This is a genomic window from Pseudomonas sp. WS 5051 (assembly GCF_012985715.1).
GTDB classification, from domain to species: domain Bacteria; phylum Pseudomonadota; class Gammaproteobacteria; order Pseudomonadales; family Pseudomonadaceae; genus Aquipseudomonas; species Aquipseudomonas bubulae.
The window spans coordinates 1-57,671 of the sequence record NZ_JAAQWV010000006.1; the positions used below are offsets into that span (position 1 = coordinate 1).

A 57,671-nucleotide genomic window follows, 5' to 3' on the forward strand; every position below is an offset into this window, starting at 1 on the left:
GGGCAATCATGCGCAAATATCTGACAGGTATTTGGGCATGCATCCGCAGCGGTGAGCCTTTTGATACGGCCAAGCTTTTCGATGAAAAACACCTATCGAAAGCTTGACCTGCAACAGAGTATCTACAGGAACACTGCAACTGTGGGAGCGAGCCTGCTCGCGAAGGACGTTCGCGAGCAGGCTCGCTCCCACAATAGGGCTTGACCTGCAACAGAGTATCTACAGAGATTGCGCAGTACACGCGAACCAAACAGGCCGGTCGGCCGCCTCGGTGCGCAGTGCTTTTGATCTGCCCGCCCCTTCGGGAGGCCGAGAGGAGGTTCTGTGGAGTGGGTCGACCGGCATGGATGCCGGGAGAGCCGCGATGGGCCATGGATGGCCCGTGGCGGCGGGCCCACGGAGCAGAGCCGGAGCGAGGGAACCTGAGCGCAGCGAAGGCCGTACGCCGGGGCAAGCCTTTTTGGTTACTTTTTCGGCGTCTGGAAAAAGTGACTCGCTGTAAGAGCGAAACCAATATCCCAGTTAGACACGAATGCCGGATATGTACTCAACACACCAGTCAAACAAGATCAAACAACCGTAAACCCTGAGAACCTGGTGTAACTGACACAACCCATTGCCTGATTTTGCGACGACTTCGCCCCTCGTCAGCGGCTACGGACATCCCTTCCGGTAACAACCCGCCGCAAATACCTGCAACTGCGGATAAAACGCCCGAAAATCCTCGCTCAGAGGTTCATACAACGCCTTCAAGTCCTGCATCGCCCCGGCCAGTTCCTCGGGGCGCGACAAGCGCCGGGCTATACCATTGAACACCTGCTCCAGCACGGCAAAATCCCGATACGAACCCAACCAGTCATGGGCCGCCATGTGCGGCGCAATCGTGGCAAGCCGCCGTGGCAGCTGTTGTTCGGCCACCAGCACCCGGTAAAAATCCGAGGTAAAACGCTCCAGCGGCCCTTCAGCATACTGCCCCCAGTCCCGCGCCAGGCAATGGTCAAAAAACACGTCCAGCACAATGCCCGCATACCGCCGGCGAGTATGGGCAAATCGCGACAACGACTGATCAACCAGGGGGTGGTTGTCAGTAAAGACATCAATGCTGCGGTGCAGCGCTATACCGTGTTCAATGTCCGCGCTGTATTGGCCATGCAGCCGCCCTTTGACAAAATCGCCATAAAGACTGCCCAGCATTTCTTCCGGGCGCTGACCGCCAAGGTGCAGATGTGCGAGATAATTCATGGGCGCAGTTTAGCACTGCCACACCAATATCGTTATAACCCGATATATCGATTTGAGCTGATCTAAGATCGAAATCATATTTGTATATCGCGATATGACGATTTAAAGTTCGCCTCATCGCGATATAACGTTGTACCCAATGAGCACTGCAACCATGACGATCGACCTCGACGAAATAATAAAAGCCCTGGCACACCCAGTACGCCGAGAAATTCTCAACGCTCTGAAAAACCCTGATGCCTCGTTCCCTGACCAGGTTCACTCCACCGAACATGGTGTGTGTGCCGGGCAGTTTGATCAGCTCTGCGGCCTGTCGCAGTCCACGGTTTCTGCCCATCTCGCAACGCTGCAGCGAGCGGGCCTGATTACCAGCCAAAAACACGGTCAGTGGCACTTTTTCAAACGTAATGAGGAAACCATCAAGGTCTTCCTCGAAAAAATCAGCCAAGAGCTTTAAAAGGACTTCCATGCCCCTCTCGCTACTCATTCTGGCGCTCAGCGCTTTCGCCATCGGGACCACCGAGTTTGTGATCATGGGCTTGCTGCCTGATGTCGCAACCGACCTTGGTGTATCCATTCCCGGTGCCGGCTGGCTGGTAACCGGCTACGCGCTGGGTGTGGCCATCGGTGCGCCGTTTATGGCGCTGGCCACGGCCAGGTTGCCGCGCAAGGCCGCCCTGGTAGCGTTGATGGTGATATTCATCATCGGCAACCTGCTCTGTGCCCTGGCCAGTGATTACAACGTGCTGATGTTTGCCCGTGTTGTCACTGCCCTGTGCCACGGCGCGTTCTTCGGTATTGGTTCGGTCGTGGCCGCAGGCCTGGTACCTGCCAACAAGCGCGCGTCTGCCGTGGCCCTGATGTTTACCGGCCTGACCCTGGCCAACGTGCTCGGCGTTCCCCTGGGCACTGCTCTGGGCCAGGCAGCAGGATGGCGCTCGACGTTTTTTGCCGTCACCGTGATCGGTGTCGTGGCATTGATCGGCCTGATCCGCTTTCTGCCAGCCAAGCGTGACGAGAAAAAACTCGACATGCGTGCCGAACTGGCCGCGCTCAAAGGCGCAGGCATCTGGCTGTCGCTGAGCATGACTGCGCTGTTTTCCGCGTCGATGTTCACCCTGTTCACTTATGTCGCGCCCCTGCTCGGTGATGTCACCGGCGTTTCGCCAAGCGGCGTGACCTGGACTCTGCTGCTGATCGGCCTTGGCCTGACGGTGGGCAATATCATCGGTGGCAAGCTGGCGGACAAACGCCTGGCCGCAACGCTGATCGGTGTGTTTATCGCGATGGCGGTGATGTCCACCGTACTGACCTGGACCAGCGTCGCGGTGATCCCGACTGAAATCACCCTGTTTTTGTGGGCTGCGGCTTCATTCGCTGCCGTACCGGCGCTGCAAATCAATGTCGTGACCTTCGGCAAGGCTGCCCCGAACCTGGTTTCAACCCTGAATATCGGCGCATTCAACGTCGGCAATGCACTCGGCGCCTGGGTTGGCGGCAGTGTCATCGCCCACGGCTTCGGCCTCACCAGCGTTCCACTGGCCGCTGCCGCACTGGCAATACTGGCACTGCTGGTGACGCTGATCACTTTCCGCCAGGGCGGCAATTCCGAACTGGCTACTGCTACTAACTGATCCTTGAGAGGGCTGCATAAATGACGACGATTTTCGATCCGATCAAGTTGGGCGACCTCGAACTGCCCAACCGCATCATCATGGCTCCGCTGACCCGCTGCCGCGCCAGCGAAGGTCGGGTACCTAATGCCCTGATGGCTGAATACTACGCTCAACGCGCCTCTGCCGGCCTGATCCTGAGCGAGGCCACATCGGTCACGCCTATGGGCGTCGGCTACCCTGACACTCCGGGCATCTGGGCCGACGACCAGGTACGCGGCTGGACCAACATCACCCGGGCCGTACACGCCGCCGGTGGCCGGATTGCGCTGCAGTTGTGGCATGTAGGCCGCATCTCGCATCCGATGTACCTGAACGGTGAAACGCCGGTTGCACCCAGCGCCATTGCGGCCAAGGGCCATGTTAGCCTGGTGCGCCCGAAGGTTGATTTCCCGACGCCTCGCGCGCTGGAAACTGCCGAGATCGCCGATATTGTCGAGGCCTACCGCACAGGCGCAGAAAACGCCAAGGCTGCCGGTTTTGATGGCGTCGAGATCCATGGTGCAAATGGCTACCTGCTCGACCAGTTCCTGCAAAGCAGCACCAACAAACGTACCGACCAGTACGGCGGCAGCATAGAGAACCGTGCGCGCCTGTTGCTGGAAGTTACCGACGCCGCCATTGAAGTCTGGGGTGCCGGCCGGGTTGGCGTGCATTTGTCGCCACGGGCCGACCTGCACGACATGGGCGATGAAAACCTGGCCGAAACCTTTGGTTATGTCGCCCGCGAACTGGGCAAGCGCGGTATTGCCTACATCTGTGCGCGCGAGCATGAAGCTGCCGACAGCCTGGGCCCGCAACTCAAACAAGCCTTCGGTGGCCCGTACATCGTCAATGAGAGCTTCACCAAAGACAGTGCCAATGCCTGGCTGGCAGCAGGCAAGGCCGATGCCGTCGCATTCGGCGTGCCGTTTATCGCCAACCCTGATCTGCCCGCACGCTTGAAGGCCGATGCGCCGCTGAATGAGGCGCACCCGGAAACCTTCTACGTCAATGGCGCAGTGGGCTATATCGACTATCCAGCACTCTAAGTACTGAGCCTGGCACGGCCAGGTAACTGCACCACGCAAAACGCCCGAGACCAATGGCCTTGGGCGTTTTGCTATAACCGTTTAAACATCACCGCCCGGACCTTTTTTGCGGGCAAAAAAAAGGGGCGGTTTGACCCGCCCACATTTTTTCCCTAGTCCCTTTTGTTCCTTCTCATCATCCTGATGAATCGCTTCCCGCGATGTCCGTCTGCGTTCTTCCTTGAGCGCCGTATCGATCCGTCGATACAGTTCAAATACTAGAGTTATATAGGATTGCTGCAAGCGCGGATGTTATGAGTATTTATTACACAAACTGCCCAACTAAAAATATAAATACGTTATATTTCAATGACTTATGAGTTAAGCACTGTTACACAAAGGCGTTTGCCCTTTATTGCCAAGCCCTTGGCTTACGTAAAAAGTAAGTAAAGGCTTACAGCAAGCCACAGGCAATAACCTATCTCGTCCGTGACATTCCATTTCAAAGCCGATTAAATAAACAATTAGTTCAAGTTTGTATAACAACAAGGTCCATATTGTTGTCACATTCGCACTACCGGGCATCACTCAAAACAAACACCCACAAAAAACCCCGATTAGTTCGGGGTTTTTTGTCAGCCGTTCGCGGATTACTGGAACAGCGACTCGCTCGACAGGCCGTTGCGTTCAAGAATTTCTCGCAAGCGCTTGAGCCCTTCAACCTGGATCTGGCGCACACGCTCACGGGTCAGGCCAATTTCCAGCCCTACATCCTCAAGAGTGCTGCTCTCATGGCCACGCAGCCCGAAACGGCGAATCACCACTTCACGCTGCTTGTCTGTGAGCTCGGACAACCACTGATCGATACTTTGCGACAAGTCATCGTCCTGAAGCAGCTCACAAGGGTCTGTGGGCCTGTCATCCGTCAGGGTATCAAGCAGGGTTTTGTCAGAGTCCGGCCCCAAAGACACGTCTACCGAAGACACGCGTTCATTAAGCCCAAGCATGCGCTTGACCTCGGCGACCGGTTTTTCGAGCAGATTGGCGATTTCTTCAGGAGAGGGTTCGTGATCGAGCTTTTGCGTGAGTTCGCGCGCGGCTCGCAGGTAGACGTTCAGCTCTTTTACAACGTGGATCGGCAAACGGATGGTGCGGGTCTGGTTCATGATCGCCCGTTCAATCGTTTGGCGGATCCACCAGGTGGCGTAGGTCGAGAAGCGAAACCCTCGTTCGGGATCGAATTTCTCGACAGCCCGGATCAGGCCCAGGTTGCCTTCTTCGATCAGGTCAAGCAATGACAAACCACGGTTGACGTAACGTCGGGCAATTTTCACCACCAGCCGCAGGTTGCTTTCTATCATTCGCTTGCGCCCGGCCGGGTCGCCGCTTTGCGACAAACGCGCAAAATGGACTTCTTCTGCCGGAGAGAGTAACGGGGAAAAGCCGATTTCATTGAGGTACAACTGGGTCGCATCAAGGGCCCGCGTGTAGTCAATGTACTTGTGCTGTTTTGTAGCAGCTGCTTTTTTGGACTTGGTTCTAGCTGTAGGGGGCGAATCGTCTTCTTCTGACATCAAGTCGCTATCGATGCTGGAGTCCATAAGGAGCACCTCATCGTCGATGTCAAACCCCGGCGCTTCTTTGTTGAGAGCCATTGCAATAGTCCTTTGTTGAGTTCGACCTCAAGCTCAAGCCTCGCCTTAATCCCTGGCAACGCTGGAGCCTGTTCCTTATCCACATCAGGAACAGGCTGGTAACCGATCAACGGCGAGGAAGGAATTGCAATGGATCTACAGGTTTACCTTGGCGGCGAATCTCAAAGTGAAGTTTCACCCGGTCTGTACCAGTTGACCCCATTTCGGCAATTGTCTGTCCGACCTTGACCTGCTGCCCCTCCCGAACCAAAAGCCTGCGGTTGTGACCGTAGGCACTGACGTAGGTATCACTGTGTTTGATGATGATCAGTTCGCCGTAGCCCCTCAATCCACTGCCAGCGTATACAACCGAACCATCAGACGCAGCTAAAACAGGCTGTCCCAAATCGCCGGCGATATCAATACCTTTATTCAAACTACCGTTTGAAGAGAATTTTCCGATCAAAATGCCATTTGAGGGCCATCCCCACCCCTTGGGAGCAGGGCCTGCCGGCATCGGGGCAACCGCTGCGGGGGCACTTGCAGCCGTGGCGGAACGCTTGATAACCGTGGTTTTGCTGCCCGAAGAGGATGACACAACGGTGGTGCTCGAGCCGCCTGCAGGCTGGGTGCCTGAGCGCCCGTCAAAGCGGATGACCTGGCCCGGGACGATGGTGAACGGGGCGGCAATATTGTTGCGTGCAGCCAGTGCCTTCCAGTCCCACCCATAACGAAAGGCAATCGAGAACAAAGTGTCGCCGCGACGCACCGCGTATTGCCCGGTGGTCACGGCCGGGCGCTGGGCCACGCCGTTACGGTCAACGACATTCACGCCATTTTTGGGGGTGCTGGAGCACGCTGCCAACAAAGCCAGTGTGGTACTCAGAAATAGACCAACCACCAGTCTCTGAAAGCTTTTGCTGCTCTTACGCTGCGCAATGACTGTGAGACTCACCCGCCGCTCCCTTTGAAGATGGCTAAATAGTAAAACGCCAGTACTGGCCATGGTTTGCAGCAAGTATAACTGGCTATAGGGCTTTTACAGACTGTAAAGCCGATTGATAAACACAGCGTATAAAACATACACACATACCGGGCAGAGCCCGGGTGATGGGCTTTATGACCCGTACCCTGCCCCAAAATTCACCCGATACGTACAAAGACTCAGGCCAGCGGCCCGTTGAGCAGCGGCACAAAGCGTACATTACCGATCACCCGCCGGGCGAAACCGTGCTCTTCGCGCACGATCAACATCAATTGCTGCATCTCGCCGGCACCCACCGGGATCACCAGGCGCCCGCCAGGGGCCAGTTGGTCGAGCAGTGCCTGCGGCACATCAGTGGCTACAGCGGTGACGATAATGCCGTTGTAAGGCGCCAGCGCAGGCCAGCCCTCCCACCCATCGCCCCAGCGGAACACCACATTGCGCAGGTTGAGCTCAAGCAATCGCTCCTTGGCCCGGTCCTGCAGCACCTTGATGCGCTCGACCGAAAAAATCCGCTCGACCAGCTGCGACAGCACGGCGGTCTGGTACCCCGAACCGGTGCCGATCTCCATGACCTTGTCCAGCGGCCCGTCCTCAAGCAACAGCTCGCTCATGCGCGCCACCATGTAAGGCTGGGAGATGGTCTGGTTATTGCCGATCGGCAGCGCCGTATCTTCGTACGCCCTGTGCGCCAGGGCTTCATCCACAAACAGATGACGTGGCGTGCGGCGAATGACCTCGAGCACGTTCTGGTTAACGATGCCCTCTTCACGCAGGCGCTGAATCAGCCGCTCACGGGTGCGCTCAGAGGTCATGCCAATGCCGCGGTGCATCATGCCATCCTGCTCGCGCGCCATCAGCCCATGCCCTCCAGCCAGTCATTGAGGCTGTTGAAACCATCACCAAAGGTGCGATCCAGTTGCAGCGGCGTGATCGATACATAACCCTGCATCACGGCATGGAAGTCCGTGCCCGGGCCACCGTCTTCGACATCGCCTGCCGCAGCAATCCAGTAACCTGCCTTGCCGCGCGGATCAACCACCCGTACCGGTGCAGCAGCACGGGCACGATGGCCGAGACGGGTGAGTTGAATGCCACGAATCTTCGCCAACGGCAGGTTGGGAATGTTCACATTGAGGACCGTACGCGGCGGCAAATTCAGCGATGCGTGGGCTTCAAGCAGCTTGCGGGCAAAAAACGCCGCCGTCGGCAGGTTGTCCACCTGGCGGGAGACCAACGAAAAGGCAAAAGAAGGACGATCCAGAAAGCGGCCCTCGAGTGCCGCCGCCACAGTGCCCGAGTACAACACGTCATCACCCAGGTTGGCACCCAGGTTGATGCCCGACACCACCATGTCCGGCTGCTGCTCGAGCAAGCCGTGAATAGCCAGGTGCACGCAATCGGTAGGTGTACCGTTGATGCTGATAAAGCCATTGGCCAGGGTATGAGGATGCAGGGGACGGTCCAGCGTCAGCGAACTGCTGGCGCCACTTTTGTCCTGCTCGGGGGCAACTACCACGCACTCGGCGTAGTCGGCCAGCGCACCATAAAGCGCGGCCAGGCCCGGAGCTGTTACCCCGTCATCGTTTGAAATCAGAATACGCATAAGGTGTCCGCTTGATCCAACGTCACCAGATCAACAAGCTCGCGCACCAGAACAGTGGCGAAGCATCCTGGCGGCAGAACAAATTCCAGTTGCAGAATGTCAGGCTGAGGATAATGCCACGTCAACCGGCCAATGGGCAGTCGCAGGATACGTCGCTCATGGCTCATGCCGGCGCGTAGCAGCCAGTCACGCAAATCGGCTTCACGCTCTGCAATTGACTGCTCCAGCACGTGGGTGGCGCCAGTGGTCGGTGATTCGCCCTCGCCCCACTGCGGGCCGGTGGGGTGCAGATCGAGAATGGCCAGGCGCGGGTCGCTGCATTCAGCCTCGCCCGCCGGGAAAAAGCTGCGGCTGTCGGTAAAAGCCAGTAAATCGCCAACTTGCGCCCGTTGCCAGCTGCCATCGGCCACCCGTGCGGCCAGCACCTGATTGAACAGATAGCTGCGCGCGGTGGACAGCAGCCGCGAACGAACGTTGCGCTGCTCAGGCAAGGCCTTGCGCGCCGCATAATCACGGGCTTCGCCCAGATTGCCGCCCTGCCAGCCAAAGCGCTGGCTACCGAAATAGTTCGGTACACCCTGCTTGGCGATCAGTTGCAGGCGTTGCTCCAGCGCGTCCTTGTCGGCGTTCAGTTGCGTCAGGCGCAAGGTGAAACCATTGGCCGCATGGGCTCCACGCTGCAATTTGCGCTTGTGTCGCGAGGTCTTGAGAATCTTCAGCGTGTCGTTTTCGGCGCCCGACAGATCAGGGTCTGCCTTGCCCGGCAGTTGCACGCTGAACCACTGGCGGGTCAATGCCTGGCGGTCCTTGAGGCCTGCATAGCTGACGGTGCGCAGCGGCACGCCTGCAGCCTTGGCAAGGCGCCGGGCCGCCTCCTCGGTATTCAGGCCGCGCTTCTCGACCCACAACCACAGGTGCTCACCATCTCCGGACAGCGGTATATCAAGCACTTCGTCGACTTGAAAATCTTCAGCCGTGGCCTTGAGCACAGCCGTGCCCAATGCCTCGCCATAAGCGAGCGGGCCCAGCAGATCGAACTCGTTCATGAGCGAACCAACAAGGCAATGGAATGCACTGCGATGCCTTCTTCACGCCCAACGAAGCCGAGCTTCTCGGTGGTCGTGGCCTTTACGTTTACCTGGTCCAAATCAACCTCTAGATCCGCGGCAATCAGCGCACGCATCGTTTCAATATGCGGCGCCATTTTTGGTGCCTGGGCAATGATGGTGTTGTCGACATTGCCGACTTTCCAGCCCTTGGCATGGATCAGACCGACGACATGACGCAACAGAACGCGACTGTCAGCGCCCTTGAAGGTCGGATCGGTGTCCGGGAAATGCTTGCCGATATCGCCAAGCGCTGCAGCGCCCAGCAAGGCGTCGCTCAGGGCGTGCAACAGCACATCGCCATCAGAGTGGGCCAACAGCCCGAATTTATGGGAGATCCGCACGCCGCCCAACGTAATGAAATCGCCTTCAGCGAAACAGTGCACATCATAGCCGTGGCCAATACGCATAAAAAAACGCCCCGATTAAGTCAGGGCGTGATTCTACCTACTATTAAGCACTTAGTGCGCTTGCGTGGTGACGCAAGTGGTCGTCAATAAAGCTGGCGATGAAGAAATAGCTATGGTCGTAGCCCGGTTGCAAACGCAAGGTCAGCGGGTAATCGGCTAGCCTGGCGGCCTGTTGCAGCACTTCAGGCTTGAGCTGAACAGCCAGGAAGTCATCGCGATCTCCCTGATCGACCAGCAACGGCAGCCTTTCACTGGCCTCGCCAATCAGCACACTGGCATCCCACTCACGCCAGCGCGCCCGCTCTTCTCCCAGGTAATGGGAGAATGCCTTTTGCCCCCACGGGCAATCCGTCGGATTGCTGATGGGCGCAAACGCCGACACCGACAGGTAACGCCCCGGATTACGCAACGCGCAAACCAATGCCCCGTGCCCACCCATCGAGTGTCCGCTGATGCCACGCTTTTGCGAAGCCGGGAAATGCGCTTCGACCAGAGCCGGCAATTCCTGCACCACATAATCGTGCATCTGATAGTGCTGGGCCCACGGCTGCTGAGTGGCATTCAGATAGAACCCTGCACCCAGGCCGAAATCCCACGCCCCCTGCGGGTCATCGGGCACGCCTTCGCCACGGGGGCTGGTGTCCGGTGCGACGATGATAAGGCCCAATTCGGCAGCCATCTTCATAGCCCCGGCCTTGTGCATGAAGTTTTCGTCGGTACAGGTCAAACCCGACAACCAATACACTACAGGCAGCTTTGCGCCCTGCTCCGCCTGCGGCGGCAAGTACACGGCAAACACCATGTCGCAGCCCAGCACTTCGGACCGGTGCTTGTAACGCTTGTGCCAACCGCCAAAGCTCTTCTGGCAGGAAATGTTCTTAAGAGACATGGGCAACTCCAGACCACAAGACAAACACCCCCCTGTGGGAGCAAGCCCGCTCCCACAGGTATTTTATGGCATTCGACTTGCCGCAGTTATTTAGAAATGGATGACAGTGCGGATGCTTTTGCCTTCATGCATCAGGTCAAAAGCCTTATTGATATCTTCCAGGCCCATGGTGTGGGTGATGAAAGTATCCAGCGGGATCTCGCCGCTTTGTGCCATATCCACATAGCTCGGCAATTCGCTGCGGCCGCGCACGCCACCAAATGCCGAACCGCGCCAGACGCGACCGGTCACCAGCTGGAACGGACGGGTGGAAATTTCCTGCCCCGCACCTGCCACGCCAATAATCACCGACTCGCCCCATCCCTTGTGGCAGCACTCCAGTGCCGCACGCATCAACTGCACATTGCCGATGCACTCAAAGGAAAAATCGACACCGCCATCGGTCATGTCGACTATCACTTCCTGAATCGGGCGATCGAAGTCTTTCGGGTTCACGCAATCAGTAGCACCCAGCTGTCGGGCGATTTCAAACTTGGCCGGGTTGATATCAATGGCTATGATCCGCGCCGCCTTCGCTTTCACCGCACCGATTACCGCAGACAGGCCAATACCGCCCAGACCGAAGATGGCCACGGTGTCGCCCGGCTTGACCTTGGCCGTGTTCAGCACCGCGCCGATCCCGGTCGTCACGCCGCAACCCAGCAGACACACCTTCTCCAGAGGAGCGTCCTTCTGAATTTTTGCGACCGAAATCTCAGGGAGCACGGTGTATTCGGAAAAGGTCGAAGTGCCCATGTAGTGGAAAATCGGCTGACCTTTGTAGGAGAAGCGCGTGGTGCCATCAGGCATCAAGCCCTTGCCCTGGGTGGCACGAATGGCCTGACACAGGTTGGTCTTGCCCGACAGGCAGAATTTGCACTTGCCACATTCAGGGGTGTACAGAGGGATGACATGATCGCCGACCGCAACCGAGGTCACGCCTTCGCCGATGGCTTCAACGATGGCACCGCCTTCATGGCCCAGGATCGACGGGAAGATGCCTTCCGGGTCTGCGCCCGACAAGGTGTAGGCATCGGTATGGCAAACACCCGAGGCCACAACCCGCAGCAGCACTTCGCCAGCCTTGGGCATGGCAACGTCTACTTCCACGATTTCCAGCGGCTTTTTGGCTTCGAACGCAACGGCGGCACGTGACTTGATCATCGATCGTCTCCAGCAAAGTAAAAACAAGACGCAGAGTGTAAATCAGCGCCAGGTGATTAATAATCCAGGCAAAAGCAAAACATTATTGCCATGCAGGGATAATCAACCATGAATGAGAACCGCTGGGAAGGTATAGACGAATTTGTCGCTGTGGCCGAATGTGGCCAATTCACAGCGGCGGCCGAACGTCTTGGCGTCTCTTCATCCCATATCAGCCGCCAGGTAGCGCGACTTGAAGAGCGATTGCAGACCCGCCTGTTTTATCGCAGTACCCGCAAGGTGACGCTGACCGAAGCCGGTCAAACTTTTTTGCAGCATTGCCAGCGCCTGCAAGACGGACGTGAAGAAGCACTGCGTGCCATCGGTGATCTGGCCAGCGAACCCAAGGGCATGTTGCGCATGACCTGTGCCGTGGCCTATGGCGAACGTTTTATCGTGCCGCTGGTTACGCGCTTTATGGGGCTGTACCCGCAATTGCGGGTGGACATCGAACTGAGCAACCGGCCATTGGACCTGGTGCATGAAAGCCTGGATCTGGCGATCCGCCTGGGGCGCTTGCAGGACTCAAGACTGGTAGCCACGCGCCTGGCTCCCAGGCGCATGCATATGTGCGCCTCGCCCTCCTACCTGGAACGTTACGGGCGCCCCCATAGCCTGTCGGAATTGAGCCGGCACAATTGTCTGATTGGCAGTTCAGATCTATGGCAATTGCAGCAGGACGGCCGCGAATTTTCGCAACGGGTGCAAGGGAACTGGCGATGCAACAGTGGGCAGGCTGTACTGGATGCTGCGTTACAGGGTGTAGGGATTTGTCAGTTGCCGGACTATTACGTGCTGGAGCACTTGAAGACCGGGACGCTGGTGTCGTTGCTCGACACCCACCAGCCCCCCAACACCGCAGTATGGGCGCTGTACCCGCAACAGCGGCACTTGTCGCCCAAAGTCAGAAAGCTGGTTGATTACTTGAAGGAGGGGTTGGCCAGGCGGGAGGAATACCAGGAGAGGGAGCAGTAGTTTTTAACAGTGGGAGCGGGCTTGCTCGCGATGCAGACGACTCGGTCTGTCAGGCAAATTCAGGTGATACCATCGCGAGCAAGCCCGCTCCCACAAGAACCTCAGCAGGTTCTGATCAGCGCTTGGCCCAACGCAAACGCAACCACTCGAGGTCTTCGGGGCGGGTGACCTTGATATTGTCCGAACGCCCTTCGATCAAACGCGGTGCCAGACCTGCCCACTCCATCGCTGAAGATTCATCGGTGATGGTTGCATCGGCCACCAGACTGTCAGCCAAAGCACGATGCAACGCCCCCAAGCGGAACATCTGCGGCGTATAGGCCTGCCAGATCAAGCTGCGATCCACGGTTTCAACCGCACGCCCCTGCTTGTCCACCCGCTTGAGCGTGTCTCGCGCTGGAACGGCTAGCAAACCACCTACAGGGTCGTCAGCCAATTCACTCAGCAGCTTGTTAAGGTCTTCCCGAGACAGGTTGGGCCTCGCGGCATCATGCACCAACACCCAATCGTCATCTGCCGCGCCCTGCGCATGCAGGTGCAACAACGCGTTGAGTACCGAGTCGGCGCGCTCACGCCCGCCGTCTACCCGCACAACCCGAGGGTCGGCAGCACAAGGCAAGGACGGCCAGAAAGGATCATCAAAAGCGACACTGACCACCAGCCCCTTCAGGCCCGGGTGGTCGAGGAAACAGCTGATGCTGTGTTCCAGAATACTGCGGCCACCCAACTGCAAATATTGTTTGGGACGGTCCGCGGCCATACGGGCACCTACACCCGCGGCAGGAATCACGGCCCAGAAGGCCGGTGACAAATGACTCATTGGGCCAACTGATAGAGGGTTTCACCCTCTTTGATCATGCCCAACTCATGGCGAGCACGTTCTTCAACGGTCTCCATGCCTTTTTTCAGCTCCAGCACTTCCGCATCCAGCACGCGGTTGCGCTCAAGCAGGATTTCGTTTTCAGCACGCTGATCGGCTATTTGCTGGGTCAGGTCAGTAACCTGCGCCAAACTGCCATTACCCACCCACAGGCGATACTGCAGGCCTGCCAGCAGCAAGAGCAAGATTAGAAACAACCAATTGGGACTGCGCATCGAATATCAGGTATCCAGTGAAAAGACAGCCATGCCGACAAACGTAAACAACGAATAATACAAAGCCTGGACGAACCAGGCTTGTATACAGAAGCATCAGATTAGTGTCAAAAGACCCGACTTGGCGAGCTTTCCGACACTACCTGCTGACTTTTTACCATTAAGTACTCAGCCGCGAAACTCGCCACGGCCGTTGTACTTAGCTTTTGCACCCAGTTGCTCTTCGATACGCAGCAATTGGTTGTACTTGGAAACGCGATCGGAACGGCACAGCGAGCCGGTCTTGATCTGGCCAGCCGCAGTCCCCACGGCCAGGTCGGCAATGGTGGAATCTTCGGTTTCGCCGGAGCGGTGCGAGATCACAGCCGTGTAACCTGCAGCCTTGGCCATCTGGATGGCTTCCAGGGTTTCGGTCAGGGTGCCGATCTGGTTGAACTTGATCAGGATCGAGTTAGCGATGCTCTTGTCGATGCCTTCTTTCAGGATCTTGGTGTTGGTGACGAACAGGTCGTCGCCTACCAGCTGCACCTTCTCACCGATTTTGTCGGTCAGGATTTTCCAGCCATCCCAGTCAGACTCGTCCAGACCGTCTTCGATGGAGATGATCGGGTAACGCTGGGTCAGACCTTTGAGGTATTCAGCAAAACCTTCGGAGCTGAACACTTGGCCTTCGCCCGACAGGTTGTACTTGCCGTCTTCGTAGAATTCGCTGGCCGCGCAGTCCAGCGCCAGGGTCACGTCGGTGCCCAGGGTGTAACCGGCATTGGCGATGGCTTCGGAAATGACTTTCAGAGCATCTTCGTTGGACGCCAGGTTCGGTGCGAAACCGCCTTCGTCGCCCACTGCGGTGTTCAGGCCACGGGCCTTGAGCACTGCTTTGAGGTGATGGAAGATTTCGGTGCCCATGCGCAGCGCGTCGGAAAAGGTCTTGGCGCCAACCGGCTGAACCATGAACTCTTGAATGTCGACGTTGTTATCGGCGTGCTCGCCACCGTTGATGATGTTCATCATCGGAACCGGCATCGAGTAAACACCCGGAGTGCCGTTCAGGTTGGCGATGTGTGCATACAGCGGCAGGTCCTGGTCCTGTGCAGCAGCCTTGGCCGCAGCCAGGGATACAGCCAGGATGGCGTTGGCGCCCAGGGAGCCTTTGTTCTCAGTACCGTCCAGCGCGATCATCGCGTGGTCCAGCGCCTTTTGGTCAACCGGGTCTTTACCCAGCAGCAAATCACGAATCGGGCCGTTGATATTGGCAACGGCTTTCAGCACGCCTTTGCCCAGGTAACGGCTTTTGTCGCCATCACGCAGTTCCAGCGCTTCACGGGAACCGGTGGAAGCACCGGACGGCGCGCAAGCGCTGCCGATGATGCCGTTGTCGAGAAGCACGTCCGCTTCCACAGTGGGATTGCCACGGGAGTCGAGAACTTCACGACCTTTGATGTCGACGATCTTTGCCATTGTTGTAAATACTCCAAAGTTGACGAAAACGACGCAGCTGAGGGAAATATTGTTATCGGCGGCAAGGGTCAAATAGCGGGCAGCCTTGCGGGCGATAAGGCTCGGGCCCTGAGGCCCGAGAAATCGTGCGGTACTTTACCGGAGAAACGAGGGTTACGCGGTTTCTATTGTCGGAAAACTTTTAACCAACTCATCCAGCGACTTCAGCTGAGCCAGGAATGGCTCCAGCTTGTCCAGGCGCAAGGCACAAGGGCCGTCGCACTTGGCGTTGTCAGGATCCGGGTGTGCTTCCAGGAACAGACCGGCCAGGCTCTGGCTGATACCAGCCTTGGCCAGGTCGGTTACCTGGGCACGACGACCACCGGCAGAGTCCGAGCGACCGCCAGGCATTTGCAGCGCATGGGTCACGTCGAAAAACACCGGATATTCGAACTGCTTCATGATGCCGAAGCCCAGCATGTCGACAACAAGGTTGTTGTAGCCAAAGCTGGAGCCACGTTCGCAGAGGATCAACTGATCATTGCCCGCTTCTTCGCATTTGCTCAGGATGTGTTTCATTTCCTGAGGCGCAAGGAACTGGGCTTTTTTGATGTTGATCACGGCGCCGGTCTTGGCCATGGCCACGACCAGGTCAGTTTGACGCGACAGGAAAGCCGGCAACTGGATGATGTCGCAGACCTCGGCGACCACGGCCGCTTGCGCAGGCTCGTGGACGTCGGTAATCAGCGGCACACCGAAGGCGGCCTTGATGTCCTGAAAAATCCGCATGCCTTCTTCGAGGCCTGGGCCACGGTAAGAGCTGACAGATGAACGATTGGCCTTGTCGAAACTGGCCTTGAACACGTAAGGAATACCAAGCTTTTCGGTGACCCGTACGTACTCTTCGCACACCTGCATGGCCATATCACGGCTTTCCAGCACGTTCATGCCACCGAACAAGACCATTGGCTTGTCGTTGGCAATTTCGATATTGCCTACACGGATAATCTTTTGCGCCATTCTGATTACGCCTTCTTCTCGTGTTGCGCCAGTGCAGCCTTGACGAAACCGGTGAACAATGGATGGCCATCACGTGGCGTGGAGGTGAACTCCGGGTGGAACTGGCAAGCGACAAACCAAGGATGGTCCGGAGCTTCAACCACTTCTACCAACGCGCCGTCACCGGAACGACCGGTCACTTTCAGGCCTGCTTCGGTCAGTTGCGGCAGCAGGTTATTGTTCACTTCATAGCGATGACGATGACGTTCAACAATCACGTCCTTGGCATAGCAATCGTGAACCAGGGAACCGGCTTGCAGCTGGCAATCCTGCGCGCCCAGACGCATGGTGCCGCCCAGGTCGGAAGTTTCGGTACGGGTTTCGACTGCACCGGTGGCGTCTTCCCACTCGGTGATCAGACCGACAACCGGATGGCCGCTGCTGCGATCGAATTCGGTGGAGTTGGCGTCTTTCCAGCCCAGCACATTACGTGCGAACTCGATAACCGCTACTTGCATGCCCAGGCAGATACCCAGGTATGGCACCTTGTTCTCGCGTGCATATTGAACGGCAGTGATCTTGCCTTCGACGCCGCGCAGACCGAAGCCGCCCGGAACCAGAATGGCATCACAGCCTTCAAGCAGCTCGGTGCCTTTGTTTTCGATGTCTTCGGAGTCGATATAGCGCAGGTTGACCTTGGTACGGTTGGAAATACCGGCGTGGCTCATCGCTTCGATCAGCGATTTGTACGCGTCCAGCAGTTCCATGTACTTGCCGACCATCGCGATGGTGACTTCGTGCTCCGGGTTCAGCTTGGCGTCGACGACCTTGTCCCACTCGGACAGGTCGGCGCTGTTGCATTCCAGGCCAAAGCGCTCAACGACGAAATCATCCAGGCCCTGAGCGTGCAGCATGCCCGGGATCTTGTAGATGGTGTCGGCGTCTTCCAGCGAAATGACAGCACGTTCCTCAACGTTGGTGAACAGCGCGATCTTGCGACGCGAAGACACATCAACGTGGTGATCGGAGCGGCAGATCAGTACGTCTGGCTGCAGGCCGATGGAACGCAGCTCTTTAACCGAGTGCTGTGTAGGTTTGGTTTTCGTTTCGCCAGCGGTGGCAATGTACGGAACCAGAGTCAGGTGCATCAGCATGGCGCGCTTGGCGCCCACTTCGATGCGCAGCTGACGGATAGCTTCGAGGAACGGTTGCGACTCAATGTCACCCACAGTGCCGCCAATCTCAACCATCGCTACGTCGGCATCGCCGGCGCCCTTGATGATCCGACGTTTGATTTCGTCGGTGATGTGCGGAATTACCTGAATGGTTGCACCCAGGTAATCACCACGGCGCTCCTTGCGCAGGACGTGTTCGTAAACGCGGCCCGTGGTGAAGTTGTTGTTCTGGGTCATGGTCGTGCGGATAAACCGCTCGTAATGGCCCAAGTCCAGGTCGGTTTCGGCGCCGTCGTGCGTGACGAACACTTCACCGTGCTGGAACGGGCTCATGGTGCCCGGATCAACGTTGATGTAGGGGTCCAGCTTCAGCATGGTGACCTTAAGTCCCCGCGCCTCCAGGATGGCTGCCAATGAAGCCGAGGCAATGCCTTTCCCCAATGAAGAAACAACACCGCCCGTGACGAAGATGTAGCGCGTCATGAAAAACCCTAGAAGTCTGCGTTAAAGCGGTCAGAGCCGCCGGGGAAAGCGAAGGAAGGCCGAAGCCCCCAATCACCAGCATTAGTCACAGTGCACCTTTCGAAAAACTGCTGCGTTGAAACAGACCGATGGAAACCACCGGTTCGATGCAAGCCACACATTTTTTTAAAATCGCCCAGCAAAGACTGCTTGGTAATCGGCAACATCTGCAATTCTGGTGAATCCACAGAAGTTGTATCAAGAAGGGAGCGTAGTCTACCGGAAACCCCCTTTCAGCTCAAACCTTGATCGCTCGAAGTTGGCAGCCACTGCAATTTCCAGTGCCCACAGGGGCTGGAGTCCAGTCCAGGGAGGTTTGCCACGGCCAATAACTGCTCATTGCGGTACAGAAGCGGCAATCTGCCACGGGCAAACAACGGAACACCTCGCTCGTTGAGCAGCCGCTTGAGATCACGATGACCGCGCTGTGCCTGCGCCATCACTTCGCCCCCTAGACGATAGCTCACTTGCAAAGGGCCATCCGGGATATCCCCGACAAAATGCACACGACCATTACCCGGCAGCGCCAGGGCCTGATCAGGACAGGGCCACAACACGGGGGCGATCGGTTGGTGCAACCATTCGCCGGCCAGCCACCAAATACGCCCACCGGCACGATGCAACTCGCCGTCTGCGAGCTTCCACACCGGCTGCGCATCGATGCGGGCATCCCGCAGGGCATCCCACCCCGCCCAATGGTCGGTGTCCGGCAATGACGTGAAGGCTGACAGCCAGTGACGCAAGGCATTGCGCTGACGGGCAGGTGACAGGCTGGCGATGGCGGTCAGTTCCAGGGAGGGCAAGCCAAGCCAGGCAAACTCGCTGGTAGAGCCCGCAGCGTGCAAATCCTGCTGGGCCAGTTCATCCAGCAAACCCTGCGCCTCGGCACAGTGCACTGCGCTGCGGGCCATGCTGGCAGCCGCCTGGGGCCAGCGCCGAGCGAGGATCGGGAAGACTTCATGGCGCAGAAAATTGCGGGAAAAATCTGTCTGGGTGTTAGACGGGTCCTCAATCCAGCTCAGACCCTGTGTTCGGGCATATGACTCAAGCTGGGCGCGGGACACGTCCAGCAAAGGTCGGCACAGGTGTCCTGCGCCCAGGCGACGCTGGCGCGGCATGCCCGCCAGGCCGCTGACCCCCGCCCCGCGCAACAGGCGAAACAACAGGGTTTCAGCCTGGTCATCGCGATGCTGCCCGAGCAGCAGCACCTCCCCGGCACCGCTGATCGCCGCAAACGCCTGATAGCGCGCATCCCGCGCCGCACGCTCGACACTTGCTCCCGCCTGCACCTGCACGGCAATCACCTGCAAGGGCACTCCAAGCCCCTTACACAGTGCCTGACAATGGGCTGGCCACGCATCGGCCGCCGCCTGTAGGCCATGATGCACATGGACAGCGGTGATAGGCGGTAATGAGTGGGTTTTACGTAATTGAACGAGAAGGTGCAGCAGAACGGTGGAATCGAGTCCGCCGGAGAGCGCGACGTGCCAGGCCTTGGCGTTGCGCCAGGGGCCGAGGGCTTGCAGAAGTAGAGTTGACATGTCAGCCATTAAAAGCCCCTCACCCTAGCCCTCTCCCGGAGGGAGAGGGGACTGACCGCACGCGGTAGCGAGAACACCACCAATCAGCTCCCTCTCCCTCCGGGAGAGGGTTGGGGTGAGGGCCGGTTTTAATCAGGTATCAGAGACCGTAGCTCATCAAACGATCATAACGACGCTTGAGCAGGGCTTCGTGATCCAGCTTCTTGAGCATGTCGAGCTGGGAAATCAGATCGGCACGAATGCTCGCAGAAGCCGCAGCCGGGTCACGGTGCGCGCCGCCCAATGGCTCGCCAATCACCTTGTCGACGATGCCCAGGCCTTTCAGGCGCTCGGCAGTGATACCCATGGCTTCAGCTGCGTCCGGCGCTTTTTCGGCGGTTTTCCACAGAATGGAGGCGCAACCTTCCGGCGAGATCACCGCGTAGGTCGAGTACTGCAGCATGTTCAACTGGTCGCACACGCCAATGGCCAATGCACCGCCCGAACCGCCTTCGCCGATAACGGTGGCGATGATAGGGGTTTTCAGGCGCGACATGACGCGCAGGTTCCAGGCAATGGCTTCGCTCTGGTTGCGCTCTTCGGCGTCGATACCCGGGTAAGCACCCGGCGTGTCGATAAAGGTCAGGATCGGCATCTTGAAGCGCTCGGCCATTTCCATCAGACGGCAGGCCTTGCGGTAGCCTTCAGGGCGCGGCATACCGAAGTTGCGTCGTACCTTTTCACGCACTTCACGGCCTTTCTGATGACCAATCACCATCACTGGCTGATCGTCCAGACGGGCAATACCGCCAACAATGGCAGCGTCATCGGCAAAGTGGCGGTCGCCATGCAGCTCATCGAACTCGGTGAAGATGTGATCGATGTAGTCCAGCGTGTAGGGACGACGCGGGTGACGGGCCAAACGGGCAATCTGCCAGCTGGTCAGCTTGCCGAAAATATCTTCAGTCAGCGTTTTGCTTTTGTCTTGCAGACGAGAGATTTCATCACTGATATTCAGCGAATTGTCATTACCAACCAAGCGCAACTCTTCGATTTTGGCTTGCAGGTCAGCAATCGGCTGTTCGAAATCAAGAAAATTCGGGTTCATAAGCATCCGTCTTGGGTCGGCGGCAAAGCATGCCAGAGGGTCTGAAACCCAGCAATTGCTGGCGTTTCTAACCGAGCTGGGGCAGCCGGTTGATCTGTATCGCGCCTACCTTAAGGGACAGGCGCTCTCAGGTCGAGATTAAAAATTCAGGTCGAGGTCAGGGCGCAGCTATGGCCCCTGACCGTCAACGGTATTGGAGGAAGACGTTGTCTCGCCCGAACTGGTCACGCAGGGCTTGAATCAAGCTGTCTGCCGGATCGATCCGCCAGGTCTCGCCAAACTGCAGCATGGCCTTGGCCTCTTCGCCCGTGTACTCCATGGTGACAGGACAGGCTCCGCGATGTTTTTTCAGCAACTCGCCCAGATTACGCAACTGATCACCCTTGAGCGCGTCCCGGTTCACTTTCAGGCGCAAGCTCTCGGCCAGACTGGTGCGTGCATCTTCCATGCTCATCACCCGTTTGACCCGCAGGCGCAGGCCACCGGAGAAGTCGTCATTGCTGACTTCACCTTCGACCACCACCATCGCATCAGTCTGCAACAGCGACTGCGCCGAATGAAACGCCTCGGCAAACAACGACGCTTCAATGCGCGCCGAACGGTCATCGAGAGTGATAAAGCCCATCTTGTCGCCTTTTTTGTTCTTCATCACCCGCAACGCGATAATCATCCCGGCAACGGTCTGGGTATCACGGGCTGGCTTGAGATCAATAATGCGCTGGCGGGCAAAGCGGCGGATCTCGCCCTCGTACTCGTCAATCGGATGGCCGGTCAGGTACAGGCCCAGAGTGTCCTTCTCGCCTTTGAGTCGCTCCTTGAGCGTCAGTTCCCTGGCCTTGCGGTGGTGGGCATAGACGTCCGCATCAGCCTCGACAAACAACCCGCCAAACAGGTCGGCGTGCCCGCTGTCATGGGTGCGCGCAGTTTGTTCGGCTGCCTTGATCGCTTCTTCCAGCGCCGACAGCAACACCGCACGGTTCTGGTCGATGTTGGCTTGCCAGGCCTTGGGCTCGTCATGGAAAAACGGCCCCAGGCGGTCAAGGGCACCGCTGCGGATCAGGCCATCAAGAGTACGCTTGTTGATACGTTTGAGGTCAACCCGGGCGCAGAAATCGAACAAATCCTTGAACGGGCCGTCCTGACGCGCCTCGGTAATGGCCTCGACAGGCCCCTCGCCCACCCCCTTGATCGCCCCCAGGCCATAAATGATCCGGCCTTCATCGTTCACCGTGAACTTGAACTCCGAGGCATTCACATCCGGCGCATCGAGACGCAGCTTCATGCTGCGAATCTCTTCGATCAGGATCACCACCTTGTCGGTGTTGTGCATATCCGCCGACAGTACCGCGGCCATAAATGGCGCCGGGTAGTGGGTTTTCAGCCAGGCGGTCTGGTACGACACCAGGCCGTAGGCAGCGGAGTGGGATTTGTTGAAACCGTAACCGGCGAATTTTTCCACCAGGTCGAAAATGTTACCGGCCAGGTCAGCGTCAATATTGTTATTGGCGCAACCTTCAATAAAGCCACCTCGCTGCTTGGCCATTTCTTCAGGTTTTTTCTTACCCATGGCCCGACGCAGCATGTCAGCGCCGCCGAGGGTATACCCGGCCATGACCTGGGCAATCTGCATCACCTGTTCCTGATACAGGATGATGCCGTAAGTGGGTGCCAATACCGGCTTGAGGCCTTCGTACTGATAATCGGAGTGCGGGTACGCCAGTTCGGCACGGCCGTGCTTACGGTTGATAAAGTCATCAACCATGCCTGACTGCAGCGGCCCTGGACGGAACAGGGCCACCAGTGCGATCAAGTCTTCCAGGCAGTCGGGTTTGAGCTTTTTGATCAGCTCTTTCATACCGCGCGACTCGAGCTGGAACACCGCGGTGGTTTCGGCCTTTTGCAGCAACTGGTAGGTCGGCTTGTCGTCCAGCGGGATAAAGGCGATATCCAGCGGTGGCTCGTCGACCTTGGCGCGATCGCGGTTGATGGTTTTCAACGCCCAGTCGATCACTGTCAGGGTCCGCAGACCGAGGAAGTCGAACTTCACCAGGCCAGCAGACTCAACGTCATCCTTGTCGAACTGGGTAACCAGACCACCACCCTCTTCGTCGCAGTAAATCGGCGAGAAGTCAGTCAGTTTGGTCGGTGCGATCACCACACCACCGGCGTGCTTGCCGACGTTACGTACAACGCCTTCAAGCTTGCGGGCCATTTCCCAGATTTCGGCCGCTTCTTCATCGACCTTGATAAAGTCGCGCAGGATTTCCTCCTGCTCGAAGGCTTTTTCCAAGGTCATACCGACTTCAAACGGAATCATCTTCGACAGACGATCCGCCAGGCCGTAGGACTTGCCCTGCACCCGCGCCACGTCACGGATTACCGCCTTGGCGGCCATCGAACCGAAAGTGATGATCTGGCTTACCGCGTTGCGTCCGTATTTTTCGGCCACATACTCGATTACCCGGTCGCGACCATCCATGCAGAAGTCGACGTCGAAGTCGGGCATCGATACCCGTTCCGGGTTAAGGAATCGTTCGAACAGGAGGTCGTATTCCAGCGGATCAAGGTCGGTGATCTTCTGTACATAGGCCACCAGCGAGCCGGCACCCGACCCCCGGCCCGGCCCTACCGGTACGCCATTGCTCTTGGCCCACTGAATAAAGTCCATCACGATCAGGAAGTAACCCGGGAACCCCATCTGGATGATGATATCCAGTTCGAAATTCAGCCGGTCGACATACACCTGACGCTTGGTGTCGTAATCCTCGGTGGTGTCTTTGGGCAGCAGAACGCTCAGGCGCTCTTCCAGGCCGTCAAATGACACCTTGCGGAAATATTCATCGATGGTCATGCCATCAGGGATCGGGAAGTTGGGCAAAAAGTGAGTGCCCAGCTTTACTTCGATATTGCAGCGTTTGGCAATTTCAACCGTGTTTGCCAAAGCATCAGGCAAGTCACTGAACAGCTCGGCCATTTCCTCGGCGCTTTTCAGATACTGCTGATCGCTGTAATTCTTGGAGCGACGCGGGTCGTCCAGTGCCCGGCCCTCACCAATGCAGACGCGGGTTTCGTGAGCCTCAAAGTCCTGTTGCCTGATAAAGCGCACATCGTTGGTTGCCACCAGCGGCGCGCCGATCTTGTCTGCCAGGGCCACAGCCGCATGCAGATGCTCTTCGTCATTGGGACGCTTGGTACGCTGCACTTCGATATAGAAGCGGTCAGGGAACACCGTCATCCATTCTCGGGCCAGGGTCTCGGCTTCTTCAGTGTTGCCACTGATCAGCGCGACACCGATCTCGCCCTCTTTCGCAGCCGACAGCATGATCAGGCCGTCGGCGGCCTCGGCTACCCACTCGCGCTCGATGATGACCTGGCCATTGCGCTGGCCATCGATGTAACCACGGGAGATCAGCTCGGTCAGGTTGCGATAGCCCAACGGGTTCATCGCCAACAGGCTGATACGGCTGAGGGGGTTTTCAGGGTCCTTGTTCGACAGCCACAGGTCTGCACCACTGATCGGCTTGATGCCGCCGCCCATGGCCGCCTTGTAGAACTTGACCAGGGAGCACATGTTGTTCTGATCGGTCACCGCGACAGCGGGCATATTCATGCCGGCCAGAGTTTTGATCAGCGGTTTGATCCGCACCAGGCCATCGACCAGGGAGTATTCAGTGTGCAGGCGCAGGTGAACGAATGAAGCCGGCATGGTGATCCTGTCTATAAGCTTTGAGAAACAACAAGGCCCGGATTGTACCGGGCCTTGGCAAAAACATCAGCCTTATGGCTAAAGGCCTTCAAGGGCCTCGTAAGCACGACGCACCGGACCAAACGAACGGCGATGTATCGGTGTAGGCCCCAGGCGCTCAAGGGCTGCAAGATGAACGGCCGTTGGGTAACCCTTGTGCCCGCCAATGCCATAGCCAGGGTACTGCAGCTCGAATGCAGCCATTTCGCGGTCACGGCTGACCTTGGCCAGAATCGATGCCGCGGCAATTGCCGGTACCTTGCTATCGCCCTTGACCACGGCCTCGGCTGGCATAGCCAGCTTGGGGCAACGATTACCGTCGATCATGGCCAGTTTCGGGGTAATGCTCAGCCCTTCAACAGCGCGCTGCATGGCCAGCATGGTGGCGTGCAGAATGTTCAGCTCGTCGATTTCTTCGACTTCGGCCCGAGCAATGCACCAGCTCAGTGCTTTTTCACGAATTTCGTCGAAGAGCTTTTCGCGACGGGCTTCAGTGAGCTTTTTCGAATCATTGAGCCCGGCGATAGGCCGATTGGGGTCGAGAATCACGGCGGCCGTTACCACGGCACCGCACAAGGGGCCACGACCCACTTCATCGACACCCGCCACGAGGTCTTCGACCAGATTGAAGTCCAAGCCGATTTGCATGGTTACTTTACTCATTTGGATTGTGCAATCAGGCCCAGTACCGCTTTGGCGGCCTGATTGGAAGCGTCGAGACGCAAGGTGCGATGAATTTCGTCAAAGCCGCGGGTCTGCTCTTCACCACCCTCAAGCAAAGGCAGCAAGGTGCGGGCCAGTGCCTCAGGCGTGGCTGCATCCTGCAACAGCTCGGGCACCAGCATGCGCTGGGCCAGCAAGTTGGGCAGCGACACATACGGGCTTTTGACCAGACGCTTGAGAATCCAGAACGTGAGACGCGCAAGACGATAAGCCACCACCATCGGCCGCTTGTACAGCAAGGCTTCAAGAGTGGCCGTGCCCGATGCGATCAAGACCGCATCACAGGCCGCTAGCGCGAGGTGCGACTGGCCGTCGAGCAAGGTCAGCGGCAAGTCGCGCCCCACCAGCAACTGTTCGATCTGCTCGCGACGCGCTGCGCTCGCGCAAGGCAATACAAAGCGCACATCAGGGCGAGCTTGGCGGATTATTTGCGCGGCATCGAGAAACAACCCGCCAAGCTTGCCAACTTCACCACCACGACTACCCGGCATCAAGGCGACCAACGGCCCGTCAGGCAGGCCCAACTCGGCGCGCGCACCGGCCTTGTCGGCCTCAAGAGGAATGGTGTCTGCCAGCGAATGCCCGACAAAACGCACGGGCACACCGTGCTCTTCGTAAAAGCGCGCCTCGAATGGCAGCAACGTCAGCATCAAATCGCAACCTTCGCGGATTTTCAGCACGCGCTTCTGCCGCCACGCCCACACGGACGGGCTCACATAATGCACGGTCTTGATCCCGGCACGACGCAATTGAAGTTCGATATTGAGGGTGAAATCGGGGGCGTCGATGCCGATAAACACGTCGGGCTTTTCGGCGATCAGGGTCTGAACCAACAGCTTGCGGCGCTTGAGCAATTCACGCAGGCGACCCAGCACTTCAACCAGACCCATCACCGACAGACGTTCCATCGGGAAGTAGGAGCTCATGCCCTCTGCTTCCATCAATGGACCACCCACGCCGATAAATTCGATATCAGAATGCTGGGCCTTGAGTGCCCGCATCAACCCCGAACCCAATATGTCGCCCGAGGCCTCACCCGCTACCAGCGCGATACGCAATCTGGCCATGACTAGCGCGTGATGCCGCGAGTGGAAGAGCGTATGGACTCTACAAACATGGCAACTTCCGGGAACTGCGCAGCAGGCTCGGCCAATTCTGCAAGCGCCTGATCAACAGTCAACCCCTGGCGGTAAACCACCTTGTAGGCACGACGCAAGGCATGGATGGCATCGTCACTGAAGCCGCGACGACGCATGCCTTCGAAGTTCATGCTGCGTGCTTCGGCAGGGCTGCCAAACACGGTTACAAATGCAGGAACGTCCTTGCCAATGGCAGTGCCCATGCCCGAAAAGCTGTGCGCACCGATGTGGCAGAACTGATGGACCAGGGTAAAACCGGACAGGATGGCCCAGTCACCCATGTGCACATGGCCTGCCAACGCAGAGTTATTGACCAGGATGCAATGGTTGCCAATAACGCTGTCATGGCCGATATGGGCATAGGCCATTACCAGGTTGTGATCACCCAGCGTGGTTTCAGAGCGGTCCTGAATGGTGCCGCGATGAATGGTGACACCTTCACGAATCACGTTGTGGTCACCGATCACCAGGCGAGTTTCCTCACCCTTGTACTTCAGATCAGGGGTGTCCTCGCCTACCGAAGAAAACTGGTAGATGCGATTGTGCTTACCGATCCTGGTTGGGCCCTTGAGAATCACATGCGGCCCAATCACAGTCCCCTCGCCGATTTCCACACCAGCGCCGATGATCGACCAAGGGCCGACCTCGACGTCGTCGGCCAAAATGGCCGTCGGATCGATGATTGCGCGAGGGTCAATCAAACTCATAGTTTGCGTTCCGCACAAATGATTTCAGCCGAGCATACCGGCTTGCCGTCAACCGTTGCCTGGCACTCGAACTTCCAGATGGAACGCTTGCAGCTCAAGAACTTGGCCTCAAGGATCAGTTGATCACCTGGCAGCACAGGCTGACGAAAGCGTAGCTTGTCGGAACCTACGAAGTAATAAAGTGTACCGTCAGCCGGCTTGAGGTCCATCATCTTGAAACCAAGGATGCCGGCTGCCTGAGCCATGGCCTCGATGATCAACACGCCCGGCATGATCGGGTGGGCCGGGAAGTGACCGTTGAAAAAAGGCTCATTGATGCTGACATTCTTGTAGGCACGAATGCGCTTGTTCTCGACATCCAGATCCACCACTCGGTCCACCAGCAGGAACGGGTAACGGTGGGGCAGATATTCGCGAATCTCGTTGATGTCCATCATTTCGTGGGGAAGCCTGTAATAAAGATTGGGCGCGCGCGACTAAGGCGCGCTCCTCTAGCAAATCAAGGAAGCAAACCAATGGCTCTGCACGCTTGATATGGAAATTGTATTAACCTTTTGAAGAAGCTTTACCGCCGGGGGTCACTTACCGACGTGCTTTTCCAGTTGTTTCAATCGCCGGGCGATATCGTCCAGCTGACGAATACGTGCCGCACTTTTGCGCCACTCGGCGGCCGGCTGCATCGCGGTACCGGAAGAGTAGGCGCCAGGCTCGGTAATCGAGTGGGTCACCATTGTCATGCCAGTCAAGAATACATTGTCACAAATTTCAATGTGCCCCACCAAACCGACACCACCTGCCAGCATGCAGTGCTTGCCGATCTTGGTGCTGCCCGAGATCCCGACACATGCGGCCATGGCCGTATGGTCACCGACCTGAACGTTGTGCGCGATCTGGATCTGGTTATCCAGCTTGACCCCATTACCGATTACGGTATCGGCCAGGGCGCCGCGGTCGATGGCCGTGTTGACACCGATTTCGACATCATCACCAATGGTCACACCACCGATTTGCGCGATTTTTTGCCACACGCCTTTTTCGTTGGCAAAACCAAAGCCTTCACCGCCCAGCACTGCGCCCGACTGAATAACCACGCGCTTGCCGATGCGAACATCGTGATAAAGCGTCACGCGTGGAGCCAGCCAGCCGCCTTCACCGATTTCGCAACGCGCCCCGATAAAGCAATGAGGGCCCACCGTGACACCGGCAGCGATGCGCGCACCGCTTTCGATGACGGCAAACGCACCAATGCTCGCCGCAGGGTCAACCACCGCGTCAGCAGCAATCACTGCCGATGGATGAACGCCGGCAGTGGCTTTGGGTTTGGGATCAAACAGATGGGAAATCCGCGCATAAGCCAGGTAAGGATCCGGCACAACCAGGGCATCACCGGGATACTCTTCGGCGTCAGCAGCCTTGAGCAATACAGCTCCGGCCTGGCAGTCGACAAGGAATTTTCGGTACTGGGGGTTGGCCAGAAAGCTCAACTGAGCTGGGCCAGCCTCTTGTAAAGTGGCTAGCCCAGTGATTTCTTTCTCCGCAGAGCCACGCAAGGTGGCCCCGAGGAACTCGGCCAATTGGCCGAGTTTTATAGTCGCAGTCATAATTACTTCAGCTGATTCATGCGCTCGATAACTTGGCGAGTGATGTCGTACTGAGGTTTAACATCAATCACAGCACCACGCTCGAACACCAGGTCAAAGGCGCCTTTTTTGATGACTTCTTCAACAGCGCTGTCCAGTTTCGGCTTCAGCTGTTTCAGCATTTCACGGTCAGCAACGGCTTTGGCTTCGTTCAGTTCCTTGGACTGGAACTGGAAGTCACGGGCCTTTTGCTTGAATTCAAGCTCCAGACGCTCACGCTCGCCCTGCTGCATTTTGTCGCCGCCTTTTACCAGACGGTCCTGAATACCCTTGGCGCTGCTTTCCAGGCTTTTGAGCTTGGTCAGTTGCGGGCCAAATTTCTTCTCGGCATCTACGGCGTAACGCTTGGCGGCGTCCGATTCAAGCAATGCCATCTGATAGTTCAGCACGGCAATTTTCATGTCGGCGAAAGCCGGGCCAGCCACTAGAACCGAAGCCAGGAGAACCAATTGAGTCAACTTACGCACGATGCACTCCTAAAAAATCCGTTGTCTGTATCTGAAGTCAGGCTTTAGAAAGTCTGGCCGAGGGAGAATTGGAACACTTGAGTGTCGGCATCATCCGGTTTCTTGATCGGCATGGCCAAGCTGAAACTCAGCGGGCCAAGCGCAGTCACCCAGGTCACACCAACACCCACAGAGCTGGCCAGGTTGCTGAAGCCGATATCGCAATCCTTGGTATCGCCCTTGCAGTTGGTGTCGAACACGTTACCCACATCCCAGAACACGGAGGTGCGCAGGGAACGCTGGTCTTTGACGAACGGCATAGGGAACAACACTTCCACACCACCCTGGATCAGCACGTTACCACCGAATGGCAGCGGATCCTGGTCCGGGTCGGCAATGGTGCCTACGTTACCGGTTACACCAGCACCACGGCTTGGGGTGCTGCGTGGGCCCAGAGCGCTGTCCTTGAAGCCACGTACCGAGTTGAAGCCACCCGCGTAGTAGTTTTCATAGAACGGCAGGCCTTCGGTGGAACCATAGCCATCACCATAGCCCAACTCGGTGTGCAGGCGCATGGTGTAGGTGTCGGTCAACGGCTGGAACAGCTGGGCACGGTAGTCCAGCTTGTAGAACTGCAGGTCGCTGCCTGGAATGGTGGTTTCAAACACCAGGCTTTGCGAGCTGCCGCGAGTCGGCAATACGCCTTTGTTCAGGGTCGATTCAGACCAGCCGACCGATGCCTTGAAGTTGAGGTACTTGTCGCCTTCACGGTTTACGAAGTCGAAAATCTCGTCAACGGTGTACTGGCCGGTGCTGATTTCATCCTGCTGCACAGTCAGGCCATAGGTCAGGCGCGATGTGTCGCTGATCGGGTAGCCCATGGTGATACCAGCACCCAGGCTGTCCACCGAGTAGTTTGCTACGTCAACGTCCAGGTCTTTGTAGTCGGTAGTGCGGTAGAAAGCGTTGTAACCCAGGCTCACACCATCAGCTGTCCAGTACGGATCGACATAGCTGAAGTTGTAGCGGCTCTGGTATTCGCTGCGGGTCAGGCCAATGCTGACCTTGTTGCCCGTACCCAGGAAGTTGTTCTGGGTAATCGAACCGCCCAGGATCAAACCTGCGCTCTGGGCAAAACCGACGCTGGCGGTAATGGAACCCGACGCCTGCTCTTCTACTGCATAGTTCACGTCAACCTGATCGTCAGTGCCTGGCACTGCCGGAGTCTCGACGTTGACTTCCTTGAAAAAGCCCAGACGCTCAAGGCGGACCTTGGACTGGTCAATCAGGTAAGTCGATGCCCAGCCACCTTCCATCTGGCGCATTTCGCGACGCAGCACTTCGTCAGCCGACTTGGTGTTGCCGCGGTAGTTGATGCGGTTGACGTAAGCACGCTTGCCCGGATCGACCACAAAGGTGATGGCCACGGTGTGATCTTCAGGGTTTGGCTGAGGTACGCCGTTGACGTTGGCGAAGGTATAGCCCTCGTTACCCAGACGACGGGTGATCAGCTCCGAGGTGGTGGTCATCAGCTTGCGCGAGAACACCTGGCCCGGCTGAACCAGCAGCAGCGACTTGATCTGATCTTCCGGAACCTTGAGGTCACCGCTCAGTTTCACTTCGCCAACATTGTATTTTTCGCCTTCATTCACGTTTACGGTGATGTAGACGCTTTTCTTGTCAGGCGTGATCGATACCTGGGTCGAAGCAATATCCATATTGATATAGCCGCGATCGAGGTAGTAGGAGCGCAGACGCTCAAGGTCACCCGACAGTTTTTCACGTGCGTACTTGTCGTCGTTCTTGAAGAACGACAGCCAGTTCGTGGTCTTGAGTTCAAACAGGTCAACCAGGTCGGACTCAGGGAAAACCGTGTTGCCCACCACGTTGATGTGCTGGATCGCGGCAACCGTGCCCTCGTTGATATTGACCTTCAAGGCAACCCGGTTACGCGGCTCGGGCACCACTTCGGTGTCTACCGTCGCCGAGTAGCGGCCCTGGGCAACATACTGGCGTTGCAGTTCGTTGCGCACGCCTTCAAGGGTGGCGCGCTGGAAGATTTCACCTTCGGCCAGGCCCGACTGTTTAAGACCTTTCATAAGGTCATCAGTGGAGATCGCCTTGTTGCCGTCAATGGTGATGCTGGAGACGGAAGGACGTTCGACAACCGTGATAACAAGCACATTGCCATCACGACCCAGTTGGATGTCCTGAAAGAACCCGGTTTTGAACAACGCACGAGTGGATTCCACCAGACGGCGGTCATCCGCTACTTCACCCACGTTCAGAGGCAACGCGCCAAACACACTACCGGCGGAAACCCGCTGGAGGCCGTTGACACGGATATCAGAGATAGTGAAGGACTCGGCGTGAACTTCGGCGATCATCAGTACGGCGAGAACCGCAGTTAGCAGCAGACGTTTCATGAAGTCCTTTCTTATTCCAACTGGCAATAAACAAACTGCCGCAAAATGCGGCAGATTCGCAATTCAGCGAAGCGTTTACAGACGGCCCAGATCGTTGATCAAGGCAAGTAACATCACCCCGACCACCAAGCTGATACCGATCTGCATTCCCCAACCCTGCACCCGATCCGACAAGGGGCGACCACGCACCCACTCGATCAGATAAAACAACAAATGTCCCCCATCCAGTACAGGTATGGGCAACAAATTCAGAACCCCGAGGCTGATACTCAGATAAGCCAGGAAATTCAGGAAATCAGCAACACCCGACTGGGCAGAAGCGCCCGCCACTTTAGCAATGGTTATCGGTCCACTCAAGTTTTTTACCGAGAGCTCGCCGAACAACATTTTCTTGAGTGAGTCGAGCGTCAATATGCTCATGGTCCAGGTGCGTTTGGCCCCCTCCCCGATTGCCGCGAGCGGGCCATAGCTGACTTCACGGATCATCGATGGTGGCCAGTCGACACCTTTGACGCCGGCCCCCAGATAACCGGTTGCCGCCTTGCCTTCGCCACGCGCAGCCAGCGTGACCGGAATCTCTACCGGCACACCGTCGCGCTCGACATGCAAAACAATACGGGCTTGCGGATGTACCCGCACCCAGTCCACGACCTGCTGCCAGTCCTTGACCGGCTGATCGTCGATGGCCAGCAGCTTGTCACCGGTTTTAAACCCGGCAGCCTGGGCAGGGCCTTTAGGGTCGAGTTCTGCCAGAACGGCTGGCAACTCGGGACGCCATGGGCGAATCCCCAACGACTTGATCGGATCCGGCTCATCAGCGCCCTTGAGCCAGTCTTTCAATACCAACTGACGGGACGTTTCAGCCGTCGTACCCGGCTCACGCACCACCACCTGCAACGAACCGCTTTCGCCCAGACGGCGAACCAGCTGCAGGTTGACGTTTGACCAGCCCGTGGTTGGCTCGCCATCGATGGAGACGATTTCCTGACCGGCAGTCAGCCCGGCCTGAGCCGCCAGGCTGCCGCTTTCCACTGCACCGATGACTGGCCGCACCTGCTGGCTGCCCATCATTGCCAGCACCCAGAAGAACGCCATGGCCAACATGAAGTTGGCAATTGGCCCGGCCGCAACGATGGCAATGCGCTGGCCTACGGTCTTGCGGTTAAACGATTGATCGCGCTGCTCGGCGGGCACTTCGCCTTCGCGCTCATCGAGCATCTTGACGTAGCCACCCAACGGAATGGCAGCAACTACAAACTCGGTGCCCTGGCGGTCATGCCAGCGAAGCAGAGGCGTACCGAAGCCCACGGAGAAGCGCAGAACCTTGACGCCACAACGGCGCGCCACCCAAAAGTGACCGAATTCATGAAAAGTGACCAGCACACCCAATGCCACCAGGGTGCCAACAATCATATAGAGCGCACTCATCTACTTTCTCCGCGATTCTGTCCGGTTCCGGTTCCGGCTCACATCACTTTCAGCCGTTACGACTCAACCACTGTTCAGCCAGCATCCGGGCTTTGCTATCTGCGGCAAATACCGCTTCCAATTCGTCGACGGCCACAACGGGCTCGCTGTTCAATACGTCTTCGATAATACGCGCGATCTGCGGATAACGGATTCGCCCGTCCAAAAAGGCGGCCACGGCAACTTCGTTTGCCGCATTGAGCATCGCTGGCGCGCTATTGCCCGCCATGGCAGCCTCGCGAGCCAGACGCAAACAAGGGAAGCGTTGCTCGTCAGGGCGCTGGAAGTCCAGCCGCGCCACTGCAAACAGGTCCAACGGCGCAACACCCGAGTCAATCCGCTCAGGCCAGGCCAGGGCATTGGCAATCGGCGTACGCATATCGGGGTTGCCCAACTGGGCCAGCACCGAGCCATCCACATAATCGACCAGCGAGTGAATCACGCTTTGCGGATGGATCACCACCTCGACCTGTTCCGGGCGCGCATCAAACAGCCAGCAGGCCTCGATCAGCTCCAGGCCTTTGTTCATCATGCTGGCCGAATCTACCGAAATCTTGCGCCCCATCGACCAATTGGGATGAGCACAGGCTTGATCCGGCGTGACGTGCTCAAGCTCTGCCAGCGGCGTCTCACGGAATGGACCACCAGAGGCTGTCAGCAAAATCCGACGAACACCGACATTACCCAGGCCACGGGAAAAGTCCCGGGGCAAGCACTGGAAAATCGCGTTGTGTTCGCTGTCGATGGGCAGCAATACCGAACCGCTGCGACGCACGGCCTGCATAAACAGGTCGCCGGTCATCACCAACGCTTCTTTGTTGGCCAGCAGGATCTTCTTGCCGGCATTGACCGCCGCCAGTGTCGGGCGCAGGCCTGCGGCACCGACAATTGCCGCCATCACCGAATCCACTTCAGGAGCCGACGAAACCTGACACAAGCCCTCCTCACCTACCAATACTTCGGTATTGAGCCCGGCTGCGCGCAAATCCGCCTGTAACTGGCTGGCAGCACGCTCATCCGGCACCACGGCAACCTGCGGCCGGTGCTTGATGCACAAGGCCAGCAGTTCGGCGAGACGGCTGTAGCCTGTCAGGGCAAAGGCCTGATAGCGGTCAGGGTGACGCGCAATAACATCCAGGGTGCTCAGGCCAATGGAACCCGTAGCCCCCAGAACAGTAATCTGTTGTGGACGGTTCATGAAGCCGCCATCCACAGCAATACAGCAAATACCGGGATCGCCGCCGTCAGGCTGTCGATACGATCCAGTACACCACCATGGCCCGGCAGCAGGTTACTGCTGTCTTTGACCCCGGCCTGGCGTTTGAACATGCTTTCCGTGAGGTCGCCCACCACCGAAATCAGGACGATCACAGCAGCGCCCAGCAGTGCAACAAACATCTGCGAAGCGCTCCAGTCACGCACTATACCCACGACCGCGGTGATCAGCAGGCTGAGCAACAGACCGCCAAATACACCTTCCCAGCTTTTGCCCGGGCTGACCTTGGGGGCAAGCTTGCGCTTGCCGAATTTGCGCCCGGAAAAATAGGCACCAATATCTGCGCCCCATACCAGAACCATCACCGCCATGATCAGCCAGTTGCCCAGCGGCATCGCCTTGATCAGGACCAGCCCTTGCCAGGCCGGCAGCAGGATCAACAGACCGATCACCAGCCTGGCCGCAATACTCGACCAGTGCGCAGCCGATTGCGGAAAGGTCAGCACCAGAAAGGTCGCTGTCGCCCACCACAACACCGCCGCGCCCAGCACCCAGGGCGCCAGATCGGGGAATATATGCAGCCCCAACAGCAGCGCGGCCACTACTACAGCAAACAGCACCCGTGCACCTTGCGCCTCAAAGCCGGCAAGACGCGCCCACTCCCAGGCACCCAGGGTCACGACCAGGCCAATAAACAGCGCAAAGCCGCTGCCCTCGAGCAGGAAAAAGCCACACAAGGCAATTGGGAGCAAGATAAGTGCAGTGATGATTCTTTGTTTAAGCATTAAATCCGGGCTCCAGCCTCAACCTGCTCGCTCGTTTTACCGAAGCGGCGCTGGCGAGAAGCGAAATCAGCCAATGCGTGCTGCATGGCCTCGTGTTTGAAGTCCGGCCAGAACAGGTCGGAGAAGTACAACTCGGAATAGGCCAGCTGCCACAGCAAGAAATTGCTGATGCGGTGCTCGCCACCGGTGCGGATACACAGATCGGGCAATGGCAGATCACCCGTTACCAAACAGGTTTGCAGCAAACCCGGAGTGATATCCTCCGGCTGCAAGTGCCCTGTCTGGACTTGACGCGCCAACTGCTGCGCGGCCTGCGCGATATCCCACTGGCCACCGTAATTGGCGGCAATCTGCAAGACAAAGCGGCCTTCGCCCACTGTCATTGCTTCCGCTTCACGCATCGCCTTTTGCAAATCGGGATGAAAGCGCGAGCGGTCGCCAATGATCCGCAGGCTGATCTCGTTTTCGTTGAGGCGCTTGGCCTCACGACGCAGCGCCCTGAAAAACAGGTCCATCAAGGCACTGACTTCAGCGGCGGGCCGCTGCCAGTTTTCACTGGAAAACGCGAACAGGGTCAGTACCTCGACCCCGGCTCCGGCACACACTTCAATGACCGCGCGAACTGCATCCACACCCGCTTTATGCCCGGCAACACCTGGCAGAAAGCGTTTTTTTGCCCAGCGATTATTACCGTCCATGATGATCGCGACATGTCGCGGAACAGATGACGGGTCAGCCTGCTTCGTCTTTTCCATAAAACGCCCTGACCCTTATACGGCCATCAGGTCCGCTTCTTTCTGCTTGGTGGCAACTTCGATATCCGCCACGGCCTTGTCGGTCAGCTTCTGGATATCATCAGCAGCACGACGCTCTTCGTCTTCGCTGATTTCCTTTTCCTTGACCAGGTCTTTCAATTGGCTCAAGGCGTCGCGACGGATATTGCGCACGGCAATACGGGCATCTTCAGCTGCATCACGGGCCTGCTTGGCGAAAACCTTGCGGGTTTCTTCAGTCAGGGCCGGCATGGAGATCAGCAGCAGCTCACCCAGGTTGGTCGGGTTCAGGTTCAGACCGGCGCTCTGGATGGCCTTGTCGACTGCGCCCAGCATGTTGCGCTCGAACGCTACAACTTGAAGGGTGCGAGAGTCTTTAACGGTGATGTTGGCGACCTGGCTGATCGGAGTATCCGAGCCATAGTAAGGCACCATCACGCTGCCCAGAATGCTCGGGTGAGCCTTGCCGGTACGGATCTGGCCAAATGCATGGGCCAGGGATTCCAGCGACTTCTGCATACGCGTTTGAGCGTCTTTCTTGATTTCGTTGATCATTGTTGACCTTCCTCGATCAGAGTACCTTCAGCGCCGCCATGGACAATATTAAGCAGGGCGCCGGGCTTGTTCATATTAAATACACGCAATGGCATTTTGTGGTCGCGGCACAGACAGATGGCCGTCAGGTCCATAACACCCAGTTTGCGATCCAGTACTTCATCGTAAGTCAGATGATCGAACTTCTCGGCATGCGGGTCTTTGAATGGATCTGCGGTGTACACGCCGTCAACCTTGGTTGCCTTGAGCACGACATCAGCGTCGATTTCAATGGCACGCAAGCATGCTGCCGAATCCGTCGTGAAGAAAGGATTACCGGTGCCTGCAGCGAAAATCACCACATCCTTGGCATTCAGGTGGCGCATGGCCTTGCGACGATCGTAATGATCGGTCACACCAACCATGGAAATGGCCGACATAACGATGGCGGAGATATTCGCACGTTCCAGCGCATCGCGCATGGCCAGGGCGTTCATCACGGTAGCCAGCATGCCCATATGGTCGCCAGTCACACGATCCATACCGGCGGCGCTCAATGCAGCACCACGGAACAGGTTGCCACCACCAATCACCAGTCCTACCTGAACGCCGATGCCGACCAGTTGGCCCACTTCCAGCGCCATGCGGTCGAGCACCTTGGGATCGATCCCGAACTCTTCAGAGCCCATCAGGGCTTCGCCGCTTAGCTTGAGTAGAATGCGTTTATAGCGAGCTTGATAACCACTGCCCTGCTGAGCCATTGCGAATCTCTCCTGCCGCGTTTTATAGATAATCTGTGCGAGGTCATTTTTCAACCCGCGCTTGTTCTAGCTGTGGCACTGCACAGCAGCACCATCGGAACACGATTTTGCAAACCGGTTCCGCCGAGAAGGAAAAATCCCCTCCCATTTGAAAAGAGGCTGCGCGCGTGAGCGGGCAGCCTCTTCGGGTCGACAGTTTAGAACCGTCTTATTGCTTGCTTGCAGCCACTTGAGCAGCAACTTCAGCAGCGAAGTCGTCAACTGGCTTCTCGATGCCATCACCTACTTTGAAGTAAGTGAAGGAAACGATTTCAGCGCCGGCTTTCTTGGCCAGATCGCCGACCTTGATTTCCGGGTTCTTGACGAACGCTTGCTCAACCAGGCTGGCTTCAGCCAGGAACTTGCTGATACGACCGGCAACCATTTTTTCAACGATTTCGGCTGGCTTGCCTTTGATCTTGTCTTCGTTGAGGCTCATGAACACGGTTTTTTCGCGTTCGATGGCATCAGCGGAAACTTGCGAAGGCAGCAGGAACTCAGGGTTGCTTGCAGCTACGTGCATGGCGATGTCACGAGCCAGCTCAGCGTTGCCGCCTTTCAGAGCTACAACAACACCGATCTTGTTGCCGTGCAGGTAAGCATCAACAACGTCACCTTCGATGCGGGCCAGACGACGGATGTTGACGTTCTCGCCTACTTTACCAACCAGAACCAGACGATCAGCTTCTTGAGCAGCGATCAGCGGAGCTGCGTCGGTCAGTTTGTCAGCGAACGCTTTTTCAACGCTGTCAGCAACGAATTTTTTGAAGTCGTCTTGCAGAGCCAGGAAGTCGGTTTGCGAGTTGACTTCAAGAATTACAGCCGACTTGTTGTCGTCTGCAACTTTAACTGCGATAGCGCCTTCAGCAGCAACGTTACCTGCTTTTTTGGCTGCCTTGATGGCGCCCGAAGCACGCATGTCATCAATGGCTTTTTCGATGTCGCCGCCAGCCTTGGTCAAGGCTTTCTTGCAGTCCATCATGCCTTCGCCAGTACGCTCACGCAGTTCTTTAACCAACGCTGCAGTAATCTCTGCCATTTCAAAATTCCTCTTGGATAGGTTTTCAACCATTCCACCCGACCGAACGGGCGTTCAATTCGTTTGAAGCGCACCCCGAATCAACCGTGCAGGTCGCCATCTGATACAGATACAACAAACAGGGTTACAACAAATGGATTTCGAGGTGGCAAAAAGGGGGCCAAGCCCCCTTTTTGCGTACTGAGTAAACGCTAGGCGTTAATTACTCAGCCTTCAACTACCGCTGCAGCTGGAGCTTCTTCGACGAAAACGTCGGTGCCGCCAGCAACGTGGTTACGGCCTTTGATCACAGCATCAGCCATCGCACCCATGTACAGCTGGATAGCGCGGATTGCGTCATCGTTACCCGGGATGATGTAGTCAACACCTTCTGGGCTGCTGTTGGTATCGACAACGCCGATTACCGGGATACCCAACTTGTTAGCTTCGGTGATCGCGATACGCTCGTGGTCAACGTCGATAACGAACAGAGCGTCTGGCAGACCGCCCATGTCCTTGATACCACCCAGGCTACGATCCAGCTTCTGCAGATCGCGAGTGCGCATCAGCGCCTCTTTCTTGGTCAGCTTGGCGAAAGTACCGTCTTCTGCCTGGATTTCAAGGTCACGCAGACGCTTGATCGAAGCACGAATGGTTTTGAAGTTGGTGAGCATGCCGCCCAACCAGCGGTGATCCACGTACGGCGAACCGCAACGTGCTGCTTCTTCAGCAACGATCTTGCCAGCGGAACGCTTGGTGCCGACGAACAGAATCTTGTTTTTGCCCTGGGCCAGGCGCTCAACGAAAGTCAGAGCTTCGTTGAACATTGGCAGGGTTTTTTCAAGGTTGATGATGTGGATCTTGTTACGCGCGCCAAAGATGTATTTACCCATCTTCGGGTTCCAGTAACGGGTTTGGTGACCGAAGTGCACACCGGCCTTCAGCATATCGCGCATGTTGACTTGGGACATGATAGTTCCTTAATAAGTCGGGTTAGGCCTCCACGTATCCCAACGACCAACCAGCAGCTTCAAAGCTGAAGGCACCCAGGTCATCGTGTCGACACGTGTGTGGGTTTGTGCTCTGCGGGCTATACCCGCAAAGCGGCGCATTTTATACCACAAGATGCATTAAAAACGAAGTGTGAATTCAGACTTTATTGCTAAAGCGTTGCCCTGCAAGGGCTTACGCCTGGCTTGCTCTTGCTTCTTGTCCAACAATACCACTTCCACCAGCAAAATATTCCAAACACCGAGCAAGCCCATAACAGCGTCGGAGCCAGACGGCCGCACAACACAACAAGTCTGACACCTGGGCCAGGGCCGCTTCTGAATTGACCGAACAGGCCGGCCGGTCGGCCGCCTCGGGGCGCAGTGCTTTTGATCTGCCTGCCCTCCCGGGAGGCCGAGAGGAGGTTCTGCGGAGTGGGTCGACCGGCATGGATGCCGGGAGAGCCGCGATGGGCCATGGATGGCCCGTGGCGGCGGGCCCACGGAGCAGAGCCGGAGCGAGGGAACCTGAGCGCAGCGAAGGCCGTACGATGGGGCGAGGACCTTTTGGTTCCTTTTGGGTCCTTCCAAAAGGGACTCGACGTAAGGTCGAAACCATAGTCTCAGTTAGACACAAATGCTGGATATGTACGCGCAATGCCATTTAAAACTACCGAGTACATACCTATTCGGCCTCACGAAGGGCGAAAAAATCAAAAGCGCGGGCTTCGGCCGCTTACCTTATTCGCGCGGGGCCTTGGAATAGAACCAGGATGCTCCTATCTATTAAGAGAAGCGATGGCTACAGGCCCACGACTAACGCCGACCGTCTGTTAGAATCGTACTTTTATGACGGCGTGCCGCGATTCACAGCACGCCCGCAATCCTGATGATGAGCGCCAACGCGCGAAGAGAGCCCGAATGACCGTCACCCTCAAAACCCCAGAGGACATCGCAAAAATGCGTATCGCCGGCAAACTGGCCGCCGAAGTCCTGGAAATGATCGCCGAGTACGTAAAACCCGGCGTCACCACTGAAGAGCTGGATCGCATCTGCCATGACTATATCGTCAATGTGCAAAAGGCCATCCCTGCCCCGCTCAACTATAAAGGCTTTCCCAAGTCGATCTGCACCTCGATCAATCACGTGGTATGCCACGGCATCCCGGGCGACAAGGTATTGAAGGACGGCGACACCCTGAACATCGACGTCACCGTGATCAAGGACGGCTACCACGGCGACACCAGCCGCATGTTCCACGTCGGCAAGGTTCCGGTATGGGCCGAGCGCCTGTCGCAAGTGACCCAGGAATGCATGTACAAGGCTATCGAAATCGTTAAACCGGGCTGCCGCCTGGGCGATATCGGCGAAGTGATCCAGAAGCACGCTGAAAAGAACGGTTTTTCTGTAGTACGCGAGTTCTGCGGCCACGGTATCGGCAAGGTATTCCACGAAGAGCCGCAGATCCTGCACTACGGCCGCGCTGGCACCGGTATGGAGCTCAAGGCCGGCATGACTTTCACCATCGAGCCGATGATCAATCAGGGCAAGGCCGACACCAAGGTGCTGGGCGATGGCTGGACCGCCATCACCAAGGACCGCAAGCTGTCTGCCCAGTGGGAACACACCCTGCTGGTCACCGACACCGGTTACGAAATTTTCACCCTGCGCAGCGATGACACCATCCCCCGCGTTTCGGCCTGAAACTTGCGTGTTTTCACCGTTTAGCCCGTAAAACCCAGCACAGGAATGCCAATCGATGCCGCAGGTGGATCCAGAACTTTTTGACCGCGGCCAGTTCCAGGCCGAGCTGGCATTAAAGGCGAGCCCCATTGCCGCTTTCAAAAAGGCGATCCGCCAGGCTCGGGAGGTACTCGACGAACGCTTCAAAAAGGGGCGTGATATTCGCCGCCTGATCGAAGACCGTGCATGGTTCGTCGACAACATCCTGCAACAGGCGTGGGACCAGTTCAGCTGGAGCGCTGAGGCCGACATCGCGCTGGTCGCCGTCGGCGGCTATGGCCGCGGCGAGTTGCACCCTTATTCCGATATCGATTTGCTGATCCTGCTGGACAACGCAGATCACGAAGTTTTCCGTGATTCCATTGAGCGTTTTCTGACACTTCTATGGGACATAGGCCTAGAAGTAGGTCAGAGCGTGCGCTCGGTGGATGAGTGCGCAGAGCAGGCCCGCGCCGACCTGACCATCATCACCAACTTGATGGAAAGCCGCACCGTGGCGGGCCCCGAGCATTTGCGTCAGCGCATGCTGGACGTCACCAGCACCGCCCACATGTGGCCCAGCAAGGAGTTTTTCCTGGCCAAGCGCGCCGAGCAAAAGGCCCGCCACCACAAGTACAACGACACCGAGTACAACCTGGAGCCTAACGTCAAGGGTTCGCCCGGCGGCCTGCGCGATATCCAGACCATTTTGTGGGTAGCCCGCCGCCAGTACGGCACCCTGAATTTGCGCGCCCTTGCCGGCGAAGGCTTTCTGGTAGAAAGCGAGCACGCCCTGCTGGCCTCGTCCCAGGAATTTTTGTGGAAGGTGCGCTACGCCCTGCACATGCTTGCCGGGCGTGCCGAAGACCGTCTGCTGTTCGACCACCAGCGCAGCATCGGCGAACTGCTCGGCTTTGCCGGCGAAGACGCCAAGCAGACCATCGAAAATTTCATGCAGCAGTACTACCGGGTGGTCATGAGCATTGCCCAGCTCAGCGACCTGATCATCCAGCACTTCGAAGAGGTGATCCTCGCTCCCGAGGACGAGGCGCCACCAACCCCGTTGAACTCGCGCTTCCAGTTGCACGATGGCTATATCGAAGCCACCAGCGACCACGTGTTCAAGCGCACCCCCTTCGCCATGCTGGAAATCTTCCTGCTGATGGCACAGCACCCAGAGATCAAGGGCGTGCGGGCCGACACCATCCGCCTGCTACGCGAACATCGTTACCTGATCGACGAAGATTTCCGCAAAGACATCCGCAACACCAGCCTGTTTATCGAACTGTTCAAGTGCAAGATCGGCATCCACCGCAACCTGCGCCGGATGAACCGTTACGGCATCCTGGGCCGTTACCTGCCCGAGTTTGGTTTTATCGTCGGGCAAATGCAGCATGACCTGTTCCACATTTATACGGTCGATGCCCACACCCTGAACCTGATCAAACACCTGCGTAAGCTGCAATACACCCAGGTATCGGAAAAATTCCCGCTCGCCAGCAAGTTGATGGCCAAGCTGCCCAAGCCCGAGCTGATCTACCTGGCCGGGCTGTACCACGATATCGGCAAGGGCCGCCACGGCGACCATTCCGAAATCGGTGCCGTGGATGCAGAAGCGTTCTGCATCCGTCATCAGTTGCCGCAGTGGGACACGCGCCTGATCGTGTGGCTGGTACAAAACCACCTGGTGATGTCCACCACCGCCCAGCGCAAGGACCTGTCCGACCCGCAGGTCATCCATGATTTTGCCCAGATTGTGGTGGACGAAACCCACCTCGACTACCTCTATGTGCTGACTGTCGCCGATATCAACGCCACCAACCCGACGCTGTGGAACTCCTGGCGCGCCAGCCTGTTGCGCCAGCTCTACACCGAGACCAAGCGTGCCTTGCGTAGAGGCCTGGAAAACCCGGTGGACCGCGAAGAACAGATCCGCCAGACGCAAAGTGCGGCGCTGGATATTCTGGTGCGCGGGGGTACCGACCAGGATGACGTGGAACAGCTCTGGTCACAGCTGGGCGACGACTATTTCCTGCGACACTCCTCTGCCGACGTGGCCCTGCATACCGAAGCCATCCTGCAGCAGCCTGCCGATGGCGGCCCGCTGGTGCTGATCAAGGAAACCACCCAGCGCGAGTTCGAGGGCGGCACGCAGATCTTCATCTATGCACCCGACCAGCACGACTTCTTCGCCGTGACAGTGGCCGCCATGGACCAGCTCAACCTGAACATCCATGACGCACGCATTATCACCTCCAGCAGTCAGTTCACCCTCGACACCTATATCGTGCTCGACAACGATGGCGGCTCGATTGGTAACAACCCGGCGCGTATCGAAAAAATCCGCAAGGGGCTGACCGAAGCCCTGCGCAACCCGGACGACTACCCGACCATCATCCAGCGCCGCGTGCCGCGCCAGCTCAAGCACTTTGCCTTTGCGCCCCAGGTCACGATCCATAACGACGCCCAGCGCCCGGTGACCGTGCTGGAGCTCAGCGCCCCCGACCGCCCGGGTCTGCTGGCTCGCATCGGAATGATCTTTCTGGAGTTTGATCTGTCGCTGCAGAACGCCAAGATTGCCACCCTGGGTGAACGCGTCGAAGACGTCTTTTTCATTACCGATGCAAACAACCAGCCGCTGTCCGACCCGCAGCTGTGCATGCGTTTGCAGGAAGCGATCGTCGAGCAACTGACGGTCAACCAGGATTCAACCCCAGAACCGTGGCGCCTGAGCATTTAACCGCCGCCGAGTGAGACCCGCACCCCATGAACAACGCTCTAAACCAGCTGCAGCCTTACCCGTTCGAAAAATTGCGCGCCCTGCTTGGCAGCGTGCAGCCCAACGCCGACAAGCGCCCGATCGCGCTGTCGATTGGCGAACCCAAGCACCGCTCGCCGGACTTCGTGGCCAAGGCACTGGCTGACAACCTCGACCAGATGGCGGTCTACCCGACCACCCTGGGCATCCCGGCGCTGCGCGAAGCTATCGCCGACTGGGCCGAGCGTCGTTTCAACGTGCCAAAAGGCTGGCTTGACCCGGCGCGCAATATCCTGCCGGTCAACGGCACCCGTGAAGCCCTGTTTGCCTTCACCCAGACCGTGGTCAACCGTGGTGACGACGCTCTGGTGGTGAGCCCGAACCCGTTCTACCAGATCTACGAAGGGGCCGCCTTCCTGGCAGGCGCTCAGCCGCACTACCTGCCGTGCCTGGCCGAGCATGGGTTCAACCCGGATTTCGACGCCGTATCCGTCGACACCTGGAAACGCTGCCAGATCCTGTTCCTGTGCTCGCCGGGTAACCCGACCGGTGCGCTGATCCCGCTTGAAACCCTGAAAAAACTGATCGCACTGGCCGACGAACACGACTTCGTGATCGCCGCAGACGAGTGCTACAGCGAGCTGTACTTCGACGAGAAGACACCACCGGTCGGCCTGCTCAGCGCCTGTGTGGCCCTAGGCCGTGAAGACTTCAAGCGTTGCGTGGTGTTCCACAGCCTGTCCAAGCGCTCCAACCTGCCGGGTTTGCGTTCCGGTTTTGTGGCCGGCGATGCCGACATCCTCAAGGCGTTCCTGCTGTACCGCACGTACCATGGCTGCGCCATGCCGGTACAAACCCAGCTGGCAAGCATTGCCGCCTGGAACGACGAAGACCACGTACGTAGCAACCGTGACCTGTATCGCGAGAAGTTTGATGCGGTGTTGGAGATTTTAACCCCGGTACTGGATGTGCAGCGCCCGGATGGCGGCTTCTACCTGTGGCCCAGGGTTGAAGGCGACGACGCCGAATTCTGCCGCGACCTGTTTGCCCAAGAGCACGTCACCGTAGTGCCGGGCTCTTATCTGTCCCGCGAAGTAGACGGTTTCAACCCCGGCGCTGGTCGCGTACGCATGGCCCTGGTTGCGCCACTGGCTGAGTGCGTGGAAGCCGCCGGGCGGATCCGCGACTTTATCCAGCGCCGCGGCTAAACCGCCCCTGTGGGAGCGGGCTTGCTCGCGATGCAAGCGATGCGGTCTGCCAGACGAACCGCTGCGATGCCATCGCGAGCAAGCCCGCTCCCACATAAAGCTGGGTTATTTCACCGTTCCCAGGTTGGCCTCGCTCAAGTCCAGGTCCTTGAGGATTTCGCTCAGGGCGTCGTCGCCGATTTCGTGATGGCGGCGCAAGCTGTACAGTTCCAGCCGCTGCGCACGCAGCGCCTTGAGCCGCAAGCGGCTTTCCAGCTGGTCCATTTGCGAAGCCAGTGCCTGGGCCTCCGCCGAGTCGTTGTACACCTCAAGCTGATGACGGTACTCAGACATGATCCGCGCCTTTAGCTCAGCCGCCAGAGCCGCCTGGGCCGCATCCTGCTGACCATCGGCCTCCACCACCTCTTCTGCTTCCAGCGCATGAATCGCCGCTTCCGCAGTGCGTCGCCAGGCTTCGCGCACTTCTTTGCGCATGGCATCGTCCGGGCTTTTTGGAATACCGCGCAACAACACCGGCAAGGCGATGCAGGCTGCCACCAGCGACAGCAAAATCACCCCGGCAGCAATAAAGATCAGCAAATCACGCTCAGGAAAATTCAAACCCTCGCTGACCAGCAGCGGTACCGACATCACGCCCGCCAGGGTCACCGCACCGCGTACCCCGCCCACGGTCAGCAGCCAGCAGGAGCGGGCTGTCGGCACCATCGTCAGCTCGCCCTTGCCACGCCAGCGGCGCAACAGGCCGGACAGCCGCCAGATGCTCTGCACCCAGATGAAGCGCAGCGCCAGCAGCACCAGGAAAATCGCCACCACATCCAGGCAGCGATACATCAAGGTCGGCCATAGAGTCGTTTCGTGACTGACCACCGCCTTGATGATGTCCGGCAATTGCAGGCCCAACAGCAAAAAGATCAACCCGTTGAAGGCAAACTCCAACAGCGACCACACACTGCGATTAAGCAGGCGGGTGCTGGTCTGACGCGGCAACAGGTCCAGCCAGCTCTGCATCATCCCCGCCGCCACCGCCGACAGGATGCCCGAAGCACCCAAGCGTTCGGCCAGTACATAGGCGGCAAAAGGCAGCAGCAACATAAACACCACATGGGTGGCCGGGTCATCCCAGCCACGGGCGATCATCCACGCGCGCAAACGCCCCACCAGCCAGCTCAGGGCGACGCCAATGGCCAGCCCGCCACAGGCCACCAAGATGAAGGTCAGGCTGGCATTGGCCAGGGAAAACACCCCGGTAATGGCAGCCACCAGGGCGAACTTGAAGGTCACCAGGCCCGTGGCGTCATTCATCAGCGCCTCGCCTTGCAGCATGTGCATCAAGGGTGCGGGCAAGCGATTCTGTGCAATGGCCGATACCGCCACCGCATCAGTGGGTGACAGTACTGCTGCCAGGGCAAATGCCACCGGCAAGGGGATGGTCGGCAACAGCCAATGGATGAAATAACCCGCACCCACCACCGTAAACAAAACCAGCCCTACTGCCAGGGTCAGAATCGGCCCGCGCAGGCGCCAGAACTCACGCTTGGGCATGCGCCAGCCATCCGAGAACAGCAGCGGCGGCAAGAACAGAAACAGGAACAGCTCAGGTTCCAGCGCCACATGCAGGCCCAGTGTCGGCCAGGCCAGTACGGCACCGGCGGCAATCTGCACCAGCGGCAAAGGCAGAGGTATGACACGCCCCAACAGACGCGAAATCCCCACCAGCATCAGCAGGATAAGGACGGTATAGGCGGTTTGCATATCAGCAGAGTTCCCGAACGATCAGTTTTAAACTAAATAAATAGCAACAATTTCCCATTGCGCTCCATAGTAGCGTCTAACCGTAAAAGCCGAGCCTGAACAAAAGTAGCAGTGCGACGACATGTCACAAGTCTGTGCCAAGCTCGCAGCCAATCACGCCCAAGGGCGCTGCGCATGGCATAATCCGCGACTGCTCATTTACCGCATCTCCAAAGGGGGGGCAATTTCCGTGACCGATTCAAGCAAGACGTTGCACCTTTTCGGCATCAAAGCCTGCGACACCATGAAAAAGGCTCGCACCTGGCTCGATGAACATGCAGTGCACTACGATTTCCATGACTACAAAAGCAGCGGCATTGACCGTGAACACCTGACCCGCTGGTGCAATGAGCACGGCTGGGAAGTGGTGCTCAACCGCGCCGGTACAACCTTTCGCAAGCTCGACGACGAACGCAAAGCCGATCTCGACCAAGCCAAAGCCATTGAACTGATGCTCACCCAACCCTCGATGATCAAGCGCCCGGTGCTCGATCTCGGTGACAAAACCCTGATTGGCTTCAAGCCAGATCTTTATGCGGCGGCCCTTCTGTAAGCGCCCGCCCATTTATTTTTGTAAGAGGTAATTGCATGTCTACTACCCTGTTCAGCGCAGCCTTCGGCGTCGGCACCCAAAACCGCCAAGGCGCATGGCTGGAAGTGTTCTACGCACAACCCCTGGTCAATCCATCGGCCGAGCTGATTGCAGCCATCGCACCGATTCTGGGCTACACCGGTGGCAATCAGGCAATCACCTTTACTACCGCCCAAGCCGCACAGATGGCTGAAGCCGCCAAACCGGTCGACGCCGCCCAGGCTGCCCTGCTGACCCGCCTGGCCGAAAGCCACAAGCCGCTGGTTGCCACCCTGCTGGCCGAAGACGCCACTCTGACCTCGACACCAGAGGCCTACCTCAAGCTGCACCTGCTGTCCCATCGCCTGGTCAAGCCCCACGGCCTGAGCCTGGCGGGCGTGTTCCCGCTGCTGCCAAACGTGGCATGGACCAGCCAGGGCGCCATCGATCTGGGCGAACTGGCCGAGCGTCAACTCGAAGCGCGCCTGCGTGGCGATCTGCTGGAAGTGTTCTCGGTCGACAAGTTCCCGAAAATGACCGACTACGTGGTTCCGGCCGGTGTGCGCATCGCTGATGCGGCGCGTATTCGCCTGGGCGCCTACGTCGGCGAAGGCACCACCGTGATGCACGAAGGTTTCGTCAACTTCAACGCTGGTACCGAAGGCCCGGGCATGATCGAAGGCCGTGTATCGGCAGGCGTGTTTGTCGGCAAAGGTTCGGACCTGGGCGGCGGTTGCTCGACCATGGGCACCCTGTCGGGTGGTGGCAACATCGTGATCAAGGTCGGCGAAGGCTGCCTGATCGGCGCCAACGCCGGTATCGGCATCCCGCTGGGTGACCGCAACACCGTCGAGTCCGGCCTGTACGTGACCGCAGGTACCAAAGTGGCCCTGCTGGACGAAAACAACCAGTTGGTCAAAGTGGTCAAGGCCCGTGACCTGGCTGGCCAGCCTGACCTGTTGTTCCGCCGCAACTCGGAAACCGGCGCTGTGGAATGCAAAACCCACAAGTCGGCCATCGAGCTGAACGAAGCACTGCACGCTCACAACTAAGCGTCTGTCTGCAACTGACGGGGCCGGCTTCCGGCCTCGTCAACAGAGCCCGAACACCATGCTTTTGCCTTCTCCCTGGCGCGCTGACTTTCCCGCCATCGCCGCCTTGCAACGTCAGGACCAGACGTATCTGGACAGCGCTGCTACCACGCAAAAACCCCAAGCCCTGCTCGACGCACTGACGCATTACTACGCCAACGGCGCAGCCAATGTACACAGGGCCCAACATCTGCCGGGCGCCCACGCGACCCAGGCATTCGAAAACACCCGCCACAAAGTGACGCAATGGCTCAATGCCGGCGAGTGCGGGCAAATCGTGTTCACCCACGGCGCCACGTCAGCGCTGAACCTTCTGGCCTACGGCCTGGAGCACCAATTCAATACGGGCGATGACATTGTTATCAGCGCCCTGGAACACCACGCCAATCTGCTGCCATGGCAGCAGCTCGCACAGCGTAAAAAGCTGAATCTGGTGATCTTGCCTCTGGATGCCGACGGCGTGATCGACCTCGTGGCCGCCGCACGCCTGATCACCCCGCGCACCCGCCTGTTGGCCGTAAGCCAGCTATCCAACGTCCTTGGTGTGTGGCAGCCCCTGCCCGAACTATTGGCGCTGGCCAGGGCACAGAATGCACTGACCGTGGTTGACGGCGCCCAGGGTGTTGTCCACGGTCGCCAGGACGTTCAGGCGCTGGGTTGTGACTTCTATGTGTTTTCCGCCCACAAGCTCTATGGCCCCGACGGGCTGGGCGTGCTGTTTGGCCGTCATGAAGCCCTGGCCCGCTTGCAACACTGGCAGTTTGGCGGCGAGATGGTGCAGGACGCCGACTATCAGCACGCCACCTTTCGCCCGGCACCGCTGGGATTTGAGGCTGGTACCCCGCCGATTGCCAGCGTGATCGGACTGGGGGCAACCCTCAACTATCTGGCCAACCTCAACCAGGGCGCAGTCCAGGCCCACGAAACAGCACTGCACCGATTGCTCGTCGAGGGTTTGCAGCAGCGCCAGGGCATTCGTCTGCTGGGCGCCCCGCAACTGGCCCTGGTCAGTTTTGTAGTCGAGGGCGTCCACAACGCCGATCTGGCCCATCTGCTGACCGAACAGGGGATTGCCGTTCGCGCCGGGCATCATTGCGCCATGCCACTGCTTAAAAGCCTTGGCCTGGCTGGTGCCATCCGTGTTTCGCTGGCGCTGTACAATGACTCAGAAGATCTGGAGCGTTTTTTCCTCGCCCTCGATCAGGCGCTGGAGTTGCTGCAATGACCCTGCCCGCCGACGCCCAGGCGGCGCTCGACAGCTTTGAGCATTGCACCGGCTGGGAACAGCGTGCACGCCTGCTGATGCAATGGGGCCAGCGATTGCCGGAACTCAGCGAGGCCGACAAAACCGACGCCAACCGGGTGCATGGCTGTGAAAGCCAGATGTGGCTGGTGGGCAAACAGGTCGATGGCCATTGGCAGTTTGCTGCCAGCAGTGAAGCGCGACTGATTCGCGGGCTGGTGGCGTTGCTGCTGGTGCGGGTGAACGGCTTGACCACGCAAGAGCTGCTGCAGGTCGATTTGCCGGGATGGTTCGAGCAATTGGGGCTTAGCCGGCAGTTGTCGCCATCGCGCAGCAATGGGCTCAATGCGGTGCTGGTGCGGATGCGGGAATTGGCAGCCTGACCATTGCCGCCCCCTGGGGGAGCGGGCTTGCTCGCGATGCGGGCGATTCGGTTTATCTGAAACACCGCGCCGGTGCTATCGCGAGCAAGGCCGCTCCCACAGGCCAGGTCCGAGGCGAGCCTTATTCCTGTGGTGCAGGCTTTACCTTCTCCGAGGGCCGGCGCACGCCCGCCACGATCTTGTCCACCGCCTTGGTCGCCGCCACCATGCCGAAGGTGGCCGTCACCATCATCACTGCGCCAAACCCGCCAGCACAGTCCAGCTTCACCCCGTCACCGACAAAACTCTTCTGCAGGCAAATGCTGCCGTCCGGCTTGGGGTAGCGCAGCTGCTCGGTGGAGAACACACACGGCACGCTGTAGTGACGGGTCATGGTGCGCGAAAATCCATAATCGCGGCGCAAGGTCGAGCGCACCTTGGAGGCCAGAGGGTCATTGAAGGTACGGTTCAAGTCACAGACCTGAATCAGCGTCGGGTCAATTTGCCCGCCCGCGCCACCGGTGGTGATGATCTGTATCTTGCGCCGCTTGCACCAGGCAATCAGCGCCGCCTTGGCATTCACACTGTCGATGCAGTCGATCACGCAATCAATATCGGGGGTGATGTAGTCGGCCATGGTTTCGCGCGTCACGAAATCGGCCACCTCATGAACCTTGCAGTCAGGATTGATCTGACGCAGGCGTTCGGCCATCACCTCAACCTTGTCCCGACCAATGGTCGTACTCAAGGCGTGTAACTGGCGGTTGCTGTTGCTGACGCACACGTCATCCAGATCAAACAGCGAAATTTCGCCGACGCCGCAGCGCGCAATCGCTTCCGCTGCCCACGACCCGACGCCGCCTACACCGACGATCGCCACATGCGCCGCCTTCAGTCGTTCAAGGCCTTCCAGCCCATATAACCGGGCTACACCGGCAAAACGTGGATCTTCTGTACTCATGACCAACACCCCAAAAACCGGCGCGCATTATAGGGTTCTTACATTGCATTGAGTATCTTTCCTACAAGCTATGCGACCAAGCCTGCTTTAATAGCCTGCTACGGAAGAAGATAAGAGCTACAACTAATAAAGAAAGAACTTAAGTCGGCTGTAAGTGCCAAACGCCCGACTCAATTCCGTCCGCTATACGATTGGTCAAAGCACAGTGTAGGATGCGCGCCGTTTGGCACCCGCCGACCGATCTTCGTTCCACTCCCTTTGGAACCCGAAATAGTTATGTCATCGCGTAAATTTGGACTCAATCTGGTGGTGGTCCTGGCCATCGCCGCGCTCTTCACAGGCTTCTGGGCGCTGATCAATCGCCCGGTCTCTGCGCCCAACTGGCCCGAGCAAATCTCCGGTTTTTCGTACTCGCCGTTCCAGCAAGGGCAGTACCCACAGAAAGACCAGTACCCGACCGACGATGAAATGCGTCGCGACCTGGAAATCATCAGCAAGCTGACCGACAACATCCGGACTTACTCGGTTGACGGCACCCTGGGCGACATTCCCAAGCTGGCCGAAGAATTCGGCCTGCGCGTGACCATCGGGATCTGGATCAGCCCTGATCTGGAGCGCAACGAGCGGGAAATCCAGAAAGCCATCGAGCTGGCCAACAACTCACGCAGCGTGGTGCGGGTTGTGGTGGGCAACGAAGCCCTGTTCCGCGAAGAAATCACGCCCGAAGACCTGATCGTGCTGCTGGATCGGGTGCGCGCCGCGGTCAAGGTGCCGGTCACCACGTCCGAGCAATGGCATATTTGGGAAAAGTACCCGCAACTGGCCAAGCACGTTGACCTGATCGCCGCGCACATCCTGCCCTACTGGGAATTTATCCCGGTGGACAAGGCCGGCGAATTCGTCCTGGACCGTGCCCGCGACCTGAAAAAAATGTTCCCGAAAAAACCGCTGCTGCTGTCGGAAGTTGGCTGGCCGAGCAATGGCCGCATGCGCGGTGGCGCTGACGCTACCCCGGCCGACCAGGCGATTTATCTGCGTACGTTGGTCAATACCCTCAACCGCCGGGGCTACAACTATTTTGTGATCGAAGCCTTCGACCAGCCGTGGAAGGCCAGCGACGAAGGTTCAGTGGGCGCGTACTGGGGCGTGTACAACGCTGCCCGCCAGCAAAAATTCAATTTTGAAGGGCCGGTGGTGGCGATTCCACAGTGGCGCGTACTGGCCATCGGCTCGGTGGTCATGGGCCTGCTGTCACTGGCACTGCTGCTGATCGACGGTTCCGCCCTGCGCCAGCGTGGCCGTACCTTCCTGACCTTTACCGCTTTCCTCTGCGGCTCGGTGCTCGTGTGGATCGCCTATGACTACAGCCAGCAATACAGCACCTGGTTCAGCCTGACTGTGGGCTTTCTGCTTGGCTTAGGTGCGCTCGGGGTGTTTATCGTGCTGCTCACCGAGGCCCATGAACTGGCCGAAGCAGTATGGATTCGCAAGCGGCGAAGGGAGTTTTTACCGGTAGAAGCCGACGATGCCTACCGTCCGAAAGTCTCGATCCATGTGCCGTGCTACAACGAGCCGCCGGAGATGGTCAAACAGACCCTCGACGCCCTGGCCAACCTCGACTACCCCGATTTCGAAGTGTTGATCATCGACAACAACACCAAGGACCCGGCAGTCTGGGAGCCGGTGCGCGATTACTGCGCCACCCTCGGCCCGCGCTTCAAGTTCTTCCACGTCGCGCCCCTGGCCGGTTTCAAGGGCGGCGCGCTGAACTACCTGATCCCGCATACCGCACCGGATGCCGAAGTGATTGCCGTGATCGACTCTGATTACTGCGTGGACCGCAACTGGCTCAAGCATATGGTGCCGCACTTTGCCGACCCGAAAATCGCCATCGTGCAATCGCCACAGGACTACCGCGACCAGAACGAAAGCACCTTCAAAAAGCTCTGCTACTCCGAATACAAGGGCTTTTTCCATATCGGCATGGTCACCCGTAACGACCGCGATGCGATCATTCAGCACGGCACCATGACCATGACCCGCCGTTCAGTGCTCGAAGAACTGGGCTGGGCAGACTGGTGCATCTGTGAAGACGCCGAACTGGGCCTGCGGGTATTTGAAAAAGGGTATTCCGCCGCGTATTCCCACAACAGCTATGGCAAGGGCCTGATGCCCGATACCTTTATCGACTTCAAGAAACAGCGATTCCGCTGGGCCTACGGTGCGATTCAGATTATCAAGCGTCACACCTCCAGCCTGTTGCTGGGCAAAGACACGGAGCTGACCCGTGGCCAGCGCTATCACTTCCTCGCAGGCTGGCTGCCATGGGTGGCCGACGGCATGAATATTTTCTTCACTGTCGGTGCCCTGTTGTGGTCGGCGGCGATGATCATCGTGCCAACGCGGGTCGACCCGCCACTGTTGATTTTCGCCATTCCGCCACTGGCGCTATTTGTGTTCAAGGTGGGCAAGATCATTTTCCTGTACCGCCGTGCAGTGGGGGTCAACCTCAAGGACGCCTTCGCCGCGGCACTGGCCGGGCTGGCGTTGTCCCACACCATCGCCAAAGCCGTGCTGTACGGGTTCTTCACCACCAGCATCCCGTTCTTCCGGACGCCTAAAAACGCCGATAACCACGGCTTTTGGGTAGCGATCTCGGAAGCCCGCGAAGAGGTGTTCATCATGCTGCTGCTCTGGGGCGCGGCTGTGGGGATTTTCTTCGTACAAGGCCTGCCGAGCAACGACATGCGTTTCTGGGTGGTGATGCTGCTGGTGCAATCGTTGCCGTATCTGGCAGCGCTGATCATGGCCTTTATGTCTTCGTTGCCTAAACCGGTCGAAGAAGCACAAGAGCAACCCGCTGCATAAATCGACTGCAACCACTAAACGGCGGCCTCTGGCCGCCGTTTTGCTTTAAGATAACCGCCCTTTTGTGCCTTGTGTCCCGCTTCGGAGTCCCTACCATGACGGCCCACGCCGACCTTTCGCCGACCCTGCAACTCGCCTGCGATCTGATCCGTCGCCCTTCCGTGACGCCGATCGACGCTGACTGCCAGAAGCTGATGATGCAGCGCCTGGGCGATGCCGGCTTCATGCTTGAGCCGATGCGCATCGAAGACGTCGACAACTTCTGGGCCACCCACGGCAAACACGAAGGCCCGGTGCTGTGCTTCGCCGGCCACACTGACGTGGTACCGACCGGCCCGGTACAGGCCTGGCAGAACGACCCGTTCGACGCGCTGATCGATGAGCACGGCATGCTCTGCGGCCGTGGCGCGGCCGACATGAAAGGCAGCCTGGCAGCCATGCTGGTGGCCGCTGAACGCTTTGTCTGCGACTACCCGGACCACAAGGGCAAGGTCGCATTTTTGATCACCAGTGACGAAGAAGGCCCGGCCCATCACGGCACCAAGGCCGTGATCGAACGTTTCGCCGCACGTAACGAGCGTCTGGACTGGTGCATCGTCGGCGAGCCGTCGAGCACTTCCCTGGTGGGTGACGTGGTCAAGAACGGCCGTCGCGGTTCTCTGGGGGCCAAGCTCACCGTTCGCGGCGTTCAAGGCCATGTGGCCTACCCGCATCTGGCCAAGAACCCGATTCATCTGGCCGTGCCTGCGCTGACCGAGCTGGCCGCCGAGCATTGGGACAACGGCAATGCCTTTTTCCCGCCAACCAGCTTCCAGATTTCCAACCTCAACTCAGGCACAGGCGCGACCAACGTCATCCCGGGTGATCTGGTTGCAGTGTTCAACTTCCGCTTCTCCACCGAGTCCACCGTTGAGGGCCTGCAAAAGCGCGTCGCGGACATCCTGGACAAGCACGGCCTGGACTGGCACATCGACTGGGCGCTGTCCGGCCTGCCGTTCCTGACCGAGCCGGGGGCGCTGCTGGATGCCGTGTCGTCGAGCATCAAGCAGGTGACCGGTCGCGAAACCAAGGCTTCCACCAGCGGTGGCACATCCGACGGTCGCTTTATCGCGACCCTGGGCACCCAGGTGGTAGAGCTGGGGCCGGTCAACGCGACCATTCACCAGGTCAACGAACGGGTGCTGGCCAGCGATCTCGACGTGTTGACCGAAATCTACTATCAGACCCTGATCAAGTTGCTCGCCTGATGCTCGCCTGCCCGATCTGCTCCGAGCCGCTCAACGCGGCAGACAATGGTGTGGTGTGCCCTGCCGGCCATCGCTTTGACCGTGCCCGCCAGGGCTACCTGAACCTGCTGCCGGTGCAACACAAGAACAGCCGTGACCCAGGCGACAACCAGGCTATGGTTGAAGCCCGCCGCGACTTTCTAAACGCCGGGCATTACGCCCCTGTGGCCAAACGCCTGGCCGAACTGGCCGCCGAACGCGCGCCGCAGCGCTGGCTCGACATCGGCTGTGGCGAGGGTTACTACACCGCGCAAATCTCCGACGCGCTGCCCAACGCCGATGGCTACGCGCTGGATATCTCCCGCGAAGCGGTCAAGCGTGCCTGTAAACGCAGCCCGCAACTGACCTGGTTGATCGCCAGCATGGCCCGCGTGCCACTGGCTGACGCCAGCTGCCAGTTCCTGGCCAGTGTGTTCAGCCCGCTGGACTGGCTCGAAGCCAAGCGCCTGCTCACCCCCGGTGGCGGCCTGATGCGTGTAGGCCCGACCCGCGGTCACTTGATGGAATTGCGCGAACGCCTGTACGACGAAGTCCGGGATTACGCCGACGACAAGCATCTGGCCCTGGTGCCCGAAGGCATGTCGCTACAGCACAGTGAAACACTGGAGTTCACCCTCAGCCTGAGCGAACCCCAGGATCGCGCCAACCTGCTGGCCATGACCCCTCACGGCTGGCGTGCCAGTGCCGAGCGGCGCGCCGAGGTCATCGAGCACCCCGAGCCTTTAGTGGTGACCGTGTCGATGCGCTACGATTACTTCGTACTTCAATAACCCATTTTACGGCCAGGTGCACATGCCCTTGGCCCGACTAATCCGCGAATGGATTTTTCAGACACGCAGTGAGGACATCCATGCGCCAACCCGATATCGAGATTTACCTGAAAGAAGCCGTCACTTACAAAGACGTCGAAGCCTGGCTGGCAAACGTGCTGGGACCGTGCACGGAATGGAAAAAGAAAGGCGAAACCTGGAAGTGCATGGCCGGCAACGTGCCCGTAACCTGGATGCCAAAAGCTGTAGGCAAATGGAATAGCCTGTACCTGGACAGTGACCAGACGCCGTGGGAAGACGACATCGCCTGCGCCAAGGCTGCTTTTGAGGCATTGCACATCGAAGTGCGCTGCGCGCCGGGCAGCTGGGTTGAAGAACAGGGCGAGGCAGACGCCGACCGCTGGATCCGCATCAGCGAAGACGGCCAGGAAGAAATCACCTGGAAAACCGGTTCCTGATTCGGACCGGCCATAGATCCCTTGTGGGAGCTGGCTTGCCTGCGATGCGACCGACGCGGTGTCTATGTGCACATGCGCTGATGCAATCGCGAGCAAGCCCGCTCCCACAGGGAGGGCAAGCAGTGCCTTACAACCCCACTACATCCTCGGCCTGCAGGCCCTTGGCGCCCGAGACCTGGGTGTATTCGACCTGCTGACCTTCGGCCAGGCTGCGATGGCCTTCACCGCGAATGGCACGGTAATGCACAAACACATCAGCCCCGTCTTCGCACTGGATAAAGCCGTAGCCCTTTGCGTCGTTAAACCACTTCACATTGCCCGTTACACGTGCAGTCATGGAACATCCCCCCTTTTTATTATTGATCGGGCTCGTTAACTGGCCCTTTGAGAACTATCGTTTGAACCTGACTCTGCAAAACTCTGTCTGACGCAGTATCGCGAAAGACCACCGAGTATAGGTCAGGCAAAAAAACACTCAATCAATATTAGTTCAGCGCTTTTTTGCCGATTTTGCGCTGATACTGCAAACTACCCGACCGAGTAAACGCTCGTTTAATTCACTAACGCAGAAGCCGTATGACCCCCTCCCCATTCCGCCGCCTTGTATTTGGCGCCCTGCGTCGCTTGCTGTACCTGTGGGTGCGCTCGGAGACCATCAACCAGTCTTCGCTGACCCTGAACCTGGATCGCAGCCGACCGGTGTTCTATGTACTGCAATCGCCCTCGCTGACCGAGCTGGCCGTTGTCGACGCCGAGTGCTCCAAAGCCGGCCTGCCGCGCCCGGTGCTGCCAGTTGCCGTAGGCGAGATGATAGAGCCAGCTGCCTTCTTCTACCTGACCCCCGAGCCGGACTGGCTGGGGCGTCAGGACAAGCGTGGCGCACCGCCGGTATTGACCCGACTGGTTGACGGCTTGAGCCAGCACCCGGGGGAAGACGCGCAAATCATCCCGGTCAGCGTATTCTGGGGCCAGTCCCCCGACAGCGAGTCCAGCCCCTGGAAACTGCTGTTCGCCGACAGCTGGGCCGTGACCGGGCGTTTGCGGCGCATGCTGCGCATCCTGATTCTGGGCCGTAAAACCCGCGTGCAGTTCTCGGCCCCTATCCATATGCGAGAGCTGGTCGACCTCAACAAGGGCCACGAACGCACCGTGCGCATGGCCCAGCGCATTTTACGGGTGCACTTTCGCAACCTGAAAATCTCGACCATCGGCCCCGACCTGTCGCACCGGCGTACGCTGGTAAAGGGCCTGGTCAACGAGCCTTCTGTGCGCCAGGCGATTCTCGATGAAGCCGAGCGCGAGAATATTTCACCCGACAAGGCCCGTGCCCTTGCGCTGCGCTACGCCAATGAAATCGCCTCGGACTACACCTACACCGCGATCCGTTTTTTTGAAGTGCTGCTGAGCTGGTTCTGGAACAAGATTTACGATGGGGTCAAGGTCAACCAGATCGAGAGCGTGCAAAAGGTCGCCCAGGGCCATGAGATCATTTATGTGCCGTGCCACCGCAGCCATATCGACTACCTGCTGCTGTCCTATCTGCTGT

50 protein-coding genes and 1 pseudogene (1 of these 51 running past the window's edge) are annotated in these 57,671 nt (G+C 58.2%); 16 read left to right on the top strand and 35 right to left on the bottom strand.

Annotation, left to right across the window (positions count from 1 at the left end):
• Positions 1-654 precede the first annotated feature (654 nt).
• Positions 655-1,242 carry an ACP phosphodiesterase gene (locus HBN79_RS11250; protein ID WP_095020574.1) on the bottom strand — a complete coding sequence of 196 codons (588 nt, stop codon included), beginning with the start codon at positions 1,240-1,242 and terminating at the stop codon, positions 655-657.
• A 154-nt stretch (positions 1,243-1,396) separates the two neighbouring features.
• On the opposite strand from HBN79_RS11250, the gene HBN79_RS11255 reads away from it, so the two are divergent.
• The 3 genes from HBN79_RS11255 to HBN79_RS11265 are packed head-to-tail and all read left to right on the top strand — an operon-like array spanning position 1,397 to position 3,946.
• Positions 1,397-1,699: a helix-turn-helix transcriptional regulator gene (locus HBN79_RS11255; RefSeq protein ID WP_095001333.1), complete on the top strand. Its 303-nt coding sequence runs from the start codon at positions 1,397-1,399 to the stop codon at positions 1,697-1,699.
• 10 nt (positions 1,700-1,709) lie between these two features.
• On the top strand, positions 1,710-2,876 hold the full coding sequence (locus HBN79_RS11260) for an MFS transporter (RefSeq protein ID WP_169916730.1): 1,167 nt from the start codon (positions 1,710-1,712) through the stop codon (positions 2,874-2,876).
• A gap of 20 nt (positions 2,877-2,896) precedes the next feature.
• Entirely contained in the window at positions 2,897-3,946 is a 1,050-nt protein-coding gene (locus HBN79_RS11265) for an alkene reductase (RefSeq protein ID WP_169916731.1), read from the top strand.
• Between the two features lie 629 nt (positions 3,947-4,575).
• Here HBN79_RS11265 and rpoS read toward each other — a convergent pair.
• The 8 genes from rpoS to HBN79_RS11305 all read right to left on the bottom strand — a co-directional run bounded on the left by rpoS (position 4,576) and on the right by HBN79_RS11305 (position 11,758).
• Positions 4,576-5,580, bottom strand: coding sequence for an RNA polymerase sigma factor RpoS (gene rpoS / locus HBN79_RS11270; protein ID WP_095001330.1), 1,005 nt, complete (start codon positions 5,578-5,580; stop codon positions 4,576-4,578).
• 106 nt (positions 5,581-5,686) lie between these two features.
• A complete protein-coding gene (locus HBN79_RS11275; RefSeq protein ID WP_095020572.1) occupies positions 5,687-6,514 on the bottom strand; it encodes a peptidoglycan DD-metalloendopeptidase family protein in 828 nt (275 codons plus the stop codon).
• 209 nt (positions 6,515-6,723) lie between these two features.
• Complete coding sequence (locus HBN79_RS11280) at positions 6,724-7,359, bottom strand: protein-L-isoaspartate(D-aspartate) O-methyltransferase (protein ID WP_169916772.1); 636 nt, start codon at positions 7,357-7,359, stop codon at positions 6,724-6,726.
• 41 nt (positions 7,360-7,400) lie between these two features.
• The gene (gene surE / locus HBN79_RS11285; RefSeq protein ID WP_095001327.1) at positions 7,401-8,150 is read right to left on the bottom strand and encodes a 5'/3'-nucleotidase SurE; all 750 of its coding nucleotides are present in this window, start codon (positions 8,148-8,150) and stop codon (positions 7,401-7,403) included.
• A complete protein-coding gene (gene truD / locus HBN79_RS11290) occupies positions 8,138-9,196 on the bottom strand; it encodes a tRNA pseudouridine(13) synthase TruD (protein WP_169916732.1) in 1,059 nt (352 codons plus the stop codon). The genes surE and truD overlap by 13 nt, the downstream gene beginning before the upstream one ends.
• Positions 9,193-9,666, bottom strand: a complete 474-nt coding sequence (gene ispF, locus HBN79_RS11295) for a 2-C-methyl-D-erythritol 2,4-cyclodiphosphate synthase (protein WP_095001325.1) — start codon at positions 9,664-9,666, stop codon at positions 9,193-9,195. The genes truD and ispF overlap by 4 nt, the downstream gene beginning before the upstream one ends.
• A 43-nt stretch (positions 9,667-9,709) precedes the next feature.
• Positions 9,710-10,561 (bottom strand): S-formylglutathione hydrolase, encoded by an 852-nt coding sequence (gene fghA, locus HBN79_RS11300; protein ID WP_169916773.1) that lies wholly within the window; start codon positions 10,559-10,561, stop codon positions 9,710-9,712.
• A gap of 84 nt (positions 10,562-10,645) precedes the next feature.
• Positions 10,646-11,758 (bottom strand): S-(hydroxymethyl)glutathione dehydrogenase/class III alcohol dehydrogenase, encoded by a 1,113-nt coding sequence (locus HBN79_RS11305; protein WP_016782003.1) that lies wholly within the window; start codon positions 11,756-11,758, stop codon positions 10,646-10,648.
• A 108-nt stretch (positions 11,759-11,866) separates the two neighbouring features.
• Between HBN79_RS11305 and HBN79_RS11310 the strand changes: the two genes are divergently transcribed.
• Positions 11,867-12,772, top strand: a complete 906-nt coding sequence (locus HBN79_RS11310) for a LysR substrate-binding domain-containing protein (RefSeq protein ID WP_169916733.1) — start codon at positions 11,867-11,869, stop codon at positions 12,770-12,772.
• A 115-nt stretch (positions 12,773-12,887) separates the two neighbouring features.
• Here the strand turns inward: HBN79_RS11310 and ispD are convergent, their stop codons facing one another.
• The 23 genes and pseudogenes from ispD to rpsB all read right to left on the bottom strand — a co-directional run bounded on the left by ispD (position 12,888) and on the right by rpsB (position 39,018).
• Complete coding sequence (gene ispD, locus HBN79_RS11315) at positions 12,888-13,592, bottom strand: 2-C-methyl-D-erythritol 4-phosphate cytidylyltransferase (protein WP_095001322.1); 705 nt, start codon at positions 13,590-13,592, stop codon at positions 12,888-12,890.
• Entirely contained in the window at positions 13,589-13,867 is a 279-nt protein-coding gene (gene ftsB, locus HBN79_RS11320) for a cell division protein FtsB (protein WP_016782000.1), read from the bottom strand. Before ftsB ends, ispD begins: the two co-directional genes overlap by 4 nt.
• A 168-nt stretch (positions 13,868-14,035) precedes the next feature.
• Positions 14,036-15,325: a phosphopyruvate hydratase gene (gene eno / locus HBN79_RS11325; protein ID WP_095001321.1), complete on the bottom strand. Its 1,290-nt coding sequence runs from the start codon at positions 15,323-15,325 to the stop codon at positions 14,036-14,038.
• A gap of 153 nt (positions 15,326-15,478) precedes the next feature.
• Entirely contained in the window at positions 15,479-16,324 is an 846-nt protein-coding gene (gene kdsA / locus HBN79_RS11330) for a 3-deoxy-8-phosphooctulonate synthase (RefSeq protein WP_016781998.1), read from the bottom strand.
• Positions 16,325-16,329: 5 nt separating this feature from the next.
• A complete protein-coding gene (locus tag HBN79_RS11335; protein WP_029611550.1) occupies positions 16,330-17,961 on the bottom strand; it encodes a CTP synthase in 1,632 nt (543 codons plus the stop codon).
• A 272-nt stretch (positions 17,962-18,233) separates the two neighbouring features.
• A complete protein-coding gene (gene tilS, locus HBN79_RS11340) occupies positions 18,234-19,550 on the bottom strand; it encodes a tRNA lysidine(34) synthetase TilS (RefSeq protein ID WP_169916734.1) in 1,317 nt (438 codons plus the stop codon).
• Positions 19,551-19,680: 130 nt separating this feature from the next.
• Positions 19,681-20,628 (bottom strand): acetyl-CoA carboxylase carboxyltransferase subunit alpha, encoded by a 948-nt coding sequence (locus tag HBN79_RS11345; RefSeq protein ID WP_016781995.1) that lies wholly within the window; start codon positions 20,626-20,628, stop codon positions 19,681-19,683.
• Positions 20,629-20,812: 184 nt separating this feature from the next.
• On the bottom strand, positions 20,813-24,334 hold the full coding sequence (gene dnaE / locus HBN79_RS11350; RefSeq protein ID WP_095001318.1) for a DNA polymerase III subunit alpha: 3,522 nt from the start codon (positions 24,332-24,334) through the stop codon (positions 20,813-20,815).
• A 78-nt stretch (positions 24,335-24,412) separates the two neighbouring features.
• A complete protein-coding gene (gene rnhB, locus HBN79_RS11355; protein ID WP_095001317.1) occupies positions 24,413-25,021 on the bottom strand; it encodes a ribonuclease HII in 609 nt (202 codons plus the stop codon).
• Between the two features lie 11 nt (positions 25,022-25,032).
• A complete protein-coding gene (gene lpxB / locus HBN79_RS11360) occupies positions 25,033-26,163 on the bottom strand; it encodes a lipid-A-disaccharide synthase (protein WP_095018170.1) in 1,131 nt (376 codons plus the stop codon).
• 2 nt (positions 26,164-26,165) lie between these two features.
• A complete protein-coding gene (gene lpxA, locus HBN79_RS11365) occupies positions 26,166-26,942 on the bottom strand; it encodes an acyl-ACP--UDP-N-acetylglucosamine O-acyltransferase (protein WP_095001315.1) in 777 nt (258 codons plus the stop codon).
• Positions 26,939-27,379: a 3-hydroxyacyl-ACP dehydratase FabZ gene (fabZ, locus tag HBN79_RS11370; protein WP_016781990.1), complete on the bottom strand. Its 441-nt coding sequence runs from the start codon at positions 27,377-27,379 to the stop codon at positions 26,939-26,941. Before fabZ ends, lpxA begins: the two co-directional genes overlap by 4 nt.
• A gap of 109 nt (positions 27,380-27,488) precedes the next feature.
• Positions 27,489-28,543 (bottom strand): annotated as a pseudogene (lpxD, locus tag HBN79_RS11375) (UDP-3-O-(3-hydroxymyristoyl)glucosamine N-acyltransferase).
• 2 nt (positions 28,544-28,545) lie between these two features.
• Entirely contained in the window at positions 28,546-29,049 is a 504-nt protein-coding gene (locus HBN79_RS11380) for an OmpH family outer membrane protein (RefSeq protein WP_003440444.1), read from the bottom strand.
• A 44-nt stretch (positions 29,050-29,093) separates the two neighbouring features.
• Positions 29,094-31,454: an outer membrane protein assembly factor BamA gene (bamA, locus tag HBN79_RS11385; RefSeq protein ID WP_095001313.1), complete on the bottom strand. Its 2,361-nt coding sequence runs from the start codon at positions 31,452-31,454 to the stop codon at positions 29,094-29,096.
• Between the two features lie 75 nt (positions 31,455-31,529).
• On the bottom strand, positions 31,530-32,882 hold the full coding sequence (gene rseP / locus HBN79_RS11390; RefSeq protein ID WP_169916735.1) for a sigma E protease regulator RseP: 1,353 nt from the start codon (positions 32,880-32,882) through the stop codon (positions 31,530-31,532).
• 49 nt (positions 32,883-32,931) lie between these two features.
• Entirely contained in the window at positions 32,932-34,119 is a 1,188-nt protein-coding gene (ispC, locus tag HBN79_RS11395) for a 1-deoxy-D-xylulose-5-phosphate reductoisomerase (RefSeq protein WP_095023030.1), read from the bottom strand.
• Entirely contained in the window at positions 34,116-34,922 is an 807-nt protein-coding gene (locus HBN79_RS11400) for a phosphatidate cytidylyltransferase (RefSeq protein WP_095001310.1), read from the bottom strand. The genes ispC and HBN79_RS11400 overlap by 4 nt, the downstream gene beginning before the upstream one ends.
• Positions 34,922-35,677 (bottom strand): polyprenyl diphosphate synthase, encoded by a 756-nt coding sequence (uppS, locus tag HBN79_RS11405; RefSeq protein WP_095001309.1) that lies wholly within the window; start codon positions 35,675-35,677, stop codon positions 34,922-34,924. Before uppS ends, HBN79_RS11400 begins: the two co-directional genes overlap by 1 nt.
• Before the next feature lie 15 nt (positions 35,678-35,692).
• Complete coding sequence (gene frr / locus HBN79_RS11410; protein WP_016781983.1) at positions 35,693-36,250, bottom strand: ribosome recycling factor; 558 nt, start codon at positions 36,248-36,250, stop codon at positions 35,693-35,695.
• Complete coding sequence (gene pyrH / locus HBN79_RS11415) at positions 36,247-36,990, bottom strand: UMP kinase (RefSeq protein ID WP_003440426.1); 744 nt, start codon at positions 36,988-36,990, stop codon at positions 36,247-36,249. The genes frr and pyrH overlap by 4 nt, the downstream gene beginning before the upstream one ends.
• A 208-nt stretch (positions 36,991-37,198) precedes the next feature.
• A complete protein-coding gene (tsf, locus tag HBN79_RS11420; RefSeq protein ID WP_095001308.1) occupies positions 37,199-38,068 on the bottom strand; it encodes a translation elongation factor Ts in 870 nt (289 codons plus the stop codon).
• Between the two features lie 206 nt (positions 38,069-38,274).
• Complete coding sequence (rpsB, locus tag HBN79_RS11425; protein WP_016781981.1) at positions 38,275-39,018, bottom strand: 30S ribosomal protein S2; 744 nt, start codon at positions 39,016-39,018, stop codon at positions 38,275-38,277.
• An 867-nt stretch (positions 39,019-39,885) separates the two neighbouring features.
• Between rpsB and map the strand changes: the two genes are divergently transcribed.
• Genes map through dapC form a run of 3 tightly spaced genes read left to right on the top strand, consistent with a single transcriptional unit; the run spans position 39,886 to position 44,724 of the window.
• A complete protein-coding gene (gene map, locus HBN79_RS11430) occupies positions 39,886-40,740 on the top strand; it encodes a type I methionyl aminopeptidase (RefSeq protein WP_095001307.1) in 855 nt (284 codons plus the stop codon).
• Positions 40,741-40,795: 55 nt separating this feature from the next.
• Positions 40,796-43,498, top strand: coding sequence for a [protein-PII] uridylyltransferase (locus HBN79_RS11435; RefSeq protein WP_095001306.1), 2,703 nt, complete (start codon positions 40,796-40,798; stop codon positions 43,496-43,498).
• A 26-nt stretch (positions 43,499-43,524) separates the two neighbouring features.
• Positions 43,525-44,724 carry a succinyldiaminopimelate transaminase gene (gene dapC, locus HBN79_RS11440; RefSeq protein ID WP_095001305.1) on the top strand — a complete coding sequence of 400 codons (1,200 nt, stop codon included), beginning with the start codon at positions 43,525-43,527 and terminating at the stop codon, positions 44,722-44,724.
• 105 nt (positions 44,725-44,829) lie between these two features.
• On the opposite strand, the gene HBN79_RS11445 is transcribed toward dapC, so the two are convergent.
• Positions 44,830-46,476, bottom strand: coding sequence for a Na+/H+ antiporter (locus HBN79_RS11445; protein ID WP_095001304.1), 1,647 nt, complete (start codon positions 46,474-46,476; stop codon positions 44,830-44,832).
• Positions 46,477-46,705: 229 nt separating this feature from the next.
• Between HBN79_RS11445 and HBN79_RS11450 the strand changes: the two genes are divergently transcribed.
• The 4 genes from HBN79_RS11450 to HBN79_RS11465 are packed head-to-tail and all read left to right on the top strand — an operon-like array spanning position 46,706 to position 49,803.
• Positions 46,706-47,068, top strand: a complete 363-nt coding sequence (locus HBN79_RS11450) for an ArsC family reductase (protein WP_169916736.1) — start codon at positions 46,706-46,708, stop codon at positions 47,066-47,068.
• 35 nt (positions 47,069-47,103) lie between these two features.
• Positions 47,104-48,138, top strand: coding sequence for a 2,3,4,5-tetrahydropyridine-2,6-dicarboxylate N-succinyltransferase (gene dapD, locus HBN79_RS11455; RefSeq protein WP_095001303.1), 1,035 nt, complete (start codon positions 47,104-47,106; stop codon positions 48,136-48,138).
• 58 nt (positions 48,139-48,196) lie between these two features.
• Positions 48,197-49,402, top strand: a complete 1,206-nt coding sequence (locus tag HBN79_RS11460; protein ID WP_095018173.1) for a cysteine desulfurase — start codon at positions 48,197-48,199, stop codon at positions 49,400-49,402.
• A complete protein-coding gene (locus HBN79_RS11465; RefSeq protein ID WP_169916737.1) occupies positions 49,399-49,803 on the top strand; it encodes a SufE family protein in 405 nt (134 codons plus the stop codon). The genes HBN79_RS11460 and HBN79_RS11465 overlap by 4 nt, the downstream gene beginning before the upstream one ends.
• Positions 49,804-49,924: 121 nt before the next feature.
• On the opposite strand, the gene tcdA is transcribed toward HBN79_RS11465, so the two are convergent.
• Positions 49,925-50,743, bottom strand: a complete 819-nt coding sequence (gene tcdA / locus HBN79_RS11470) for a tRNA cyclic N6-threonylcarbamoyladenosine(37) synthase TcdA (RefSeq protein ID WP_095001300.1) — start codon at positions 50,741-50,743, stop codon at positions 49,925-49,927.
• A 276-nt stretch (positions 50,744-51,019) separates the two neighbouring features.
• Between tcdA and HBN79_RS11475 the strand changes: the two genes are divergently transcribed.
• The 4 genes from HBN79_RS11475 (at position 51,020) to HBN79_RS11490 (ending at position 56,125) form a co-directional block, all read left to right on the top strand.
• Positions 51,020-53,611: a glycosyltransferase gene (locus tag HBN79_RS11475; RefSeq protein ID WP_095001299.1), complete on the top strand. Its 2,592-nt coding sequence runs from the start codon at positions 51,020-51,022 to the stop codon at positions 53,609-53,611.
• Positions 53,612-53,706: 95 nt separating this feature from the next.
• A complete protein-coding gene (gene dapE, locus HBN79_RS11480; RefSeq protein ID WP_095001298.1) occupies positions 53,707-54,858 on the top strand; it encodes a succinyl-diaminopimelate desuccinylase in 1,152 nt (383 codons plus the stop codon).
• Positions 54,858-55,667, top strand: coding sequence for a putative RNA methyltransferase (locus HBN79_RS11485; RefSeq protein ID WP_169916738.1), 810 nt, complete (start codon positions 54,858-54,860; stop codon positions 55,665-55,667). Before dapE ends, HBN79_RS11485 begins: the two co-directional genes overlap by 1 nt.
• Before the next feature lie 80 nt (positions 55,668-55,747).
• Entirely contained in the window at positions 55,748-56,125 is a 378-nt protein-coding gene (locus tag HBN79_RS11490; protein WP_095001296.1) for a hypothetical protein, read from the top strand.
• A 127-nt stretch (positions 56,126-56,252) separates the two neighbouring features.
• On the opposite strand, the gene HBN79_RS11495 is transcribed toward HBN79_RS11490, so the two are convergent.
• Positions 56,253-56,462 carry a cold-shock protein gene (locus HBN79_RS11495; protein WP_095001295.1) on the bottom strand — a complete coding sequence of 70 codons (210 nt, stop codon included), beginning with the start codon at positions 56,460-56,462 and terminating at the stop codon, positions 56,253-56,255.
• Positions 56,463-56,701: 239 nt separating this feature from the next.
• On the opposite strand from HBN79_RS11495, the gene plsB reads away from it, so the two are divergent.
• Positions 56,702-57,671, top strand: the 5' portion of a protein-coding gene (gene plsB, locus HBN79_RS11500) for a glycerol-3-phosphate 1-O-acyltransferase PlsB (protein WP_095018176.1). The gene runs 1,529 nt beyond the window's last position; only the first 970 of its 2,499 coding nucleotides appear in the window; its start codon is at positions 56,702-56,704; its stop codon lies off the right edge, out of view.

Coding starts and splice junctions, on each gene's coding strand:
- HBN79_RS11250 (WP_095020574.1), bottom strand. CDS start 1,242: ATGAATTATCTCGCACATCTGCACCTTGGCGGTCAGCGCCCGGAAGAA.
- HBN79_RS11255 (WP_095001333.1), top strand. CDS start 1,397: ATGACGATCGACCTCGACGAAATAATAAAAGCCCTGGCACACCCAGTA.
- HBN79_RS11260 (WP_169916730.1), top strand. CDS start 1,710: ATGCCCCTCTCGCTACTCATTCTGGCGCTCAGCGCTTTCGCCATCGGG.
- HBN79_RS11265 (WP_169916731.1), top strand. CDS start 2,897: ATGACGACGATTTTCGATCCGATCAAGTTGGGCGACCTCGAACTGCCC.
- rpoS (WP_095001330.1), bottom strand. CDS start 5,580: ATGGCTCTCAACAAAGAAGCGCCGGGGTTTGACATCGACGATGAGGTG.
- HBN79_RS11280 (WP_169916772.1), bottom strand. CDS start 7,359: ATGACCTCTGAGCGCACCCGTGAGCGGCTGATTCAGCGCCTGCGTGAA.
- surE (WP_095001327.1), bottom strand. CDS start 8,150: ATGCGTATTCTGATTTCAAACGATGACGGGGTAACAGCTCCGGGCCTG.
- truD (WP_169916732.1), bottom strand. CDS start 9,196: ATGAACGAGTTCGATCTGCTGGGCCCGCTCGCTTATGGCGAGGCATTG.
- ispF (WP_095001325.1), bottom strand. CDS start 9,666: ATGCGTATTGGCCACGGCTATGATGTGCACTGTTTCGCTGAAGGCGAT.
- HBN79_RS11305 (WP_016782003.1), bottom strand. CDS start 11,758: ATGATCAAGTCACGTGCCGCCGTTGCGTTCGAAGCCAAAAAGCCGCTG.
- HBN79_RS11310 (WP_169916733.1), top strand. CDS start 11,867: ATGAATGAGAACCGCTGGGAAGGTATAGACGAATTTGTCGCTGTGGCC.
- ispD (WP_095001322.1), bottom strand. CDS start 13,592: ATGAGTCATTTGTCACCGGCCTTCTGGGCCGTGATTCCTGCCGCGGGT.
- ftsB (WP_016782000.1), bottom strand. CDS start 13,867: ATGCGCAGTCCCAATTGGTTGTTTCTAATCTTGCTCTTGCTGCTGGCA.
- eno (WP_095001321.1), bottom strand. CDS start 15,325: ATGGCAAAGATCGTCGACATCAAAGGTCGTGAAGTTCTCGACTCCCGT.
- kdsA (WP_016781998.1), bottom strand. CDS start 16,324: ATGGCGCAAAAGATTATCCGTGTAGGCAATATCGAAATTGCCAACGAC.
- HBN79_RS11335 (WP_029611550.1), bottom strand. CDS start 17,961: ATGACGCGCTACATCTTCGTCACGGGCGGTGTTGTTTCTTCATTGGGG.
- tilS (WP_169916734.1), bottom strand. CDS start 19,550: ATGGCTGACATGTCAACTCTACTTCTGCAAGCCCTCGGCCCCTGGCGC.
- HBN79_RS11345 (WP_016781995.1), bottom strand. CDS start 20,628: ATGAACCCGAATTTTCTTGATTTCGAACAGCCGATTGCTGACCTGCAA.
- dnaE (WP_095001318.1), bottom strand. CDS start 24,334: ATGCCGGCTTCATTCGTTCACCTGCGCCTGCACACTGAATACTCCCTG.
- rnhB (WP_095001317.1), bottom strand. CDS start 25,021: ATGCAAATCGGCTTGGACTTCAATCTGGTCGAAGACCTCGTGGCGGGT.
- lpxB (WP_095018170.1), bottom strand. CDS start 26,163: ATGGCCAGATTGCGTATCGCGCTGGTAGCGGGTGAGGCCTCGGGCGAC.
- lpxA (WP_095001315.1), bottom strand. CDS start 26,942: ATGAGTTTGATTGACCCTCGCGCAATCATCGATCCGACGGCCATTTTG.
- fabZ (WP_016781990.1), bottom strand. CDS start 27,379: ATGATGGACATCAACGAGATTCGCGAATATCTGCCCCACCGTTACCCG.
- bamA (WP_095001313.1), bottom strand. CDS start 31,454: ATGAAACGTCTGCTGCTAACTGCGGTTCTCGCCGTACTGATGATCGCC.
- rseP (WP_169916735.1), bottom strand. CDS start 32,882: ATGAGTGCGCTCTATATGATTGTTGGCACCCTGGTGGCATTGGGTGTG.
- ispC (WP_095023030.1), bottom strand. CDS start 34,119: ATGAACCGTCCACAACAGATTACTGTTCTGGGGGCTACGGGTTCCATT.
- HBN79_RS11400 (WP_095001310.1), bottom strand. CDS start 34,922: ATGCTTAAACAAAGAATCATCACTGCACTTATCTTGCTCCCAATTGCC.
- uppS (WP_095001309.1), bottom strand. CDS start 35,677: ATGGAAAAGACGAAGCAGGCTGACCCGTCATCTGTTCCGCGACATGTC.
- frr (WP_016781983.1), bottom strand. CDS start 36,250: ATGATCAACGAAATCAAGAAAGACGCTCAAACGCGTATGCAGAAGTCG.
- pyrH (WP_003440426.1), bottom strand. CDS start 36,990: ATGGCTCAGCAGGGCAGTGGTTATCAAGCTCGCTATAAACGCATTCTA.
- tsf (WP_095001308.1), bottom strand. CDS start 38,068: ATGGCAGAGATTACTGCAGCGTTGGTTAAAGAACTGCGTGAGCGTACT.
- rpsB (WP_016781981.1), bottom strand. CDS start 39,018: ATGTCCCAAGTCAACATGCGCGATATGCTGAAGGCCGGTGTGCACTTC.
- map (WP_095001307.1), top strand. CDS start 39,886: ATGACGGCGTGCCGCGATTCACAGCACGCCCGCAATCCTGATGATGAG.
- HBN79_RS11435 (WP_095001306.1), top strand. CDS start 40,796: ATGCCGCAGGTGGATCCAGAACTTTTTGACCGCGGCCAGTTCCAGGCC.
- dapC (WP_095001305.1), top strand. CDS start 43,525: ATGAACAACGCTCTAAACCAGCTGCAGCCTTACCCGTTCGAAAAATTG.
- HBN79_RS11445 (WP_095001304.1), bottom strand. CDS start 46,476: ATGCAAACCGCCTATACCGTCCTTATCCTGCTGATGCTGGTGGGGATT.
- dapD (WP_095001303.1), top strand. CDS start 47,104: ATGTCTACTACCCTGTTCAGCGCAGCCTTCGGCGTCGGCACCCAAAAC.
- HBN79_RS11460 (WP_095018173.1), top strand. CDS start 48,197: ATGCTTTTGCCTTCTCCCTGGCGCGCTGACTTTCCCGCCATCGCCGCC.
- HBN79_RS11465 (WP_169916737.1), top strand. CDS start 49,399: ATGACCCTGCCCGCCGACGCCCAGGCGGCGCTCGACAGCTTTGAGCAT.
- tcdA (WP_095001300.1), bottom strand. CDS start 50,743: ATGAGTACAGAAGATCCACGTTTTGCCGGTGTAGCCCGGTTATATGGG.
- HBN79_RS11475 (WP_095001299.1), top strand. CDS start 51,020: ATGTCATCGCGTAAATTTGGACTCAATCTGGTGGTGGTCCTGGCCATC.
- dapE (WP_095001298.1), top strand. CDS start 53,707: ATGACGGCCCACGCCGACCTTTCGCCGACCCTGCAACTCGCCTGCGAT.
- HBN79_RS11485 (WP_169916738.1), top strand. CDS start 54,858: ATGCTCGCCTGCCCGATCTGCTCCGAGCCGCTCAACGCGGCAGACAAT.
- HBN79_RS11490 (WP_095001296.1), top strand. CDS start 55,748: ATGCGCCAACCCGATATCGAGATTTACCTGAAAGAAGCCGTCACTTAC.
- HBN79_RS11495 (WP_095001295.1), bottom strand. CDS start 56,462: ATGACTGCACGTGTAACGGGCAATGTGAAGTGGTTTAACGACGCAAAG.